This is a genomic window from Pseudomonas sp. SWI36 (genome assembly GCF_002948105.1).
GTDB classification, from domain to species: Bacteria; Pseudomonadota; Gammaproteobacteria; order Pseudomonadales; family Pseudomonadaceae; genus Aquipseudomonas; species Aquipseudomonas alloputida.
In genome coordinates, this window is sequence record NZ_CP026675.1 from 3007891 (window position 1) to 3065382 (window position 57492).

A 57492-nucleotide genomic window follows, 5' to 3' on the forward strand; every position below is an offset into this window, starting at 1 on the left:
GACGTGCGGCGATTTCTTGAATGGCCAGGTCTTGACGAACTCGGCATCCTTGTCCATACCCACGCTCATCAGCCAGGCACGGTGCGATTCTTCGACGGTTTTCCAGAAGGTGTCTTCCTGGCCGGGCACCAGCATGTCCTGCAGGGTCAGCACCTTGTCCAGTTTGCGTGAATAGTTGATGAAGCCGCGCCCGGGCATGCCGTGGGCGCCACCGCTGTCCAGGTAGCTGGACAACTCGATGATCACCAGCCCGTCATGCTGCTCGCGTACCTTGGCTTGCAAGTAGCTGCTGTTACGTTTGTCGGCACTGGCCAGATATTGCTGTTCGTAGGCCTGCAGGGTGGCTGGTGCGGTGCCATGCTGATTGTCTTCGGTCAGTTGCAGCAGGCGTTTTTCGACGATGCCGTCGAGCTTGGGCAGGGCCGGGAAGTGGATCATGTCGATGTTCACCAGCGGGCAGTCGCTCTCGCTGCAGCCGGGTTTGACATGCTCCCAGGCGTCGCGCTTGACCTCGAGCGGGGCCCGGTAGTTGGGCGTGAACAGGCTCTGGCAGGCGCCCAGAGCGAGTGCCAGCACGGCCACGGAAGTCAGTTTGACAAGTGTCATGATGATCCTTGCAGAACAGGGAAAAGTCGGCCTTTGACCGTCTGCGCGGCCTTCAGTTCGCCACTAAGCTAACAGAGTGAAGGGCTGCTGTCCCAAGTGCGCCAGCGGTTGCTGGAAAGGGGTGAAACCAACAGGCGTGCGGAGTAGGATGGCGCGAAGCAGTATTCGAGGTAATGAGGATTTCCATGTCAGACGCGTTGAACGCTGTGCCCAAGGGCTTCGAAATCATCGAGCGGGCCAATTGCTTCCAGGGCTTTTACAAGCTCGACAAGTTACGCCTGCGCCACGAGCTATTTGCCGGGGGCATGGGGCGCGAGATCAGTCGCGAACTGTTTGTGCGCCACGATGCGGTATGCGTGCTGCCGTACGACCCTGCGCGCGATGAAGTGGTGCTGATCGAACAGTTTCGCGTGGGCGCACTGGACAAGGTCGCCAACCCTTGGCTGATCGAGATGGTTGCCGGGTTGATCGACAAAGACGAGCAGCCCGAGGAAGTCGCCCATCGCGAGGCTGAAGAAGAAGCCGGCCTGACCTTTAGCGCCCTTTGGCCGATGACCCGCTACTTCCCGTCGCCTGGCGGCAGTGACGAATACGTTCATCTGTTCCTCGGCCGTTGCAGCAGCGAGGGCGCGGGAGGGCTGCATGGCCTGGAGGAAGAGGGCGAAGACATTCGCGTACGCGTGTGGGCGTTCGAGGATGCCCTGCAGGCGGTGCGCGACGGGCGCATCTGCAATGCGGCCACCATCATTGGCCTGCAATGGCTGGCGCTGAACCGTGACGAAGTAAGAGGTATGTGGAAGTGAACCTGCTGCGCGAGCGCTATCGAGTTGACCTGGTCGGGCTGCAGGCAGCCTGCGAGGCCAACTACGCCCGGCTGATGCGCTTGTTGCCCGACATGCGCACCACCCAGAGCTCGCGCCGCATCGGCATGACCCAGGGTGACCAGATGCTTGGCGTGCTGGTGCTCGACGTGGTGCTGGCCTGCCCGTATACCACCACCCTGCATGTGCGCCAGGAACACAGCCTGCCGTGGTTGCCAGTGCCACACCTGGAAGTGCAGGTGTATCACGATGCGCGCATGGCCGAAGTGGTCAGCGCCGAACACACCCGGCGCCTGCGCAGCATCTACCCGTATCCGAACGATGCCATGCACCAGCCGGACGAAAAGGCCCAGCTCAACCTGTTCCTGGGTGAATGGCTCAGCCACTGCCTGGCCTGCGGCCACGAACTGGCAAGTGTTCGCTGAATTGTGACGTGAGTCGGTTGCGGGTGTTTGCTCGTCACCGTCGCACAGCCATAATTCCCGCTGAATCCATTCGAGGAGATGGCCGTTGTCGCCGCCAGACCAATCCCGCCCCGTGCATGTGGTGCAACTGACCGATGCCCACCTGTTCGCCGACCCGGCTGGCAGCATGCTTGGCCTCAAGACCCGAGACAGCCTGCGCCACGTGGTGGCCCAGGTGCGGCGCGAGCAGCCGCTTGTCGACTTGCTGCTGTGCACGGGCGACCTGTCCCAGGATGCCAGCGTGGCATCCTATGAAGCGTTTCGTGAGCTGACCGCACCGTTTGCCGTACCCACTCGCTGGCTGCCGGGCAACCATGACGAGGCTCAGGTGATGGCGCAGGTGGCGCCGGAACTGGTGCAGGCGGTGACCGATATCGGCGCGTGGCGGGTGGTCATGCTCAACACCGCCGTGCAGGGTGCTACCCACGGGTTTTTGCAAGATGACCAGCTGGCCGTACTGGAAGCCGCCTTGAAAGAGGCCGGCGAGCGGCATTGCCTGGTGTGCTTCCACCATCAGCCAGTGGATATCGGCTGCGCCTGGATCGCGCCGATCGGCTTGCGCAATGCCCAGGCGCTGTTCGATATCGTTGAAGGATATCCACAGGTACGGGCTTTGTTATGGGGGCATGTGCATCAGGAATGGGATGAGGTCCGAGAGGGGCGGCGCCTGCTGGCCACGCCGTCGACCTGCATTCAGTTCGCGGCGCGCAGCGAAGACTTCCAGGTGAGCGAAGAGCATCCGGGGTACCGCTGGTTGCGCCTGCATGCCGACGGGCGGCTGGAGACCGGGGTGGAGCGGGCGCTGGATTTCGAGGTGCAGCTCGACTTCGACAGCCCAGGGTATTGAGCAGGCCACGTCAGCCTGCCGGAAATGTATTGCGAAATCCGTGGCACTGCGTCAAAACCCGGCGAACGCGCTACACTGCGCGTCCCTGCGCCCGCATTATCAGGCGCGAAGCCACAGATTCCGGGGGCAGCATGTCGGGTTCCATCCTCTATATCCATGGCTTCAACAGCTCGCCGCTTTCGACCAAGGCGCGTCAGCTGGAGGCAGTCATGCAGCAGCTCGGCCTGGCCGACCAGTTGCGAGTGCCGGCCCTGCACCACCACCCACGGCAAGCCATGGTCCAGCTCGAAGCGGCCATCGCCGAACTGGGGGCGCCACTGCTGGTGGGCAGTTCGCTCGGCGGCTACTATGCCACCCACCTGGCCGAGCGCCATGGCCTCAAGGCCCTGCTGGTCAACCCGGCGGTAACCCCGCACAAGCATTTCGACGGTTACCTGGGCACCCAGCGCAATCATTACAGCGGTGAAACCTGGGAGCTGACCCACGATCACGTGCAGGCCCTGGCCGAGCTGGAAGTCGCGGCCCCGGCCGATGCCGACCGCTATCAAGTGTGGCTGCAGACCGCCGATGAAACCCTGGACTATCGACACGCCGAGCGCTATTACCGTGCTTGTGCCCTGCGTATCCAGGCCGGTGGCGACCACAGCTTCCAGGGCTTCGCCGAGCGCCTGCCGGCACTGCTGGCGTTCGCAGGCATTGCCCGTGGGCAGTATGCGGCGCTCGATTTTTCTGTATTTTGACTTTTTTGCATTCACCAGACTGACGACGAGACCCTATGGCCAATCCCAGCGCTAGCGCCTATAACGCAGACGCCATCGAAGTCCTCTCGGGCCTTGATCCGGTCCGCAAGCGGCCGGGCATGTACACCGATACCAGCCGCCCCAACCACCTGGCCCAGGAAGTCATCGACAACAGTGTCGACGAAGCACTGGCCGGCCACGCGCGTTCGGTGCAGGTCATCCTGCATGCCGACCATTCGCTGGAAGTCAGCGACGACGGCCGCGGCATGCCGGTGGACATCCATCCGGAAGAGGGCGTGTCCGGGGTCGAGCTGATCCTCACAAAGCTGCACGCCGGCGGCAAGTTCTCCAACAAGAACTATCAGTTTTCCGGCGGCCTGCACGGGGTGGGTATCTCGGTGGTCAACGCCCTGTCGACGCAGGTGCGCGTGCGCGTCAAACGTGACGGTAACGAATACCAGATGACCTTTGCCGATGGCTTCAAGGCCAGCGAGCTGGAAGTGGTCGGCTCGGTCGGCAAGCGCAACACCGGCACCAGTGTGTACTTCAGCCCCGACCCGAAGTACTTCGACTCGCCCAAGTTCTCCATCAGCCGCCTCAAGCACGTGCTCAAGGCCAAGGCGGTACTGTGCCCGGGGCTGCTGGTCAGCTTCGAGGACAAGGCCAGCGGCGAAAAGGTGGAATGGCACTACGAGGATGGCCTGCGCTCCTACCTGGTCGACTCGGTCAACGAATTCCAGCGCCTGCCCGACGAGCCGTTCTGTGGCAGCCTGGCGGGTAACAAGGAAGCGGTTGACTGGGCTTTGCTGTGGCTGCCCGAAGGCGGTGACAGCATTCAGGAAAGCTACGTCAACCTGATCCCCACCGCCCAGGGCGGCACCCACGTCAACGGCCTGCGCCAGGGCCTGCTGGATGCCATGCGTGAGTTCTGCGAGTTCCGCAACTTGCTGCCGCGCGGGGTAAAGCTGGCGCCGGAAGACGTTTGGGAGCGCATCACCTTCGTACTGTCGATGAAGATGCAGGACCCGCAGTTCTCCGGGCAGACCAAAGAGCGCCTGTCATCACGCGAGGCGGCCGCGTTCGTCTCCGGTGTGGTCAAGGATGCTTTCAGCCTGTGGCTCAACGCCCACCCCGAGCTGGGCATGCAACTGGCAGAACTGGCCATCAGCAACGCCGGGCGCCGCCTCAAGGCCAGCAAGAAGGTCGAGCGCAAGCGCATCACCCAGGGCCCGGCATTGCCCGGCAAGCTGGCCGATTGTGCAGGCCAGGACCCGATGCGTGCCGAGTTGTTCCTCGTCGAGGGTGACTCGGCCGGTGGTTCGGCCAAGCAGGCGCGGGACAAGGAATTCCAGGCTATCCTGCCGCTGCGCGGCAAGATCCTCAACACCTGGGAAGTGGACGGGGGCGAAGTCCTGGCCAGCCAGGAAGTGCACAACATTGCCGTGGCCATTGGCGTCGATCCGGGTGCAACCGACCTTGCACAGCTGCGCTATGGCAAGATCTGCATCCTCGCCGACGCTGACTCCGATGGTCTGCACATCGCCACATTGCTGTGTGCGCTGTTCGTTCAACACTTCCGGACACTGGTCGAGGCTGGGCATGTTTACGTGGCCATGCCGCCCCTGTACCGCATCGACCTGGGCAAGGAAATCTACTACGCCCTCGACGAAGCCGAGCGTGACGGCATCCTCGACCGCCTGGTGGCCGAGAAGAAGCGCGGCAAGCCGCAGGTAACACGCTTCAAGGGCCTGGGCGAGATGAACCCGCCGCAGTTGCGCGAAACCACCATGGACCCGAACACCCGGCGCCTGGTGCAGCTGACCCTGGACGACGTAGAGGCCACCTGCGAGCTGATGGACAAGCTGCTGGCCAAAAAGCGCGCCGGTGACCGCAAGAGTTGGCTGGAAACCAAGGGCAACCTGGCCGAGGTCATGGTTTGATTCGGCAAGTACTTGCCGTTTGCCTGGCGCTGGTTGCCCTGCCTTGTCTGGCGGGCAACTGGCCAGAGCTGAAGATGACAGCCGAGCACCCGATCGACGGTATGCGCGGTGGCAACCTGTCGGGGCTGGTAGAATGCCGGGGTGGGTTGTGGGGCGTGTCCGATCGTGACGACGACCGTATCTACCGCTTCGATCAGCAGAACCCGACCTGGCGCGCGCAGCCGCTTACCTTCACCCCGCCGGCTGTCCCGGAAAGCGGCCTGCCATGGGGGTTGAAGTCGCGCAACTGGGCGGCATCGTACATTCGCGGTGGCGAGCTGGATTTCGAAGGTATCACCTGTGATCAGGCGGGTAACCTCTATCTGGTCAGCGAGGCGCATGCCGCGGTGCTGCAATTGCCGCTGGAAGGCGAGCCGGACTGGTTGAGGATCGACTCGGCCATGGTGCGCCAGGCCCGGGCAAGCGGCATGCTGCTGAACTTCAATGCCCTGTTCGAAGGCCTGGCGATCAACCCGGCGGGTGACCGCCTGTGGCTGGCTGCCGAGCGTGAGCGCCGTGGCCTGCTGGCTATCGAGCGCCAGCAGTCGGTCTGGACCTGCGGGCGTGGTTGCGTGCTGCTGAGCGAGGCGGGGGTCGAAATGCAACCCGCGCAGATGCCCAATGCCAGGGCCCTGTCGCGCGACTTCGCTGACCTGGCCTGGTTCGAGGGCAAGCTGTTTACCCTCGAACGTAACGCTTACCGGGTGTGCCGACGTGATGTCGACAGTGGCAAGGTCGAGCGTTGCTGGTCGTTCGCTGCTGATGCGCTGGTCGAGTCACGGCGCTACGCGCAGCCGTTTGGCCTGGCCGAAGCACTGGTGATCGATGCCAAGGGCGCCTGGATTGGCCTGGACAACAACAACGGCGCCCGTGCCGATGGTGAAACCCGGCCGCTCGTCTGGCGCTTCGACGCACCGGAAGGCGGCTGGAGCGCCAAACCATGAGCCAGGCGCCGGGCAAGCGCGCGGGCAAGTTACTGATGATCGTCGCCTGGGCGGCGGCGCTGTTTCTTGCCACGCGCTTTTTCGGCCAGTGGGAAGACAGCCAGCGTAACCCCAACCGCCAGGTGCAATCCGAGCATGGTCAAGGCTTTATCGAAGTTCGCCTGCTGAGTAATGGCCAGGGCCACTTCGTGGTGGATGGTGCCATCAACGGCCAGGTGGTGCATTTCATGCTCGACACCGGCGCCACCGACGTGGCGATCCCGGAGGCGTTGGCTCATGAACTGAGCCTGGAGCGCGGTAGCCCGGTGCTACTGAGCACCGCCAACGGCCGCACCGAAGGCTACCGCACGCGCCTGACCAGCCTGCAACTGGGCGATATCCGCCTGCAGAACGTACGCGCCATCGTGGTGCCGGGCCTTGATGGGTCCACCGTACTGCTGGGCATGAGTGCCCTGCAACAACTTGAATTTACCCAGCGCGGTGGCACCATGCTGCTGCGCCAGAACCTGAAATAATGACGAGGCCCGCATGAGCGACTCACTGGAACTCAGCCTGGACGGCGTCGAACGCCGCTCGCTGGCTGACTTCACCGAACAGGCCTACCTCAACTACTCCATGTACGTGATCATGGACCGTGCCTTGCCGCATATCGGCGACGGCCTGAAGCCGGTGCAGCGACGCATCGTCTACGCCATGAGCGAGTTGGGGCTCGATGCCGATGCCAAGCACAAGAAGTCGGCACGTACCGTCGGTGACGTGCTCGGCAAGTTCCATCCCCATGGCGATTCGGCCTGCTACGAGGCCATGGTGCTGATGGCGCAGCCGTTCAGCTACCGCTATACCCTGGTCGATGGCCAGGGCAACTGGGGTGCGCCGGATGATCCTAAGTCGTTCGCCGCCATGCGCTACACCGAGGCGCGGCTGTCGCGCTACGCTGAAGTGCTGCTCAGCGAAGTCGGCCAGGGCACCGTGGACTGGGTGCCGAACTTCGATGGCACGTTGCAGGAACCGGCCGTGCTGCCTGCGCGCCTGCCCAACATCCTGCTCAACGGTACCACCGGTATCGCCGTGGGCATGGCCACCGACGTGCCGCCGCACAACCTGCGAGAGGTGGCCAGTGCCTGTGTGCGACTGCTCGATGAGCCCAAGGCAACCATCGAGCAGTTGTGCGAGCACATCCAGGGGCCGGATTACCCGACCGAGGCAGAGATCGTCACGCCGCGGGCTGAAATTCTCAAGATGTACGAAAGCGGCCGCGGCTCGATCCGCATGCGCGCCGTGTACCGCGTCGAGGATGGCGACATCGTCGTCACTGCGCTGCCGCACCAGGTCTCCGGGGCCAAAGTGCTGGAGCAGATTGCCGCGCAGATGCAGGCCAAGAAGCTGCCGATGGTCGCCGACCTGCGCGACGAGTCGGACCACGAGAACCCGTGCCGTATCGTCATCATCCCGCGTTCCAACCGCGTCGATGTCGACGAGCTGATGCAGCACCTGTTCGCTACCACCGACCTGGAAAGCACCTACCGGGTCAACGTGAATATCATCGGCCTGGACGGCCGGCCGCAGTTGAAAAACCTGCGAACCCTATTGGTGGAGTGGCTGGAATTCCGCACCAATACCGTTCGTCGCCGCCTGCAGCATCGTCTGGATAAGGTCGAGAAGCGTCTGCACCTGTTGGACGGTTTGCTCACTGCATTCCTCAACCTGGATGAAGTGATCCACATCATCCGTACCGAGGAATACCCCAAGCAGGCCCTGATCGAACGTTTCGAGCTGACCGAGATACAGGCCGACTACATCCTCGAGACCCGCCTGCGGCAGTTGGCGCGCCTGGAAGAGATGAAGATCCGCGGTGAGCAGGATGAGTTGCTGAAGGAGCAAGCCAAGCTGCAGGCCTTGCTGGGGAGCGAGGCCAAACTGCGCAAGCTGGTGCGCAGCGAGCTGATCAAGGATGCCGAAACCTATGGCGATGATCGTCGTTCGCCGATCGTAGCGCGTGCCGAAGCCAAGGCACTGTCGGAAAACGAGCTGATGCCGACCGAGCCCGTCACCGTGGTGCTGTCGGAGAAGGGCTGGGTGCGCTGCGCCAAGGGCCACGATATCGACGCCACTGGCCTTTCCTACAAGGCCGGCGACGGCTTCAAGGCTGCTGCGGCCGGGCGTTCCAACCAGTTTGCCGTGCTTATCGATTCCACCGGTCGCAGCTACTCGCTGGCCGCCCACAGCCTGCCATCGGCGCGTGGCCAGGGCGAGCCGCTGACTGGCCGTCTGACGCCGCCACCGGGGGCGACTTTCGAATGTGTGTTGTTGCCTGACGACGATGCGCTGTACGTGGTGGCTTCGGATGCCGGTTACGGCTTCGTGGTCAAGGGTGAAGACCTGCAGGCCAAGAACAAGGCCGGCAAAGGCCTGCTCAGCTTGCCCAACGGGGCCAAGGTCATGACCCCGCGCCCGGTGGCCGATCGCGAGCAGGACTGGTTGGCGGCAGTGACCACCGAAGGCCGCCTGCTGGTGTTCAAGGTCAGCGACTTGCCACAGCTGGGTAAAGGCAAGGGCAACAAGATCATTGGCGTGCCGGGTGACCGGGTGGCCAGCCGTGAAGAATTTGTTACCGATCTGGCCGTGATTCCCGAAGGCGCGACCCTTGTATTGCAGGCCGGCAAGCGTACCCTGTCTTTGAAGGCGGACGACTTGGAGCACTACAAGGGCGAGCGCGGTCGGCGCGGCAGCAAGCTGCCACGCGGGTTCCAGCGTGTCGATGGGTTGCAGGTGGAAGTGCCGACATAACCGGTTGTAATGTCTGGAACGGCAATTTCAACGCCGTTTCGGGCAGAAATGCTGGAGTCGGACGGTTATTTCGCGGATGATATGCCCCTTGCGGTGCCGGCGTGGCCGTGTGCCCGTTTGAATCTACATGTATCACTGCGGTGTGCCTTGTGGCAGCCGCCTGGATGGGATGATGAAATTTCTGCGCCTTCCATTTGCGCTGTTGATGACTGGCCTGCTGGGCCTTGGCGGGTGCACCATGCATCAGCCGGTTGCCCTGTATCAGCTCGACAGTGGTGATCCTGGCCAGCCGTCGCAGAGTGCGGGCATGGCCGTGGTACTCGGCCCGGTATCGGTGGCCGATTACCTTCAGCGTGAGACATTCCTGCAGCGTCAACCTGATGGCAGCCTGAGCGCGGCGACCGACGGTCGTTGGGCTGGCAGCCTTTCATCGGATATCGACCAGCTGCTGGTGCGTCAACTGGCCTGGCGCCTGGACAGCCAACGCGTAGTACTGGCCCCGGCGACCGCAGGCTTCAGCCCGGACGTACAAGTGCTGTTGTCGATCACACGCCTGGATTCTGGCAAGAACCAGCCGGCCATCCTGGATGCCCAGTGGCGTCTGCTTGACCGCCGTGGCCATGTGCGTGACAACCGTATCATCCACCTCGAGCAGCAGCACGAGGGCAGTGAGTCGTCGCAGGTGCAGGCTCAGGGCCAACTGCTGCAGAAGCTGGCCGAACAGCTGAGCACGGCGGTGAAGCCGCTGGCCAACCAGCCGGCGATTGCCGAAGAGGCACCGAAAAAGCCCGCTGCACCGACGCAGGTGAAGAAGGGGCCGGAGAAGCCCAAAATCCCGATGGCCTCGCCGATTCGCACCGATATGGAAGTTTATCGGTTCTGATCAAACGGCCAGATACGACAAAGCCCGCATTCGCTGCGGGCTTTTTTGTATCTGCCGGTCTTCGTAGGAGCGGGTTTACCCGCGAAAGGGCCGGCCCTGCTGGCCAATTACCCCCGCCGTTCACCGTTGCCGCCGCTACCGTATTCGCGGGTAAACCCGCTCCTACGCAGATTGGTGGTGGACACACATCGGGGGTTGGACACAGGCCGCCGTGTAGGAGCGGGTTTACCCGCGAAGAGGCCGGCCCTGCTGGCCAATTACCACCCGCCGTTCACCGTTGCTGCCGCCACCGTATTCGCGGGTAAACCCGCGAATACGCAGATTGGTGGTGGACACACATCGGGGGTTGGACACAGGCCGCCGTGTAGGAGCGGGTTTACCCGCGAAGAGGCCGGCCCTGCTGGCCAATTTCTACCCGCCGTTCACCGTTGCCGCCGCTACCGTATTCGCGGGTAAACCCGCTCCTACACCGGATCGGGGGTGGACACACATCGGGGGTTGGGCACAGGCCGCCGTGTAGGAGCGGGTTTACCCGCGAAGAGGCCGGCCCTGCTGGCCAATTTCTACCCGCCGTTCACCGTTGCCGCCGCTACCGTATTCGCGGGTAAACCCGCTCCTACCGGGGGTTTGCGCTATTGGCTGGATCTTGCGCCAGGCAGGTGATCGCAAGGAAACCAGCCTGGCTCAAGACATGCGCTGTAGATGTCGCGTCTACCTGTCAGGCGCGGTGCTCATGCATGCGCGCCAGTTGCCGTTCCAGCATTGACGGGTAGGGCTCCATCAGTCGCTCCACACAGCAGGCGCCTTCGGGGCTGGCGATCGGGCGAATACGTGCACGCTGGCGGATCAGGGCGTCATCGTTGATCTGCCGCTCCACCAGCAACAGGTTGCGGCTGTGCTGCGACAACGCCAGGGCATCCTGGACCTTCTCGGCCATCAGCAGGTCAACCAGTTCCAGCCCATGCAGGTCGTTGCCCAAGACCAGGCCTAGCTGCAGTTGCAGGGTAATGCCGCTGTCAGCTACCTCGATCTGCAGGGCGTGGCCCAGGGCGCGCAACAGTTCGCCACAGCAAATGGCGTTGGTCAGGTAATCCTCGCCACACTCGCGGCTGTGGAACAGCACCAGGGTGCTGCCGTCGTTCAGCGTGTGCGTTTCGCCGTCGTAGAGCGAGGCCGCGTGCTCCAGGCAATCACGGTAGCGCTCGGTCAGCTCGGCCAGGCGTGTGCGTGGCAGGCGACGCAGTTGCTCCTGCGAGCCCAGTTGCACGGCAAGCACGGCGCTGTACTGCGGCTCGTCGGACTCGACCTCTGCGGCGGCTTTGGGGGCAGTGTCGTCGTCCAGCAGGCCGGCGAAGGCTTCGTCGTCATCCTCGTCTTCCAGGGCAACCTTGGCGCGCGGTGCGGCCTTGGGTGCCGGGGCAACTGCGGGCAGGTCGTCGAACTGCTCGTCGTCTTCTTCCTCGGGCTCCGGCTCCGGGGGCGGAGGCGGGGCCAGGCGTGCATGCAGCTGGCGGGCGATGTCGCCAATCTCGTCCTGGCGGTCGGTGGCCGGGGTATAGGGCTGCGGGTCGCGCAGCCATACCCGCAGTTGCAGCAGTGGCAGGGTGATGAAGCGACCCTGACGCAAGCTGAGGGCCAAGGCCAGGGTAAGCAGGATGGCGGCCAGAATGCCCATGCTCTGCAGGCTGATCAGCATCGGCTGCTGGAACTGGCTCATGTCCAGACTTATGCGCAGCTGTCCGGCCGTCACGTCCTGGAACGTGATTTTGGTCTGGTACAGGCCTTCGGCCTCGCCCAGCAGGCTGTTGCGCGGGCGCTGGCCTGCTTCGGCGAGGATGCGGTTATCCACGCTGTAGATTGCCGCATGGGCCACCAGCGGGTTTTTAACCAGGTTGCCCAGTAGCACGTTGAGGCTGAGGATGTCGTTGGACACCAGCAGCTCGGTGGCCGATGTTGCAGTCTGGGTGGTCAGGCTCTGGCCCAAGGCATCGGCCTGCTCATGCATGGCCTGCTTGAACTGCAGGCCCATCACGCAGGCGTAGATCACCAGCGCCAGCGCCACCAGGAAAATGTTGGTGCAGGCGATGCGCAGTGCCAGCGGCACGCGACGTTGACTCAGGGCGCGATAGATCATCAGGAAGAAATTGTCTGGTTTGACTGGCGTGGGCCGGTTCACAGAGCTCGGCTCTTAATGGCATGAAAGTGGGGGGAGTATAGCGAGCCGGGTTTTGTCGGCAAAGTATCGTTGGCGCCCGATGGTCATGGAAAATCGGTAGAATGCGCATTTTTCATCGAAGTCGGAGCCAGGTTGTGCGCGAAATCGTCCTGATCAACATCACCGGTGAGGACCGTCCCGGTCTCACTGCGGCTATCACCGGCGTCCTGCTGCAGGGCGGTGTGAGTATCCTCGACATCGGCCTGGCGGTCATGCACGGCACCTTGTCGTTTGGCATCCTGGTCGACATCCCGGACAACGAAGTGGCTACCGCGCTGTTGCAAAGCGTGCAGGCCAAAGCCCACGAACTGAACCTGCAGGCCCGTTATACGCCGATTTCCGAGGCGGACTACCAGCATTGGGCCGATGGGCATGGCGAAGCGCGACACATCGTTACCCTGCTCAGCCGCAAGATCACACCCGAGCAGCTGCAGCGGGTGAGTGCGGTGATCAGCCAGTACGGCCTGACCATCGAGCGTATCGAGCGCCTGTCGGCCCGGGTGGCACTGGATGCCGAAATCGACAAGGGCAAGGCAGCCGTCGAGATCTCCGTGCGCGGCGTGCCGAGCGATGCCCAGGCCCTGCGTGCCGACTTCTTTGCCCTGGCTGAAGAGCTGAGCGTCGACATCGCCTTCCAGAAGGACGATCTGTTCCGCCGCAACCGCCGCCTGGCGGTGTTCGACATGGACTCCACGCTGATCGAGGCCGAAGTCATCGACGAACTGGCCAAGGCGGCGGGTGTGGGGGAGCAGGTGGCGGCGATCACCGAGCGCGCCATGCGCGGTGAACTGGACTTCCGCGCCAGCTTCAAAGAGCGCATGGCACTGCTCAAGGGCCTGGATGTGGGGGTGCTGGACGAGATCGGGGCATCGCTGCGCCTGACCGAGGGTGCCGAGAACCTGTTTGCCGAGCTCAAGCGCCTGGGATACAAGACCGCGATTCTGTCCGGTGGCTTTACCTACTTCGCCCGTCAGGTGCAGGCGCGCCTGGGTATCGACTATGTGTTCGCCAACGAACTTGAAGTGGTCGATGGCAAGGTGACGGGCGTGGCTGTTGAGCCGATTGTCGATGCCCAGCGCAAGGCCGATTTGTTGAAGAAGCTGGCCAGTGACGAAGGCTTGCAACTGGAGCAGACCATCGCCGTGGGCGATGGCGCCAATGACCTGCCGATGCTGTCGCTGGCCGGGTTGGGCGTGGCGTTTCGTGCCAAGCCGCTGGTGCGCCAGTCGGCCAAGCAGGCGATTTCCACCTTGGGGCTGGACGGGGTGCTGTACCTGCTGGGCCTGCGTGATCGCGACGCCCGCGGCTGATCCGTGAATCCGGGGCCGCAAGGCGGCCCAACGAAAAAGGCCCTGCATATGCAGGGCCTTTTCATATGGCTCGAATCAAGTCTGCGCAGGCGCCGCCAGTTGCTGCCCCATGCGAACTGCAGAGCCCGCACCCAGGCTCTCAGCCCACTTCACCTGCTCCGGCCCGAACAGCACGATGGCGGTCGAACCCAGCTTGAAGCGGCCTAGTTCGGCACCTTTCTCCAGGTGGATCGGCGTGCGGCTGGCTTCGTCGTAACGGAAGGTCTTCAGCTCACGTTTGGGCGGCGTGACCAGCCCGGCCCATACCGTTTCGATCGAGGCGACGATCATCGCGCCGACCAGTACCACAGCCATTGGCCCACGCTCTGTATCGAACAGGCAGACCACGCGCTCGTTGCGAGCGAACAGCTCGGGAACATTCTCTGCGGTGGTCTGGTTGACCGAGAACAGGCGGCCCGGCACATAGACCATTTCGCGCAGGGTGCCGGCCAGCGGCATGTGCACGCGGTGGTAGTCCTTGGGCGACAGGTAGATGGTGGCAAACTCACCGCCCATGAACGGCGCGGCCATGGCCGGATCACCGCCCAGCAGCTCTTGCGCGCTGAAACCGTGGCCTTTGGCCTGGAAGATACGGCCGTGCTCGATCGGGCCGAGCTGGCTGACCGCGCCGTCGGCCGGGCACAGGATGGCGCCCGGGGTTTCGTCCAGCGGACGGGCACCAGGTTTCAGGGCGCGGGTGAAGAACGCATTGAAGTGCTCGTAAGCACTCAGGTCTTCGACCAGAGCCTCGCTCATGTTGACCTGGTAGCGCTTGGCGAACCATGCGGTGAAGGCGTTCTTGAACCAGCGCACGCGGCACTCGGCGATGCAGCCGGCCAGCCGCGACAGCAGGTGGTGCGGCAGCAGGTACTGGCTGATGATGAACAGACGGGATTTCATGCAGGTTCCTTAGACTTCTACAGGCGTGTCCGGGTGGTTGCCCCATTCGCTCCACGAGCCGGCGTAGGCCTTGACGCGTGGGTAGCCGAGGGCCTTGGCCACCAGGTAAGTGAAACCGGAGCGGCGGTGGGTCTGGCAGTGGGTGATCACCTCCTTGTCAGGGGTGATGCCCAGTTGCTCGAGGACTTGTTTGATGTCCTGACGAATGCGCAGGTGGTCGTTGAGGTCCATGCCGGCGGTCCACTCGAAGTTGATCGCGCCGGGGATGTGGCCGCCTTTGGCTGCCAGCACTTTTTCGCCGCTGAATTCCTGCGGGCCGCGCGCGTCCCAGATGACCAGGTCATCGGCGCCCAGGCGGCTTTGCAGGTACTCGCGGGTGGCAGTGGGTGCGCTGTCTATGTGCAGTTGCACCGGGGCGTTGCCAATGGCAGGCACTTCGGTGGACAGTTTGTCTGCAGGCCAGGCCTGGATACCGCCATTGAGGTAGTGGTAGCGCTTGTGGCCGATGACATCGAGCAGCCAGATGAAGCGCCCGGCCCAGCTGCCGCCTTCATCGTCGTACACCACATACACGGCATCGGCGCGGTGGCCGAGTTCGCTGAACAGTTTTTCGAGCTCGCCCAGGGCTGGCAGCAGGCCGGGCGCCGGTGGCTGGCCGAGCTGGGTGCGCTTGCCTTCGACAAAGCGCGCGCCGGGGATATGCCCGCTGACATAGCGGTTGGCGCTGCTCAGGTCGACCAGGATCAGTTGCGGCGAATCCAGGCGTGGCAGCAGGTCTGCAGCTTCGATCACCAGGGGCAGGCCGGAAAAGTCGGTCATCCACGGTCTCCAGTGTGGAAAGAGGGGCGATTGTAGCGCAAGGCTCAACCCTTGCGGTTGGTAAACACCGACAAGGCCCGCTCGATGCATTGCGCGGTCTTGCCGAAGGCTTGCACGCTGATATCGGCCAAAGGCCGGCAGCCCTGGTCGGCCACCAGCAGCATCAGCACCTGGTCGTTCGCAGCCAGCGAGCGAAGCAGTACATGTTCGCTGCGGAACAAGGTGCGCAGCGGGGCGGGCAAAAGCGCCGAGAACTGGCTGTGGTTTTCCGGTGTGATGCGCAGCTGCCCGGCCTGACTCAGCAGCTTTTGCAGCAGCTTGTTCTGCGATACCTGCAGGGCCAGGGCACCGGCCTCCTTGGGCAGGCCGGCAATTTGCTGCACGCGCAGGTAGTCACTGGCCTTGTCCAGGCTAAGCAGCATGATGCGTTGCATGCCGCAGGCCAGCAGGGCCTCACGGGCCTGCGTGGCCAGGTGCACGGTGTTGGTGAACGGGCTGGGTTGGGCCAGCAGGTGCTGGCACAGCGTGCGCCAGCGTGCCAGGTCGTCGCTGCTGGGCGGTGGCGGGGCCAGCATGTCCGGGTGAGGGCGGCGTTGGTGCCACGGCCAGATCAAGGCCTCGGCCGGGTGGAACAGGGCATGCCGGGCGTGGCGGCGGGCGCTGGCGGCAGCCTGCTGGTGCACTTGCTGCTGCACGTCTTCCAGCGAGGTTTGCAGGTACAGCGCCGTCAGCAGTTGCCAGCGCAGCAGGTGCGGGTTGTCCCAGCCGACCTGTGCCGCCAGGGCCAGGTTGTTGGCCAGCAGTACGGTATTGGCCGGCTGATTGAACCAGCGCCGTAGGCCGGGCTCGGCATCCATGCGGTGTTGCTGGCTGAGCAGGTCTTCGTCGCGGGCGATATTCAGCACCTGGGCCAGTTGCTCGCGCTCTTCCAGCAGCAGGCGATAACCCTGGGTGACCCACTGGGGCAGGCGCCAATACTCGGCCATGGTCTGGCACAGCGCCATGATGCGCACGCCAAACAGTTCTTCCTCGACGTGGGCGGCGTCTTCACCTTTGTGGATAACCCGCAGCTCCCAGGTGTCGAGCAGCTTGGGGTAGGCCAGTGCCAGTGGCCAGAGTGGCGACAGGAACAGCAGGCTGCCCCAGTGAATCTCTTGCCACAGCCGTGCCAGACGGCTGGCGAACAGGCCGCTGGCCTGCTGTGCCGCATGCTGGCTGATCATCTGGAACTGGCACAATACCGGCGGAATTTCCTCCACGGGCAGTGCCGGCAGGCGTTTGAGAAGCTGCTCGCTGCGCTCCAGGCCCAGGCGGTTGAGGGCGACTTCCAGGCTTTCGGCGGGTTCGGCGAGGCTGGCATTGGTGGGGTGATTGGCTTCGCGCATCACTGACAGCACCAGTGCCGGGCTATCCTGTATCAGTTCGGCGATGTCGCGCAGCGAGCGGCGGCTATCGTGGATGGCAGCCATGACCCGGTCGTAGCTGTGCTTCGGCACGGGGATGCGAACACTCTCGAGCAGCTTTACCCAGGCCTCTAGCGTACGCGGGGCCTGAGTGGGCACCTTGGTTTCAATTGGCATTTTGACATCAGTCCGAACTGGCTTTTCGCATTGAGTGGCTATAGTCTGGCGCAGTTCTGCCGATAAGTAGAAGAAGAGTTTTAAAGCTCCCGTCTCTTACCCTGACCACGACAGCAAGTGCTTTGAACCTATGGCTAAAATTATCGGCATCATCGTCGTATTCGCGAGCGTGCTCGGCGGCTACGTGCTCTCCCACGGCAAGATCGCAGCGCTTATCCAGCCGTTCGAAGTACTGATCATCGGCGGTGCGGCCTTTGGTGCATTCCTGCAGGCCAACCCTGGCCACATGACCATGCACGTCATCAAGAAGTCGATGAAGATGTTCGGCTCGCGCTTCAGCCATGCCTTCTACCTGGAGGTGCTGGGCCTCGTTTACGAAATCCTCAACAAGAGCCGTCGCGAAGGCATGATGGCCATCGAGGCCGACATCGAGGACGCCGCTGCCAGCCCGATCTTCGCCAAGTACCCGACGGTACTGGCCGATGAGCGCATGACCGCGTTCGTCTGCGACTACCTGCGCATCATGTCCACCGGCAACATGGCCCCGCACGAGCTCGAGGGCCTGTTCGACATGGAGCTGCTGAGCATGAAGGAAGAGCTGGAGCACCCGTCCCACGCGGTGACCGGCATCGCCGACGGTATGCCCGGCTTCGGTATCGTTGCGGCGGTACTGGGTATCGTGGTGACCATGGCCTCGCTGGGCGATGGCGACCAGGCGGCCATCGGCATGCACGTAGGTGCGGCGCTGGTGGGTACCTTCTTCGGTATTCTGGCGGCTTACGGTTTCTTCGGCCCTTTGGCCAAGTGCCTGGAGCACGATGCCAAGGAAGAACTGAACCTCTACGAATCGATCAAGGCTTCGCTGGTGGCCTCGGCGTCGGGCATGCCACCTTCGCTGGCGGTCGAGTTCGGGCGCAAGGTGCTGTACCCCAAGCACCGCCCAAGCTTCGCCGAACTGGAACAAGCGGTTCGCGGTCGCTGAGTCATGGAGAACAATCAGCCCATCATCGTCAAGCGCGTCAAGCGCTTTGGCGGCGGCCACCATGGTGGCGCCTGGAAAATCGCCTTTGCCGACTTCGCCACGGCGATGATGGCGTTCTTCCTGGTGCTGTGGCTGTTGTCCACGGCCACGCCTGAGCAGAAGATCGCCATTGCTGGCTACTTCCAGGACCCTATCGGTTTCTCCGAGAGTGGCACGCCTTATGTCATCGACCTGGGTGGTTCACCGGAGATGGCGCCGGACAAAACCATCAATCCGGAAGTGAAGACCGAGCCGACGCAGCAGTCCCCCACTCAGCTGAGCAAGGACCAGGTCGAGACCATGGCCGAGCAGGTCGAGCGCGAGCGTCTGGAGCTGTTGCTGCAGGAACTGCAGAACAAGGTGGAAGAGAACCCGCAGCTGCAGAAGTTCAAGGACCAGATCCTGTTCGAGATCACTCAGGACGGCCTGCGTATCCAGATCATGGATGCCGAGAACCGACCGATGTTCGACATCGGTAGCGCGCGCCTGCAGCCCTACTTCGAAGATATCCTGCTGGCCATGGCCGACACCATCAAGGCGGTGCCGAACAAGATCAGCATCAGCGGCCATACCGATGCCAAGCCGTATGCCGGCACTGGCGAGTACGGTAACTGGGAGCTGTCGGCCAACCGCGCCAACGCCGCGCGGCGCGCCCTGGTGGCGGGTGGTTACCCGGACGGCCAGGTGGCACGGGTGGTGGGGTACGCCTCGTCGTCACTGTTCGACCGCAAGGACCCGTTCAACCCGGTCAACCGCCGTATCGACATCATCGTGCTGACCAAGAAAGCCCAGCGCAATATCGAAGGTGAGCAGGGTGCGCCGGAAACACCGCCAGATGCGCCAACTGCTCCTGCAGCGCCAGCCAGTGGTGCAGCGCCAGGGGCTTCGGCACCGGCTGCCCCAGAGGCAACTGAACAGCCACCGATGCAACCGCGCGAGCTGCGCCAGAAGCTGAACATTTTTGAAGATGGCACGCTGAAGATGGATGAAGCCAAGGAGCAGTAAGCGGCTTTTCTGTGTGGGCACCTGTGCTACCCAACACCTGAACGTTGGCGCGATCACTGTAGGAGCGGGTTTACCTGCGAAGCCTCCAGCGCGGTGAATGGCACCGGCGTTGCCGGTGTTCGCGGCCAAAGCCGCTCCTACATACGCATCGGTGATTGGGCGCAGGCCGTCGTAGGAGCAGGTTCACCCGCGAAAGGGCCGGACCTGCTGGCCAATTTCCACCTGCCGTTCACCGTTGCAGTCGCCACCGTATTCGCGGGTAAACCCGCTCCTACAAGGGATCGCGGCAACTTTCAATTCGAGCGTTTCAGTAGCTGTCTTCTGCCAGGCTGGCGATGATCGAGCGGTAGCTGTTCATGCGCTGCGGCTTGATGCGCCCCTCTTCCAGTGCCTTGAGCAGCGCGCAGCCCGGTTCGCGGTCATGCTTGCAGTCGCGGAAGCGGCAGGTGCCGAACAGGTCGCGGAACTCGATGAAGCCATCCTCCACGTCGTCGCGGCTGACATGGCCAAGGCCGAACTCGCGGATACCCGGCGAGTCGATCAGGTCGCCGCCGTTGGGGAAGTGGTACAGCCGCGCCGTGGTGGTGGTGTGGGTACCCTGGCCTGACCATTCCGACAAGTCGCCGACGCGGGTGCCGGCGTCTGGCAGCAGGCTGTTGACCAGCGACGACTTGCCCACCCCCGACTGGCCGACGAACACGCTGATATGGCCGTCGAGTTGCTGCTGCAGGCGCTGCATGCCATCGCCGTGGTGTGCCGAAACTTCCAGCAGCGGGTAGCCCAGTTCGCGGTAGACCTCCAGCAGCGCATGCAGGCCGGGGCCGTTCTCGTCGTTGATCAGGTCGGCTTTGTTCAGCAGCAGCAGCGGGCGCAGGCCGGCGTGCTCGGCTGCTACCAGATAGCGGTCGATCAGGTTCGGGTGCGGCTCCGGCGCCGGGGCGAACACGATCACGATCAGGTCGACGTTGGCTGCCACCGGCTTGAGTTGACCATGATTGTTCGGCCGGCACAGCTCGGTGCTGCGCGGCATCTGCGCCACGATCACGCCGATGCCCTGGTTACCCGCACGCCACACGACACGGTCGCCGGTGACCAGTGCTGGCAGGTTGGCGCGCAAATGGCAGCGGAACACCTGGCCTGCGGTTTCGCCATCCTGAGCTTCAACTTCTACCTGCACGCCGAAGTGCGCGATCACCAGGCCCAGTTGCTCCGGCCCCAGGTCGCCACCTTCCAGTTCCTGCAGTGCATGCTGCTCGCGTTTGGCCGCGCGAGCGGCGCGCTCGCCCTGGATTTTTTCGATCCGCCAGTTTTGGCGGCGATTGAGCTGGCGTTTGGCCATGAAGGTACCGTAAGAGAGGCCCGGCGTGGGGCATTGAAAACGGCAGGCAGTTTAGCACGCCCGCCGCTGGACTATTCTGCTCAGCTTTATGCCGTGAATGGGCGTGCCTTGGCCACTAGGCTAATATGACCGCCTATATGAGGAGCCCCTGCATGCAAAACCCACAGAACCTGATCTGGATCGACCTGGAAATGACCGGCCTGGATCCGGACAGCGACGTCATCATCGAAATGGCCACCATCGTCACCGACAGCGAGCTCAATACCTTGGCCGAAGGGCCTGTGATCGCCATCCACCACAGTGACGAAGTGCTGGCGCGCATGGACGAGTGGAACACCCGCACCCATGGTGCTTCGGGGCTGACCCAGCGCGTACGCGAGAGCAAGGTCAGCATGGCCGAAGCCGAGGCACAGACCATCGCCTTCCTCGAGCAGTGGGTGCCTAAAGGCAAGTCGCCGATCTGCGGCAACAGCATCTGCCAGGATCGTCGTTTCCTCTACCGCCACATGCGCAACCTGGAAAACTACTTCCACTACCGCAACCTGGATGTCTCCACCCTCAAGGAACTGGCCGCGCGCTGGGCGCCGGACGTGCGTGACAGCTTCAAGAAGGGCAATACCCACCTGGCGCTGGACGATATCCGCGAATCGATCGCCGAACTGCGTCACTATCGCGAGCACTTCATCAAGCTGTGAGTCGAATTGGCGCAGATATTGTATCTGCGCCCCCTTTTGGTGCCCTGGGCAACTGGTTAGACTGCGCGCCTTTCCTGCACGGACCCGCACCATGTTGTTGATGCTCTACCTTATCGCCATTACCGCCGAAGCCATGACTGGCGCGCTGTCTGCCGGGCGTCGCGGCATGGACTGGTTTGGCGTGGTGCTGATCGCCTGCGTCACTGCGCTTGGGGGCGGCTCGGTGCGTGATGTGCTGCTCGGGCATTATCCGCTGACCTGGGTGAAGCACCCTGAGTACCTGGTGCTGACCAGTTTTGCGGCGCTGCTGACCATTTTCATCGCGCCAATGATGCGCCGCCTTCGCTCGCTGTTCCTGGTGCTCGATGCCCTGGGGCTGGTGGCGTTTACCCTGATAGGTTGCATGACGGCGCTGGAGATGGGGCAGGGCATGCTGGTGGCGTCGATCAGCGGGGTGATCACCGGGGTGTTTGGCGGGATCCTGCGGGATATCTTCTGCAACGACATCCCGCTGGTGTTCCGCCGTGAGCTGTATGCCAGCGTGTCATTTGCGGCGGCCTGGTTCTATCTGGGATGCGTGTATTTCAAGGTGCCGGCGGAGCAGGCGATGTTGCTGACTCTGTTTGGCGGCTTCCTGTTGCGCCTGTTGGCGATACGCTTCCACTGGGAAATGCCTAAGTTCCACTACAACGACCAGCAGTGACGCAATTTACAAGCGCAACAGGGCCCTTGTGGGAGCGGGCGTGCCCGCGAACACCGGCGAAGCCGGTGCCATTCCCTGTGTTGCCTGCTTCGCGGGCGCGCCCGCTCCCACAAGGATGGCGCATGCTCTGAGGCTGGTCGCTATTGAGCTCCGTGTCGGGCCAGCGCCCACTCCACATGCTCGCGCACCAATTCCGATTCATCGTCACGCCGGGCCTTCAGCGCCTCGATCACCGGAATCGTGGAGGGCGCATTGCCCAACCCCACCGCCAGGTTGCGCAAGAACCGCTCGTACCCCGCCCGCCGCAAAGGCCCGCCCTCGGTCTTGCGCAGGAAGGTGCGTTCATCCCATAGGAACATCGCCGCCAGGTCGGTATTTTCCAGCCCGTGCCGTGGCTGGAAGTCCTGCTCCTGGCTGTGCTTGGCAAAGCGGTTCCAGGGGCAGACGATCTGGCAGTCGTCGCAACCGAATACCCGGTTGCCCATCTTTGCGCGTAACTCGACAGGGATCGCGCCCCTCAGCTCGATGGTCAGGTACGAGATGCAGCGTCGCGCATCCAGCACATAGGGCCCGACAAACGCTTGTGTCGGGCAGATGTCCAGGCAGGCCTGGCAACGCCCGCAGTGCTCGCTGGTGGTGGCTTCGTCCACCGGCAACGGCAGGTCGACGAACAGTTCGGCAAGGAAGAAGTAGCTGCCCGCCTTGCGGTTGAGCAGCAGCGTGTTCTTGCCGATCCAACCCAGCCCGGCCTGTTCGGCCAAGGCTTTTTCCAGTACCGGGGCGCTGTCCACGAAGGCGCGGTAGCCGAACGGGCCGATGGCTTCCTGGATGCGGTCGGCGAGGAACTGCACGCGCTTGCGCACCAGCTTGTGGTAGTCCCGGCCAAGCGCGTAGCGTGACACGTAGGCCTTCTCGGGCTGGGCCAGGCGCTGCGCCATCTGCGTGTCGCCGGGCAGGTAGTCCATACGTAGCGAGACCACGCGTACCGTGCCGGGGATCAGCTGGTCGGGATGTGACCTTTTGCTGCCGTGGGCGCCCAGGTATTCCATTTCACCCTGATAACCGGCGTCGAGCCAACGCTGCAGGTGGTGTTCGTGTTCGCCAAGGTCGACCCCGGCGATGCCAACATGGGCAAAACCGAGTTCCTGGCCCCAAATCTTGATCGATTGGGCCAGTTGGGCGAGGTCAGGTGTAGAGGCGGACATGGATGGGCAAGGCAATACGGGCTCAGGTGCGTATAATTCTGCCAGACATTGGAGCCTTTGACCCCATGCCGCAGACCAAACACCCCAGTAATGCCCCACAATTGCTCAGCAGCGTGACGGTTGCCCGCCTGCCGCCACGGCAGGCGCATGCCCACAAAGGCGACTTTGGCCATGTACTGGTGGTCGGGGGCGACCTGGGTACCGGAGGCGCTGTGTTGCTCAGTGCCGAAGCCGCCCTGCGTTGCGGCGCCGGGCTGGTCAGCGTGGCAACCCGGCCCGAGCACGTGTCGGCCAGCCTGGCGCGCTTGCCCGAAGTCATGTGCCTGGGTGTCTGTTCGGCCAACCAGCTGATGGGCGTGCTGGAGCGCGCCTCGGTGCTGGTAGTCGGGCCCGGCCTGGGGCAGGCGGCGTGGGGCCGCAGCCTGTTGTCGGCGGTAGCCAATGCCGAGCGGCCGCAAGTGTGGGATGCCGATGCCTTGAATTTGCTGGCGCGAACCCCGCTGGCCCTGCCCAGTGGCAGCATCCTTACTCCGCACCCGGGGGAGGCGGCACGGCTGCTGGGGATTGCCACCGAGGCGGTGCAGGCCGACCGCCCTGGTGCCGCGCGCAAGCTGGCGCGCCGTTATAACAGCGTCTGTGTGCTCAAGGGTGCCGGCACACTGGTGGCAGCCCCGAGCGGGCAGCTGGCGTTGTGCGAGCGCGGGCATCCGGCGATGGCCGGCGCCGGCCTGGGCGATGTGCTGACGGGGGTGCTGGCAGCCCTGTTGGCCCAAGGCCTGGATGCCTGGGGCGCGGGCTGTCTGGGGGCGTGGCTGCACGCCTGTGCCGGCGAGCGTCTTGGGAAAAAAGGTAGAGGCCTGGCGGCCAGTGATCTGGCGCCGGCCATTCGTGAGTTGTTGGAGGAGCATTCTGCGTGTCTGGCTTAAATCTGTTTCTGGCCGATGAAGAGGCCACGGTCAAATTCGGTGCAGCACTGGCTGAGGTGACCGGCGGTCGCGGCGTGATTTTCCTCGAGGGCGACCTGGGCGCGGGTAAAACTACCCTGTCGCGTGGCCTGATCCGTGGTCTGGGCCATACTGGTGCTGTGAAAAGCCCGACGTTCACCGTGGTCGAACCCTATGAAATCGGCGAGGTCCGAGCCTTTCACTTCGACCTGTATCGCCTGGTCGACCCGGAGGAGCTTGAGTTCATGGGCATTCGTGACTATTTCGAGGGCGACCCGCTGTGCCTGTTCGAATGGCCACAAAAGGGTGCGGGCGTTTTGCCAAAGCCTGACCTGACCATTACCATAAGCCCCCAAGCGAGTGGACGCTCGCTGAACCTTTCGCCGCAGGGGGCTCGCGGCGAGGCTTGGTGCGTGGCACTGGCCGAACACTATAAACAGTAAGTGGGGTAGGTATGCGCATACGCGCACTGGTCGCCATCGTTGGGCTGCTGCTGACAACGGTGACCGTTGAGGCTCTGGCCGTCACTCAAGTCAAGAGCATGCGCCTGTGGCGCGCACCGGACAACACGCGGCTGGTCTTCGACCTGTCTGGCCCCGTGCAGCATAGTGTCTTCACCCTGAGCGCACCCGATCGCCTGGTCATCGACATCAATGGCGCAACACTGGCCGCGCCACTGAATGTGGCCACCTCCAACACGCCGATAAGCAGTGTACGTTCGGCTCAGCGTACGCCAACCGACCTTCGGGTTGTGGTCGACCTGAAAAAGTCGGTTACCCCGAAAAGCTTCACCCTGGCGCCCAATGCACAGTACGGCAACCGCTTGGTGGTCGACCTGTATGACCAGGAAGCTGACGCCATCGCGGCCAGCGCGCCGCCACCTGCTCCGGCCCCGGTACAAACGCCTGCGACCACGCCGGCGGTACCAGTGACCCCGGCTCAGCCGGCGATCAAGCTACCACCGGTACCCAGTGGCAAGCGTGACATCGTGGTTGCCATCGATGCCGGGCACGGCGGCGAAGACCCTGGCGCTTCCGGCTCGCGTGGCCAGCACGAAAAAGACATCGTGTTGCAGATCGCCAAGGAACTGCAGCGTCAGATCAACAGCGAAAAAGGTTTCCGTGCAGAGCTGACCCGCACCGGCGATTACTTCATCCCGCTGCGCAAGCGTACGGAAATCGCCCGCAAGAAAGGCGCCGACCTGTTCATTTCGATTCACGCCGACGCGGCCCCGTCGCGCGCAGCCTTTGGCGCCTCGGTGTTCGCCCTGTCCGATCGTGGCGCCACCTCCGAGACGGCGCGCTGGCTGGCCGACACGGAAAACCGTTCTGACCTGATCGGTGGTGCGGGTAATGTCAGCCTCGACGACAAGGACCGCATGCTCGCTGGCGTGCTGCTTGATCTGTCGATGACCGCTACGCTCAGCTCCAGCCTCAACGTGGGGCAAAAGGTGTTGGGCAACATGGGGCGGGTGACTTCGTTGCACAAGCAGCGCGTGGAGCAGGCCGGGTTCATGGTGCTGAAGTCGCCGGATATTCCGTCGATCCTCGTTGAAACCGGGTTCATCTCGAACAACAACGAAGCAGCCAAGCTGGCCTCGTCGAGCCACCAGCAGGCGCTGGCCCGTTCGATCCGCACCGGGGTGCACCAGTACTTCCAGCAGAACCCGCCACCTGGCACCTATATCGCCTGGCTGCGTGACACCGGCAAGATCGCCGCCGGCCCGCGTGAACACACCGTACGCCCTGGCGAAACCCTGGCGATGCTCGCCGTGCGTTACCAGGTCAGTGTGGCCAGTCTGCGCAGCATCAACAGCCTGAAGACCGATGAGCTGAAGGTTGGCCAGCGCCTCGATGTACCCGCCACAACCTTGGCCGCGCAATGATGAGTGGCGGTTCGCGAATTCAGCTGCTCAGCCCGCGGCTGGCCAACCAGATTGCCGCCGGCGAGGTTGTCGAGCGGCCGGCGTCTGTGGCCAAGGAACTGCTGGAAAACAGCCTGGACTCCGGTGCCCGGCGCATCGATATCGAAGTCGAGCAGGGCGGCGTCAAACTGCTGAAGGTGCGGGATGATGGCAGCGGCATTTCTGCCGACGACCTGCCGCTGGCCCTGGCCCGACACGCCACCAGCAAGATCCGCGAGCTGGAAGACCTAGAAGGGGTATTGAGCCTGGGCTTCCGTGGCGAGGCCTTGGCCTCGATCAGTTCGGTGGCGCGCCTGACCCTGACCTCGCGTACCGCCAGTGCCAGTGAGGCCTGGCAAGTAGAAACCGAAGGCCGCGACATGACGCCGCGGGTGCAGCCGGCGGCGCACCCGGTCGGTACCTCGGTGGAAGTGCGCGATTTGTTCTTCAATACCCCGGCCAGGCGCAAGTTCCTCAAAGCCGAGAAAACCGAATTCGATCACTTGCAGGAAGTGATCCGGCGGCTGGCGCTGGCCCGTTTCGATGTTGGCTTCCACCTGCGCCACAATGGCAAGAGCATCCTCAGCCTGCACGAGGCCCACGACGAAATCGCCCGTGCACGGCGGGTGGGTGCCATCTGCGGGCCGGGCTTCATGGAGCAGGCACTGCCGATCGACGTCGAGCGCAACGGCCTGCGCCTTTGGGGCTGGGTCGGCCTGCCGACGTTCTCGCGCAGCCAGGCAGACCTGCAGTACTTCTTCGTCAATGGCCGGGCAGTGCGCGACAAACTGGTCGCCCATGCCGTGCGTCAGGCCTACCGGGACGTGCTGTTCAACGGCCGCCACCCCACGTTCGTGCTGTTCCTGGAGCTGGAGCCCAACGGCGTCGATGTGAACGTGCACCCTACCAAGCATGAAGTACGGTTCCGTGAAGGGCGCTCGGTGCATGACTTCCTGTATGGCACCTTGCACCGTGCCTTGGCCGATGTACGTCCGGAAGACCAGCTGGCCGCACCTGCTGCCGTACCTGAGCTGGTTCGCCCCACCGGCCAGCAGGCCGGTGAGTTCGGGCCCCAGGGTGAAATGCGCCTGGCCTCGCCGGTGCTTGAACAGCCTCGAGCCCCGCAACAGTCGTTTTCCAATGGTGGCAGTGGCGCCGGTTACCAGTATCAGTACACCCCACGTCCCTCGCAGCCGCTGCCGGCCGCAGAGGCACAGGCGGTGTATCGCGAGTTCTATAAACCGCTGGAAACCGGTGCAGCGCCTGCGACGGCACTGCCCGAAAGCCAGGGCGACATTCCCCCGCTAGGCTATGCCCTGGCGCAGCTCAAGGGTATCTACATCCTGGCCGAGAACGCGGTTGGCCTGGTGCTGGTGGACATGCACGCCGCCCACGAGCGGATAATGTACGAGCGCCTCAAGGTGGCCATGGCCAGCGAGGGCCTGAGTGGCCAGCCGCTGCTGGTGCCGGAAACCGTGGCCCTTAGCCAGCGTGAAGCCGACTGTGCCGAAGAGCATGCACAGTGGTTTCAGCGTCTGGGCTTCGAATTGCAGCGCCTGGGCCCTGAGACCTTGGCGATTCGCCAGATCCCGGCCTTGCTCAAGCAGGCTGAAGCCAACCGCCTGGTGCAGGACGTGCTTGCCGACCTTATGGAGTACGGCACCAGTGATCGCATTCAGGCGCACCTCAACGAACTGCTCGGTACCATGGCCTGCCACGGTGCCGTGCGCGCCAACCGGCGCCTGGCAATTCCCGAGATGAACGCCCTGCTGCGCGACATGGAAAACACCGAGCGCAGCGGCCAGTGCAACCATGGTCGTCCTACCTGGACCCAGATGGGTCTGGACGATCTGGACAAACTTTTCCTGCGCGGTCGATGAAATGAGCGGCAAGCCCCCTGCAATATTCCTGATGGGTCCGACGGCGGCCGGCAAGACCGACCTTGCCATCGAACTGACCACAGTGCTGCCGTGTGAACTGATCAGCGTCGATTCGGCACTTGTCTACCGGGGCATGGATATCGGTTCGGCCAAGCCGTCGAAAGAAGTCCTCGCTGCCCACCCGCACCGGCTGATCGACATTCTCGACCCGGCCCAGAGCTATTCCGCCGCGCAGTTCCGTGCCGACGCGCTGGAGGCCATGGCCGAGATCACCGCGCGCGGCAAGATCCCGCTGCTGGTCGGCGGCACCATGCTCTATTACAAGGCGTTGATCGATGGCCTGGCCGACATGCCGGCCGCCGATGCGACGGTGCGCGCCGAGCTGGAAGCGCAGGCTGAAGCCCTGGGCCTGGCCGAGCTGCACCGCCAGTTGGCCGAAGTCGACCCGGAGTCCGCGGCACGTATCCACCCCAATGACCCGCAGCGGCTGATCCGGGCATTGGAGGTGTACCGGGTGAGCGGCGAGAGCATGACAGCTCATCGTCGGCGTCAATTCGCGGAAAGTCGCGGCGCAGACGCAGGCGCCGGCGGACATTTGCCCTATACTGTCGCCAGTTTGGCGATCGCTCCTACAGATCGTCACATTTTGCATCAGCGAATTGCGTTACGATTTTCGCAGATGCTGGAACAGGGCTTCGTTGACGAGGTCCGATCGCTGCGAGCCAGAAGTGACTTGCACGCCGGGCTGCCGTCTATACGGGCAGTGGGGTATCGGCAAGTCTGGGATTACCTGGATGGCAAGCTGACTGAGAATGAGATGCGTGAACGCGGTATCATCGCTACCCGGCAGCTGGCCAAGCGGCAGTTCACCTGGTTGCGTGGCTGGCCTGAAGTGCACTGGCTTGACAGCCTGGCCTGCGACAATCTGTCCCGCACCTTGAAATACCTTGGGGCCATCTCCATATTGAGCTGAGTCCCTGCTGATTGCCGTCTATTCTTGCGAAGGGGCGGCCTAATTTATCGATTTTATTGATTTTCTATTATTTATCCTTACAGGAGTGCGGCATATGTCAAAAGGGCATTCGCTACAAGACCCTTACTTGAACACCTTGAGAAAAGAAAAGGTCCCGGTATCCATTTACCTGGTCAACGGTATCAAACTGCAGGGCTCGATCGAATCGTTCGACCAGTTCGTGGTGTTGCTGAAGAACACCGTCAGCCAGATGGTCTACAAGCACGCCATCTCGACCGTAGTTCCGGCCCGTCCGGTCCGCCTGCCAAGCCCGACCGACAGCGAGCACGGCGACAGCGAGCCAGGCAACGCCTGATAGGAGCCTGCATTGTTCTTTGAGCGCCACGGTGGTGGTGAGCGGGCGTTGCTCGTTCACTTGGAAGGTCAGAACCCTGAGGCGCGCGAAGACCCGCAGGAGTTTCAGGAGTTGGCATTGTCGGCCGGTGCCGACATCGTCTCGCTGGTCACGGTGACAAGGCATCAGCCTTCCGCCAAATACCTGATTGGCAGTGGCAAGGTCGAAGAGCTGCACGACCTGGTCCATGCCGAACAGGTAGACCTGGTGATTTTCAATCACACCCTCACGCCTAGTCAGGAGCGCAACCTTGAACGTGTGTTCGAGTGTCGTGTGCTCGACCGTACCGGGCTGATCCTCGATATCTTCGCCCAACGGGCGCGTACCCATGAAGGCAAGCTGCAGGTCGAACTGGCCCAGCTGGAGCACATGAGCACGCGGCTGGTGCGCGGCTGGACTCACCTTGAGCGACAAAAAGGTGGTATCGGCCTGCGCGGCCCGGGTGAAACCCAGCTGGAAACCGACCGCCGCCTGTTGCGGGTGCGTATACGCCAGATCAAGTCACGCCTGGAGAAAGTGCGCAGCCAGCGTGAGCAGGCGCGTCGCGGGCGCAAGCGCGCGGATATCCCCTCGGTGTCGCTGGTGGGTTATACCAACGCCGGCAAGTCCACGCTGTTCAACGCCCTGACCGAATCCGAGGTGTATGCCGCGGACCAGCTGTTCGCCACCCTCGACCCGACCCTGCGCCGGCTCGAGCTCAACGACCTGGGGCCGATCGTGCTGGCCGACACCGTAGGCTTCATTCGCCACCTGCCGCACAAGCTGGTCGAGGCATTTCGGGCTACGCTCGAAGAGTCGAGCAACTCCGACCTGTTGCTGCATGTGATCGACGCCCATGAGCCAGAGCGCATGGAGCAGATCGAGCAGGTGCTGGCGGTGTTGGGCGAGATCGGTGCCGAGGGGTTGCCGATCCTGGAGGTGTACAACAAACTCGACTTGCTCGAAGATGTCGAGCCACAGATCCAGCGCAATGCCGATGGCAAGCCGGAACGGGTCTGGGTATCGGCACGCGATGGGCGTGGCCTGGAGCTGGTTGGCCAGGCGGTTGCCGAGTTGCTGGGGGATGATCTGTTTGTCGGTACCCTGTGCCTGGAGCAGCGTTTTGCCCGCTTGCGCGCGCAATTCTTTGCCTTGGGTGCCGTGCAGAGTGAAGAGCATGATGAAGAAGGGCGCAGCCTGCTGAGCGTGCGACTGCCCATGGTCGAACTGAATCGCCTGGTCAGCCGCGAAGGCATGGAGCCGCAAGTGTTTGTCGAGCAACACACTTTGCAATAAATGCTCGTCGAGGTCGCCGGGCAGCAGTGACAGGCATTCTGTAGCATTGGACGGCGCGCCGTGGGCGCGTCTTTGCTTTATCAGATGGAGAGCGCTATGGCTTGGAACGAGCCGGGTGGCAACTCGAACAATCAGGATCCCTGGGGCGGCCGCCGTGGTGGCGGTGGCGGCGGTGGTGACAAGAAAGGTCCACCGGATCTGGACGAGGCCTTCCGCAAACTGCAGGACAGCCTGAATGGCATGTTCGGCGGCAGCAAGAAACGTGGCGGCGGTGATCGCAATGTCGGCAAGGGCGGTGGCCTGGGCCTGCTGGGCATCGGCCTGGCGGTGCTGGCTGCAATCTGGCTGTACAGCGCCGTGTATGTGGTCGACGAGCAGGAGCAGGCGGTTGTGCTGCGCCTCGGCAAGTACTATGAGACGGTCGGTCCCGGCCTGAACATCTACTTCCCGCCGCTTGATCGCAAGTACATGGAAAACGTCACGCGTGAGCGTGCCTACACCAAGCAGGGCCAGATGCTGACCGAAGACGAGAACATCGTCGAGGTGCCTCTGACCGTCCAGTACAAGATCAGCAACCTGCAGGACTTCGTGCTCAACGTCGACCAGCCTGAGGTGAGCTTGCAGCACGCGACCGAGAGTGCTCTGCGTCACGTGGTGGGTTCCACTTCGATGGACCAGGTGTTGACCGAGGGTCGTGAGCAGATGGCCGTGGATATCCGCGAACGCCTGCAGCGCTTCCTCGACACCTACCGTACCGGTATCACCGTTACCCAGGTCAACGTACAGAGCGCGGCAGCCCCGCGTGAAGTGCAGGAAGCCTTCGACGACGTGATCCGCGCCCGCGAAGACGAGCAGCGTGCCCGCAACCAGGCCGAGTCCTATGCCAATGGCGTGGTGCCGGAAGCCCGTGGTCAGGCCCAGCGCATCATCGAGGACGCCAATGGTTACCGCGACGAAGTCATCGCCCGGGCCAAGGGTGAGGCAGACCGCTTCACCAAGCTGCTTGCCGAGTACCGCAAGGCACCTGACGTAACCCGTGAGCGTCTGTATCTGGAGACCATGCAAGAGGTCTACAGCAACTCGAGCAAGGTCATGGTGGCAACCAAGGACGGGCAGAGCAACCTGCTCTACCTGCCACTGGACAAGATGGTCGAAGGCAGCCGCAAGCCGTCCATGCCAACCACCAGCGCGTCGCCATCGGCTAACGATGCGGCCGCTCGTGCCGCGCAGGACATGCAACAGCAACAGCAGCCGCTGCGTACTAGGGAGAGCCGCTGATGAGCAATAGATCGCTGATCGCCCTGATCGCCGCCGTGGTCCTGGCCATTGTGGCCTGGAACAGCTTCTACATCGTGTCCCAGACCGAGCGGGCGGTACTGCTGCGTTTCGGTAAGGTGGTCCAGGCGGATGTTCAGCCAGGCCTGCACGTGAAGATTCCGTACGTGAACCAGGTGCGCAGGTTCGACGCTAGGCTGATGACACTCGACGCTCCTACCCAGCGGTTCCTGACCCTGGAAAAGAAAGCGGTGATGGTCGACGCCTACGCCAAGTGGCGCGTCAAGGACGCTGAACGCTTCTACACCGCCACGTCCGGCATGAAGCAGATCGCCGACGAGCGTCTGTCGCGTCGTCTGGAAAGTGGCCTGCGCGACCAGTTCGGTAAGCGTACCCTGCACGAAGTGGTTTCCGGTGAGCGTGATGCACTGATGGCTGACATCACTGCATCGCTGAACCGCATGGCGAGCAAGGAACTGGGCATCGAGGTGGTCGACGTGCGCGTCAAGGCCATCGACCTGCCGAAGGAAGTCAACCGCAGCGTGTTCGACCGCATGAGCACCGAGCGTGAGCGTGAAGCCCGCGAGCACCGTGCCAAGGGTAACGAGCTGGCTGAAGGTATCCGTGCCGATGCCGACCGTCAGCGCCGTGTGCTGCTGGCCGAGGCTTATCGCGAAGCAGAAGAGACCCGTGGTGATGGTGATGCCCAAGCGGCCGCTATCTATGCCAAGGCTTACAGCCAGGACGCTGATTTCTATGCGTTCCACCGTAGCCTGCAGGCATACCGCGAGAGTTTCTCGAGCAAGAGCGACGTGATGGTCCTGGACCCGAAGAACGAATTCTTCCGTTACCTGGACAAGAGCAGACCGTGATGCTCAGGCCCTGATTTTCATGCAGCGGCACCCCGCCTGGCAGCTAATGCACCAGGCGGGGTGCATCCTGAATGAAAAGGGGTGTATGATGAGGCAGCCGGGAAATTTCCCGGCTTTTTTGCGTCTGCAAGGTTGATTGGCACAGCGCCGGTTGACAGTTTGGTCAGCTCGCAAGGCAATTTGAGGGTGTCGGGTACGGTGGCTGCGCTGGGATCAGTGCTGCCCGCTGCTGTGCGCGATACCGGCTTTTCTGACGGTTTGCCTGCTGGCAAGCCGCCCGGACCAGAGGGGAAATGGCGTAATGGCAACGGTAGACCGCTGGCTGCTGCCAGATGGCATCGAGGAAGTACTGCCACCTGAGGCTGCGCGCATCGAGATCGCGCGCCGCCAGGTGTTGGACCTGTTCCAGAGTTGGGGCTACGAACTGGTCGTCACCCCGCATATCGAGTACCTGGAGTCGCTGCTTACCGGCGCCGGCCAGGACCTGGATCAGCGCACCTTCAAGGTAGTGGACCCGCAGTCCGGCCGCCTGATGGGCTTCCGCGCCGACTTCACCCCGCAGGTAGCGCGTATCGATGCGCACACACTGCGCCGTGAGGGCCCGAGCCGCCTGTGCTATGCCGGCAGCGTGCTGCACGCCCAGCCGCGTGCCCTGTCCACCTCGCGCAGCCCGATCCAGCTGGGTGCCGAACTGTACGGCGATGCCAGCCCTACCAGCGACGTCGAAGTCATCAGCCTGATGCTCGCCACGCTGCAACTGGCCGATGTGCCGGATGTGCACATGGACCTGGGCCACGTCGGTATTTACCGCGGCCTGGCCCGTGCCGCCGGCCTGTCCGGCGCGGTCGAACAGCAGCTGTTCGACGCCATGCAACGCAAGGCTGTCGATGAAGTGCAGGCGCTGACCGCCGACCTGCCGAAAGACTTGGGCAGCATGCTGCGCGCCCTGGTCGAGCTGTGTGGTGGTCGTGAAGTACTGGCTGAAGCCCGCGTGCGCCTCGGTCGCGCCCCGGCCAGCGTGCTGGCGGCGCTGGACGACCTGCTGGCGATCGCTGATCGCCTGGCGTCGCGCTACCCGGACCTGCCGCTGTATTTCGACCTCGGCGAGCTGCGTGGTTACCACTACCACACGGGCGTGGTGTTCGCCGTGTTCGTGCCAGGCGAAGGCCAATCGATCGCTCAGGGCGGGCGCTACGACGATATCGGCGCCGACTTTGGCCGGGCGCGCCCGGCCACTGGTTTCTCCACGGATTTGAAGACCCTGGTCACACTGGGGCGAGCGGAGGTCGTATTGCCAACTGGCGGCATCTGGATGCCGGACAGTGGCGATGCGGCCCTCTGGCAGCAAGTCTGCCAGTTGCGCAACGAGGGCCAGCGTGTGGTTCAGGCTCTGCCTGGCCAGCCGTTGAGTGCTGCTCTCGAGGCGGATTGTGATCGGCAATTGATTCAGCAAGACGGGCGCTGGCAGGTTCTGCCGCTGGCCCAGTGAGTTTCTGCGTCGGCAACAGGCCGGCAACCAAGTTTGCGTGAATGAGGACCAATGTAATGGGTAAGAATGTCGTCGTCCTGGGCACCCAGTGGGGTGATGAGGGCAAAGGCAAGATCGTCGATCTGCTGACCGAACATGCTGCCGCCGTAGTGCGCTACCAGGGTGGCCACAATGCGGGTCACACCCTGGTGATCAACGGTGAAAAGACCGTTCTGCACCTGATTCCGTCCGGCATCCTGCGTGAAGGCGTACAGTGCCTGATCGGTAACGGCGTGGTCGTTGCCCCGGATGCGCTGATGCGTGAAATCACCAAGCTGGAAGAGAAAGGCGTACCGGTGCGCGAGCGCCTGCGCATTTCCCCGGCTGCGCCGCTGATCCTGTCGTACCATGTGGCCCTGGATCAGGCCCGCGAAAAAGCCCGTGGCGAAGCCAAGATCGGCACCACCGGCCGTGGTATCGGCCCAGCTTACGAAGACAAGGTGGCACGTCGCGGCCTGCGCGTGGGTGATCTGTTCCACCGCGAGCGTTTCGCTGCCAAGCTGGGTGAGCTGCTGGATTACCACAACTTCCAGCTGGTGAACTACTACAAAGAGCCAGCCATCGACTTCCAGCAGACGCTGGACGAGTGCATGGCTTACGCCGAACAGCTCAAGCCGATGATGCTCGACGTCACCGCCGAGCTGCACAACCTGCGTCGCGCCGGCAAGGACATCATGTTCGAAGGCGCCCAGGGCTCGCTGCTGGACATCGACCACGGCACCTACCCGTACGTCACCAGCTCCAACACCACTGCCGGTGGTATTTCCACTGGTTCCGGCGTCGGCCCGATGTACCTCGACTACATCCTCGGCATCACCAAGGCCTACACCACTCGCGTAGGTTCCGGTCCGTTCCCGACCGAACTGTTCGACGAGACAGGTGCTACCTTGGCCAAGCGTGGCCACGAGTTCGGCTCCACCACCGGCCGTGCCCGTCGTTGCGGCTGGTTCGATGCCGTGATCCTGCGTCGCGCTATCGACGTCAACAGCATCTCGGGCATCTGCCTGACCAAGCTGGACGTACTGGACGGCCTGGAAACCATCAACATCTGCGTTGGCTACAAGAACGAGAACGGTGCCGTCATTGACGCGCCTTCCGATGCCGACAGCTACATTGGCCTTGAGCCGGTGTACGAAGAGATGCCAGGCTGGAGCGAGTCGACTCTGGGTGTGAAAACCCTGGAAGAGCTGCCGCAAGCTGCGCGTGACTACATCAAGCGCATCGAAGAGTTGGTTGGCGCGCCGATCGACATCATTTCGACCGGCCCGGACCGCAACGAGACCATCGTGCTGCGTCACCCGTTCGCCTGATCTGCCCTCCAGGCTGATCTGACGCCGCGGCCCTGAGAAGGGCCGCGGCGTTTTCATTTGTGGGCATGTCTGTGCTGGCCATTATCCACCGGCAATCCACCGTTGCTGCCGCTACTGTATTCGCGGGTAAACCCGCTCCTACACGGGGCACACAACGGTGGTTGGGCGCAGGCCGTTGTAGGAGCGGGTTTACCCGCGAATGGGCCTGCACACGAAACCCCTTTGCTAGACCTTGGCGCATTTCCCTGCTGCCTACGGCACAACCCTTGCTGTAAGAAGTTTCTGTAGATGCCATCAAAATAGTGGCGCCAGAAAACACGAGGGTTACACCGTGTCTGCCATCCTCTCACTGTTACGAAGCCGCCTATTGCGGCCTGTGTTTGTTGCCCTTGGTATCGCTCTTTTGGTGCAGGTGCTGGTTGCCGTTGCGCTCACCCGAAGCACGGTCACCGCTCTGGAGGCCGACCTTGGCGAACGGCTGGGTAATGACAGCCGCCAACTCGCAAGCGATCTGGAGCAAGCCGGGCAAGATGTGCGCTCTGGGCTCGACGGCCTGTCCAGCAGTACCCGTCAGCGCCTGAGCGCAGGGTTGTCGGAGCGCCTGCAAAGCGAGCAGCAGCAACTGCGCAGCACCCTGGAAAAGAACCTCAAGGATTCCGCCAACGACATGGCCGAGCTGCTGGCTTCGGTTGCGCCGCGGGCGATCTGGGACAACGACGTGCCGGTGCTCTCGGATTTCGCACGACGCGCTCAGCGCAACCCGAACGTGCTGTTCGTGGTGTACGACGACGCTCAAGGTCAGCACCTGACTCGCTACCTCAACCGGCAAAACCCGATCAACCAGGCTTTGATGGAAAAGGGCCAGGGCGAGCGTGCGCTGGACAAGGTGATTGATGCTGCCCGGCGTGACCCGGCGGTGTACTTCGTCGAAGCCTCGATCAGCCCCAATGGCACGGAAATCGGTAAGGTGGTGATGGGGGTTTCCACTGCCGGCATCGACCATGAGCTAAAGGCGTTGGACCAGCGCTTCGCAGCGCTGATCGCTAGCGGAGAGCAGTTGGTTGGCGACAGCCTGGTCGGAGCTGCTGCCGATAGCGGCAAGACCCTGCGTGAGCGCCTTGAGAAGGCGCAGGGCAGTGCTGCCGCCATGCAGGCCAATACCGCGCAAACCGTGCGCGATGCCGCTGCAGAGCTGCGCTGGCGTATCGGTCTGGGCCTGGTGCTGGTCGGCCTCGGGGTGCTGGTAGTGGTGGCTTTGGTGCTAGGCCGCCGGGTACTGAGCAAGCTGCGCCTGTTGATTGCCGCTCTCGATGACCTGGCGGCCGGCGAAGGTGACTTGACCAAGCGCGTGCCGCTCGACAGCCGAGATGAAATCGGCGACATGGCCTCGGCAGTGAACCGCTTTGTCGACAAGTTGCAGCCGATTGTGCGCGAAGCCGGCGAGGTGGCGCAGCGCACGGGTGTGGAGATTGGCGCGATGGCCCAGCGCAACGCTGGCGCAGATGCTGCCGCCGCATTGCAGCGCGATGAAGTGGCCGCCAGCCTGCGCGACCTGTCGAGCATGGCCGATGAAGCACAAGCCGAAAGTCATGCGATGCAGGCGGCGTTGCAGCAAGTGGTGGATATCCGCCAGGCGACCGATGAAAACAGCCGCACCTCGACCCAGCTTGCCGGTTTGATCGAGAACCTGGCTGGGCAGGTGGATGCCGGCTCCCAGGTGATCGAGCGCCTGGCCAAGCAGAGCGAGCAGATCGAAGTGGTGCTGACGGTGATCCACGGTATCGCCGAGCAGACCAACCTGTTGGCCTTGAACGCCGCCATCGAGGCGGCCCGTGCTGGCGAAACCGGGCGCGGCTTTGCCGTGGTGGCCGACGAGGTGCGCGCGCTGGCGAGCAAGACGCAAAGCTCTACGGGCGATATCCAGGCGCACATCGCAGCATTGCAGAAGGGCGCCAAGGAAGCTGTGGCCACCATCAGCCAGGCTGGGCTCAAGGCTAGCGAAGGCTTGCTGGTGCTGCGTGACAACGAGCGTCGGCAGCAGTCAGTGCAGGCGGCGGTGGAGCAGGTGCATGCGGCCATTGGCTTGGCTACCCGTGCGGCCGAGCAGCAGGCGAATGGCGCGCAGGCGGTGCGTGGGCGGGTGGAGACTATCCATGCTCAGGCTGAGCGTTCGGCTGAGGTGGTGATGCAGACTACGGCCAGCAGCAAGGTGCTGGATGATCTGGCGGCTCAGCTGCGCGCCAGCCTGGGCCAGTTCCGGGCCTGAATCCTGCGCGGTCTCTTGTGAGAGCAATTGTCTTGCTCAATTTCTAAAAGCTGGCGCGATCCCTGTGGGAGCGGGCTTGCCCGCGAACACGGGCGAAGCCCGTGCCATCCACCACGGTGTTGCTATGCTGTCGGCGACACATGGCAAAAGGAGTTGCTAATGTCCGCCCAACTAATCGCCGCCCAGGCCGACCTGAATTTCCTGCACAGTGACAGCGTAAAGCTCACTGACCCGATGACCGCCCTGCAAGCCTACTGCGCTATGACCTCGGACGTCCCCTACTGGCTGGCCCGGGCCTTCCGCATTCGCGACTTCATCTCACGCCGTTTCAATGTCGCCGATATCCACGGCTTCACTCGCGGCGATCCAACGCATGTGCCAGCCGTCGGTGAGCGCCTGGACTTCTTCACTGTCGAGGCGATCAGCGACCAGCAACTGGTCCTGACCTCGCGTGACACGCACCTGGCTGTGATGGTGAGCGTAGATCTAGATGAGCAGTGGGACGGGTGTCAGCGCTTGAGCGTGACCACCTCGGTGCAGTGCTTCAACACCTTCGGTCGGCTTTACATGTTGCCGGTCGGCAAGGCCCATGGGCCAATTGTGCGGCGCATGCTGCGTAACATCTGATGGCCTGATCACCGGCAAGCCCCCACAGGTACAGCGCAGGCCCTGAGACCGGTGCTGTACCTGAGGGCAAGCCCGCGAAGAAGTTCATGCCTTGTTCAGATACATCCGCGTAGTGAGCAGATATACCGGCAACCCCGACACCACGATCAGCAATGCCGCATACGGCGCCGCCGCCGCGAACTCGACATTGGCTGTGTGCGCCCACACTTCGGTGGCCAGGGTTGTCATGCCGGTCGGGCTGAGCAGCAGGGTAGCCGTCAGCTCTTTCATGGCATCCAGGAACACCAGTGCAAAGGCCGCTGCCATGGCCGGGAAGATGATCGGCAAGGTCACCCGGCAGAATGCGGCAAAGCTACTGGCGCCAAGGGTGCGCGCAGCTTCTTCCAGCGTTGGTGAGGCCTTGTTCAGTGCGGTGCGCACCGGCGACTGGGCCAGCGGCAGGAACAGCAGTGCATAGGCCAGCAACAACAGTGCCGTGGTCTGGTACAGCGCCGGCACGTAGTGCAGGGCGAAGAAAACCAGGGTCAGGGCAATCACCAGGCCGGGCAGGGCGTGCAGGAGGTAGGGCAGACGCTCAGCCCAAATCGCCAGGCGGCCTTTGTAGCGCACCACCAGGAAGCTGATAGGCAGAGCCAGCAGCACACAGAGGCCGGCACCGCCCAGCGACACCGACAGCGAGGTGAACAACGCCTTCGAGATGGCCGCCACCGGGAATGCCGCCGACGAACCCACGCTCAGCCAGTAACCGAGCATCGCCAGCGGAATGCCGCTGCCCAGCACCGCCAGGCCCACGCAGAACAGTTGCGCCAGCACCGCCCAGCCGTGCAGCCGCACCGGTTGCGCACGCCGCGCTACGCCCTGGCCGATGCGTACATGGCGGGCTTTGCCGCGCACCCGCAGTTCCAGCCACAGCATTGCCAGGCACATCGCCAGCAGCACGGCAGACAGCATGGCCGCGTTGGCGTTGCTGAACTCCAGTTCGAACTGCTGGTAGATCGCCGTGGTAAAGGTTTGCAGGCCGAGTATCGACAGCGCGCCAAACTCCACCAGCATATGCAGGGCAATCAGTAGCGCACCGCCGAGCATCGACGGCCACAGCAGTGGCAGGGTGACTTTGCTGAACACGCCCCAGCGGCTGCAACCCAGAGTGCGTGCCGACTCCTCCAGCGAGGTGTCGAGGTTGCGCAGGGTCGCAGCAACGGGCAGGAACACCAGCGGGTACTTGGACAGGGCCATGACCATGATCGCGCCACCCAGGCCTTCAAAGTCCGAACTCAGCGACACCCAGGTGAAGCTGCTGACGAACGACGGCACGGCGAATGGCAGGCATAGCACCACGCCCCACAACCGGCGGCCGGCCAGGTTGCTGCGCTCCAGCAGCCAGGCCAGTGCCAGGCCGACCACCATGCAGGTCAGCGTCACCCCGACCATCAGCAGCAGGGTGTTGCGCATCAGCCCCCAGACAAAGGGCCGCCACAGCAGGTGCAAGGCTTCGCGCCAGCCGGCTTCCCAGGCTTTGATGGCGACATAAGCCAGTGGCAGCAAGCTCATTGCCACTAGGAACAGCACAGGCAGCACTACCCAGATGGAAGGGCGCTTGCGGCGCGGTACGAAGCGTACCGGCACCGGTTCGGACAGGGCGGCAGTCATCAGAGCAGGCCGACCTCACGCTCAAGTTCGATGGCTTCCTCGGCATTGCCCAGGTCAGCTGGCGAGATCTTCGGCGGGCGCAGCTCGTCGAACGGTTTCAGGCCGCGGTCAGAAACCATGCCCTTGTGCAGTGGGTACTCGGCGGTGGTCTGGGTGATCACGCGCTGGCCTTCTTCGCTGGCCATCCAGTTGAGCAGGGCCTGGGCTTCTTTCGGGTGTTTGCTGGCCTTGACCACGCCTGCGCCGGAGATAGTGACCAGGTTGCCAGCATCGCCGTCGGCCAGGTAGTAGAGCTTGGTGTCCAGCTTGCCGCGTTCGCGTTCAAGCGCGTACCAGTAGTAGTTGTTGACCAGTACTGCAGCCACTTCACCTTTTTCCACGGCTTTGAGGGCAACCATGTTGTTGGTGTAGGTCTTGCCGAAGGCTTTCAGGCCGGTCAACCATTCTTCGGTGGCTTCACGCCCGTGCATCTTCAGGATGGCCACGGCCTGCTCCTGGAACGCACCGCTGGTAGGGACGTAGCCGACGCGGCCTTCCCACTCAGGGTTGGCGAAGTCCATCACCGTGGTCGGCAAATCTTTCTCGTCGACTTTCTTCGGGTTGTACACCACGATGCGCGTACGGGCGGTGATACCCATCCAGGTGCCGTTCGCGCCAACGTACTCCTTGGGCATCATGTTCAGCGTGGCGTCGTCAATCTTGGCCAGCAGGCCCAGCTCGCCCAGGTTGTTCAGGGGCGGGGACTCTTCGGTATAGATGATGTCGGCCGGCGAACGATCACCTTCCTCGATGATCTGGCTGGCCAGCTGGTTGCTGCTGCCTTTGCGGATGTCGATGTGAATGCCGGTCTTGGCCTCATAGGCCTTGGCAATGGCTTCACCAATTTCCTTGTGCTGACCGTTGTACATGGTCAGCGTGACCGGTGCGTCTGCCATGGCGGCCGGAGCGCCGATGACCAGGCTCAGCACTGCGGCGGCCAGGGTACGCATCAGCGGTTGCGGGCGGATCGTCATGCGGGTACTTCCTCGCTTACGGCTACATATTTGGAAACAATGGTAAACGAAATTGTTTCTCAAGTGGCCGGGTGACGAGAAATTCATGGTCAGACCATGGTGCAAGGGGGGGCTGGGCGTGTGTTGACTTTACGGGCCTCTTCGCGGGTGAACCCGCTCCTACGAAGTGCGCGTATTGGGGGAGGGGCACAAAAAACGCAGGCAAGAAAAAACCCACTAGCAAGCTAGTGGGTTTTTGTATGGTGCCCAGGAGAAGACTCGAACTTCCACGACCTTGCGGTCACTGATACCTGAAACCAGCGCGTCTACCAATTCCGCCACCTGGGCAAAGCTTTACATCATCTGCAGAAGGCGACTATCGTTCGCTTTCACACAGTAGTAACAGATCCTTGGTCATCTGTTACTTGAAAATATTTGGTGCCCAGGAGAAGACTCGAACTTCCACGACCTTGCGGTCACTGATACCTGAAACCAGCGCGTCTACCAATTCCGCCACCTGGGCACACATTCGAGGTTACTTGATGCTTTACAGCGTCGTTCATCTCTACTACAACTTCGGGGTTGTCCGTCGTTGTGGTGCGCACTATACGGACGCTCCCCAAGGCTGTAAAGCCCCCAATCGAAAAAAAATTCAAAAAATTCAACTTGTTGATTCCACAAGCCTATTTCTGCTGTTTATGCACTGCAGCGGGGGCTGTCCAAGGCAGACATTTCCGGTTTCAATACGCCTATGCCAGAATTCCTATCTATATACCCCAAGGTGAACCCCTTCTGATGGCCGATTGGCAATCCCTCGATCCCGAGGCCGCTCGCGAAGCGGAAAAATACGACAACCCCATTCCCAGCCGTGAGCTGATCCTGCAGCGTCTCGCCGACCGAGGCGAACCTGCTGCCCGCGAGGAGCTGGCAAAAGAGTTCGGTCTGTATGAAGAAGACCAGATCGAAGCCCTGCGCCGCCGCCTGCGTGCCATGGAGCGCGATGGCCAGCTTATCTATACCCGGCGCGGCACTTATGCCCCGGTAGACAAGCTGGACCTGATCTGTGGTCGCGTCTCCGGCCACCGCGACGGCTTCGGCTTCCTTATTCCCGATGACGGCAGCGAAGACCTGTTCCTCAGCCCGTCGCAGATGCGACTGGTGTTCGACGGCGACCGCGGCTTGGCCCGCGTCTCCGGTGTCGACCGCCGTGGCCGCCGTGAAGGCGTGCTGGTCGAAGTCATCTCCCGTGCCCACGAAAGCGTGGTCGGCCGCTACTTCGAAGAAGGCGGCATCGGCTACGTGACCCCGGACAACCCGAAGATCCAGCAGGAAGTGCTGGTGACCGCCGGGCGCAACGGCGGTGCCAAGATCGGCCAGTTCGTCGAGATCAAGATCACCCACTGGCCAACGCCGCGCTTCCAGCCGCAAGGCGATGTGGTCGAAGTCATCGGCAACTACATGGCGCCGGGCATGGAAATCGACGTTGCCCTGCGCAGCTACGACATTCCGCACGTCTGGCCCAATGATGTGGTCAAGGAAGCACGCAAGTTCCGCTCCGAAGTCGAGGAGAAGGACAAAGAGAAGCGTGTCGACCTGCGCCATCTGCCGTTCGTCACCATCGACGGTGAAGACGCCCGCGACTTCGACGATGCCGTTTATTGCGAACCGTTGGGCAAGCTGCGTCTGTTCTCCGGTGGCTGGCGTCTGTACGTGGCCATCGCTGACGTCTCCAGCTACGTGCGTCTGGGCTCTGCCCTGGATGTCGAAGCCCAGCAGCGCGGTAACTCGGTGTACTTCCCCGAGCGCGTGGTGCCGATGCTCCCCGAAGAGCTGTCCAACGGCCTGTGCTCGCTGAACCCGCATGTCGACCGGTTGGCCATGGTCTGTGAAATGACCATGAACAAAGCCGGCCAGATGGTCGACTATCAGTTCTACGAAGGCGTGATCCACTCCCATGCCCGCCTGACCTACAACAAGGTCAGCAGCATGCTCGAGCACTCGCGTACCCGTGAGGGCAAGGCGCTGCGCGAAGAGTACAGGGAGGTCGTGCCGGACCTGAAGAACCTGTACAACCTGTACAAGGTGCTGGTGGAGGCGCGCCACACCCGGGGTGCCATCGACTTCGAGACCCAGGAAACCCGCATCATCTTCGGCGAGGAGCGCAAGATCGCCGAAATCCGCCCGACCGTGCGCAACGACGCCCACAAGCTGATCGAGGAATGCATGCTGGCGGCCAACGTGGCCACCGCCGAGTTCCTGCAGAAGCACGGCGTACCGGCCCTGTACCGCGTGCACGACGGCCCGCCGCCGGAGCGCCTGGAAAAACTGCGCGCCTTCCTCGGCGAGCTGGGCCTGAGCCTGCACAAGGGCAAGGACCCGTCGCCGAAGGACTACCAGGCCCTGCTGGCGAGCATCGCCGGTCGCCCGGACTTCCACCTGATCCAGACGGTGATGCTGCGCTCGCTGAGCCAGGCCGTGTACAGCACCGAGAACAACGGCCACTTCGGCCTGAACTACGAGGCGTACACCCACTTCACCTCGCCGATCCGTCGTTACCCGGACCTGCTGGTGCATCGCGCCATCCGCAGCATCATCCGCTCCAAGGTCGATACTCCGCACGTCAAGCGTGCCGGCGCCATGAGCATTCCCAAGGCGCGTATCTACCCGTACGACGAAAACACCCTGGAGCAACTCGGCGAGCAGTGCTCGATGACCGAGCGCCGGGCCGACGAAGCCACCCGTGACGTGGTCAACTGGCTCAAGTGCGAGTTCATGAAAGACCGCGTGGGCGAGACCTTCCCGGGTGTGATCACGGCGGTGACCGGTTTCGGCCTGTTCGTCGAGCTGACCGATATCTATGTAGAGGGCCTGGTGCACGTCAGTGCGTTGCCAGGTGACTACTACCACTTCGACCCGGTACACCATCGCCTGGCTGGCGAGCGCACCGGTCGCAGCTTCCGCTTGGGCGACACCATCGAAGTCAAGGTCATGCGTGTTGATCTGGATGAGCGCAAGATCGACTTCGAAGTGTCGGAAAAGACCCTCGCCGCACCGATCGGCCGCAAGCAGCGTGGCGCCGCGCCAGTTGCCGAAAAAGCCGAGCAGCAGCCGGCAACCGAAGCGAAAGCCACGCCCAAGCCGCGCAGCCGCAAGAGCGAAGCGTCCGAAGCGTACTTCCCCAAGGATGCTGTGCAGCGAAACGCTGAAGTGCGTAAAAGCCGCGAGATGAAAAAAGCGCTGATGACCGACGCGCGCAGCAGTGCTGGCAGCAAATCGGAGAAAGGTGGCAAGCCGTCCGGCAAACCGACCAAGCACCGTAAAGGCCCGCCGAAGTCCGGCGCACCACGCAAAAACAAGAGCAATTCATGAGTCAGCTGGAAAAGATCTACGGCGTACACGCCGTGCAGGCATTGCTGCAGCACCATCCAAAGCGGGTCAAGCAGATCTGGCTGTCGGAAGGGCGCAGCGAGCCACGCCTCGAAACCTTGCTGGCGCTGGCCGCGGAAAACCGCGTGCCGGTCGGCCAGGCCGAGCGCCGTGAGATGGATGCCTGGGTCGAAGGCGTGCACCAAGGCGTTGTAGCCGAGGTCAGTCCGAGCCAGGTGTGGGGCGAGCTGATGCTCGAAGAGCTGCTTGAGCGCACAGAAACGCCGCCACTGATCCTGGTGCTGGACGGCGTGACCGACCCGCACAACCTCGGCGCTTGTCTGCGTACCGCGGATGCGGCCGGTGCCACGGCAGTGATCGTGCCCAAGGACAAGTCCGCAACGTTGACGCCGGTTGTGCGAAAGGTGGCTTGTGGTGCAGCAGAAGTCATTCCGCTGGTGGCTGTGACCAACCTGGCGCGTACGCTTGAGAAGTTGCAGCAGCGTGGCCTGTGGGTAGTGGGTACCGCTGGCGAGGCCGAGCAGGAGATCTACCAGCAAGACCTGACCGGGCCACTGGTGATGATCATGGGGGCGGAAGGCAAGGGCATGCGTCGGCTCACCCGTGAGCATTGCGACTTCCTGGTGAAGTTGCCGATGGCAGGTAGCGTCAGCAGCCTTAACGTGTCGGTGGCGACCGGGGTTTGCCTGTTCGAAGCCGTCCGTCAGCGTCAGGCCAAGCGCTGATTCTCAGGCCTGTTCCGGCCTCTTCGCGGGTTCACCCACGAAGAGGCCCGCAGCCTGTGAATATGTTTCAGGCTGTTCAAATATTCACCAATCAACTTGCTTGTGCGCCCCGGCTTCTCTACAATTGCGCCCCTTGCCGAGCTGGCAGGCGCTCATGTGCCTCCCCTCCGTGCAAGACATACAGTGTCATTCACTCCTTGTCTGACCAGATTCACTGGCAGACTACTAACCCGTAAGGAGCATTCATGCGTCATTACGAAATCATCTTCCTGGTTCACCCGGACCAGAGCGAACAAGTCGGCGGCATGGTTGAGCGTTACACCAAGCTGATCGAAGAAGATGGTGGCAAAATCCACCGCCTGGAAGACTGGGGCCGTCGTCAACTGGCCTACGCAATCAACAATGTTCACAAGGCTCACTACGTGATGCTGAACGTTGAATGCACCGGCAAGGCCCTGGCCGAGCTGGAAGACAACTTCCGCTACAACGATGCCGTTATCCGTAACCTGGTCATCCGTCGCGACGAAGCCGTTACCGGCCAGTCCGAGATGCTGAAGGCTGAAGAGAACCGCAGCGAGCGCCGTGAGCGTCGCGAGCGTCCTGAGCATGCTGACTCCGCCGAAGGCGACGACAGCAATGACAGCGACTCCAGCGATAACGCTGACGAGTAATCCACGGACCTTTAGAGGAGCCTATTAAATGGCACGTTTCTTCCGTCGTCGTAAATTCTGCCGCTTCACTGCTGAAGACGTGAAAGAGATCGACTTCAAAGATCTCAACACCCTGAAAGCTTACGTATCCGAAACCGGCAAGATCGTTCCAAGCCGTATCACCGGTACCAAAGCTCGTTATCAGCGTCAGCTGGCTACCGCTATCAAGCGCGCCCGCTTCCTGGCCCTGCTGCCCTACACCGACAGCCACGGCCGCTGAGACCGGGTCGTCGACAAGCAGTAAGGGATTAGCATGCGAGCGTTAGCAAGTTTCATCATGCGCGGTCGTGTGCAGGCCACCCTGGTGGTGGTCATCAGCGCGGTACTGCCGCTGCTGTTCTGGTTGAGTGCCGCTGCCGGCAGCCTTGTGCTGCTGCGGCGTGGGTTCAAGGATGCTACATCGGTCATCGCCGGCGGCTTGCTGGCCGGGCTGGCCGTGTGGGTCATGGGCGATCCCATCACCTTTCTGGTGATTGCGGGTGCCTTAGCCCTGGCCGCCATGTTGCGTGCTGAGCATCCCTGGAGCCGGGTGTTGCTCGCCAGTGCCGTGTTCGCCGTGGCTTTCAGCCTCGTGCTTGATCTGGCGCTGGCGCAAACCTTCGATGTGCTGGCCAAGGCGTTTGCCGAAGCCATGCCGCAAATCGAAGGGCAACCGGTGCTCTCCGGTGAGCTGATCCGCCCTGTGCTGGTCGCTTCCACAGCAGTGACGGTGCAATTGTTCAGTGTGCTGGCGTTGATGCTGGCGCGCTATTGGCAGGCAGCGTTGTACAACCCTGGAGGCTTCGGTCGCGAGTTTCGCGAACTGAAGTTGCCGAAACAGACCATGGCGGTCTTGGTGGCAGTGATGGTGGTGGCGCCGTTTATCGGCCCGCAGTTCATCATCCTGGCATCGGCTTCCAGCCTGGTACTGGTGCTGGCCGGCATCGCCTTGATGCACGGGCTGGTGGCACAGGGCCGACTGGCCGGTTTCTGGCTGGTGGGGATGTACGTGACGCTACCGCTGATCATGCAGCTGATTTATCCGTTGCTGATGGTTTTGGCCATTGTCGACAGCCTGATTGATTTTCGCGGTCGCAAGTCCCCTCCGGGGAAAGACTCCGCGAACGGTGAAGGTTAAAAGTTAAGAGGTTTTACCAAATGGAACTGATCCTGCTGGAAAAAGTCGCTAACCTGGGAAACCTGGGCGACAAAGTAAAAGTTAAGGCTGGTTACGGCCGTAACTTCCTGCTGCCATTCGGCAAGGCCACCGTTGCCAACGCCGCCAACCTGGCTGCGTTCGAAGAGCGTCGTGCCGAGCTGGAAAAAGCAGCCGCTGACAAGAAAGCTTCGGCTGAAAGCCGCGCTGCCCAACTGGCCGAGCTGGAAGTGACCATCACTGCCACCGCTGGCGACGAAGGCAAGCTGTTCGGTTCGATCGGCACCCACGACATCGCTGACGCCCTGACCGCCTCCGGCGTTGAAGTGGCCAAGGCTGAAGTTCGTCTGCCGAACGGCACCATCCGTCAGGTTGGCGAATACGACGTAGCCGTGCACCTGCACAGCGACGTTGAAGCCACCGTACGCGTGGTCGTCGTAGCTGCCTAAGCTGCGCTAACTGGCTGGCTCCTTGCGAGTCAGGCGGTTAACATCGGGCACGGTCCTGTTTTCGACAGGCCGTGCCCTTTGTCTTTTTCATCCTCCAGAATTCTTTCGTGGCCATGAACGAGATCACCACCTCCGAACAGCTTGACCTGCAAACCGCAGCCCTGAAGGTACCGCCGCATTCCATCGAGGCCGAACAGGCCGTGCTCGGTGGCCTGATGCTGGACAACAATGCCTGGGAGCGGGTGCTGGACCAGGTGTCGGACGGCGACTTCTACCGACATGACCACCGGCTGATCTTCCGCGCTGTGCACAAGTTGGCCGACGCCAACCAGCCATTCGACGTGGTGACCCTGCACGAGCAGTTGGACAAGGAAGGCCTGTCCTCGCAAGTCGGCGGCTTGGCCTACCTGGCCGAGCTGGCAAAGAACACCCCTTCGGTGGCCAACATCAAGGCCTACGCCGCGATCATTCGTGAGCGGGCCACGTTGCGCCAGCTGATCAGCATCAGTACCGACATCGCCGACAACGCGTTCAACCCGCAGGGGCGCAACGCTGCCGAAATTCTCGACGATGCCGAACGGCAGATCTTCCAGATCGCCGAGGCGCGGCCTAAAACCGGCGGCCCGGTGGGCGTCAACGAGCTGTTGACCATGGCCATCGACCGCATCGATACGCTGTTCAACTCCGACAGTGACATCACCGGTATCTCCACCGGGTACACCGACCTGGACGAGAAGACCAGCGGCCTGCAGGCGGCAGACTTGATCATCGTCGCCGGCCGTCCGTCGATGGGTAAGACCACCTTCGCCATGAACCTGGTGGAAAACGCCGTACTGCGGACCGACAAGGCGGTGCTGGTGTTCTCCCTCGAGATGCCAGGTGAGTCGCTGATCATGCGTATGCTCTCGTCTCTGGGTCGTATCGACCAGACCAAGGTCCGTTCCGGCCAGCTGGATGACGACGACTGGCCGCGCCTGACCTCGGCAGTGAACCTGCTCAACGACCGAAAATTGTTCATCGACGATACAGCGGGTATCAGCCCCTCGGAAATGCGCGCGCGTACCCGCCGCCTGGCCCGTGAGCATGGCGAGATCGCCATGATCATGGTCGACTACCTGCAGCTGATGCAGATTCCGGGGTCGGCCGGTGACAACCGTACCAACGAAATTTCCGAGATTTCCCGCTCGCTCAAGGCCCTGGCCAAGGAATTCAACTGCCCGGTCATTGCCCTTTCGCAGCTGAACCGCTCGCTGGAACAGCGCCCGAACAAACGCCCGGTGAACTCCGACTTGCGTGAATCCGGTGCAATCGAGCAGGACGCCGACGTGATCATGTTCGTGTACCGCGACGAGGTGTACCACCCCGAGACCGAGCACAAGGGCGTGGCGGAAATCATCATCGGCAAACAGCGTAACGGCCCCATCGGCTTCGTGCGTTTGGCGTTTATCGGCAAGTACACCCGGTTCGAGAACTTGGCGCCGGGGATGTACAACTTTGATGATGATGAATAACCCATTGAGCTAGCAAGGCCGCTCCTACAAGGTTTGTGGTGCGCCTGCTAGCTCTGAAATCTGAGCGATGTTCGTTTGCCCTTGGCTGATGATCCGCCCCTCGCTCAGGGTGATCACCCGGTCAAACCGCGACAGTGCGCTCTGATCATGCGTCACGCAAATCAGCCCTCGCCCTTTAAGTGCTTCGAACAACAGGTCCCAGGTACGCTCTGCCGACGCGGCATCGAGCCCGGCTGTGGGTTCGTCAAAGAAATTGAATTCCCCAGGCTGATTAAGAAGGCGTAGCAGCGTCAGCCTGCGTGCTTCGCCGCCCGATATCGATTCTGCGCGTGCATCCAGATCAAGTTCGTACCAGTCTTTGCTCAGGCCCAACCGTTCAAGCCATCGTTCGATTTGAGCGCGATCATGAGCTTGCTCGAACAGCACCGCGCGGGGCAGGGGGCCGGGTATGAAATGCGCATCCTGAGGGCAGAGTCGTAATCGACTGAATTGTTCACTAGCGTCGAGCGACGCCAGGCACCTGCCGTGCAGCTGCACATTCTTGCGCAACGGGAATATCGTTCCCGCCAGCGTATGCAGAAGTGTCGATTTACCACATCCGCTGGGCCCGATCAGTGCGACCCGTTCTCCTTTGTGCAGTACCAAGGGTTCTTCGATGTGAAGTTGTACAGTATCTCGAGCGCTCAACTGGCACGGGGCGATGCTTAGGCCAGCGTCCTTGTCTTGGGACTTCGCCTCAGTAGTGCATGCTGGGCCGAACGAGGGGAGCTGGAGCCAGTGTTCGAGTTTGCGTTTGTCTAGCCGAAACTGGTCTAGCAATCGCCAGGCCTCAGCAAGTTGCGCAACCCCTGCCAGCAATCCGCTCACCAAGGTGAAGAGAGCAACCAGCTCGCCCAGGCTCAATTGCGGTGTTGCCAGAGCCTGATCATGGATACCCCACATGAGCAAACCGCCACTGCCCAGGCCTATGAACAGGGTGCGCAGGCTCTGAATCCAACCCCCACTGTGAGCTACCTGCACTGCTGAGTCGGCATAGTGCGAAAGTGTCTGGTTGACCGGGAGCATTGCGGCATCCTCGGCCTTTTCCAGTTTGACCGTTGCCGCGCTGGCGAAGGTATCGACCCATTGTTCCGCCAGTTCATCCTCGCGCGCGTTCACTGCCTCGATATGTGGCCGGCGCCAGCGCACCAGGCGATCGTTGGCCCACAGGTAGGCCAGGCTCAAAGGGATGAGGCCGATCAATACCGAAGTAGCCCCCAGGTAAGCGAAGAGCGTTATCAGCACTGCAGCTTCGGCTAGCACCGGCCATGCCGAGCCAATCAGAAAGCCTAACCACCGCTCCTGTGCGGTAATGCCCCTATCCAGTACTTTTACCAGTGTTCCGCCATGGAGTTGTCCATAGGCCTCGAAGCGCTTGTCCAGCAATTCGCGGCACCAGCGGATGGAAAGTTGCTTCACGCGTTCCTGGCAAAGCCGCGCCAGGCACCAGGCTTGTAGAGGGGTCATTGAGGCTTGTAATGCGACAAGGCATATGAAGGCTCCTAGCAGAAGCTGGGAAGACGCGGCTGAGGTGGCCAGGTTGTCAATGATGTCGGCCAAGACTAGAGCAGGTACGACGGTCGCGATTTTCAGGAGCAGTGTCGCGCCGAGGGCGGCGAGAATTCCTCTATAGATTTGCATGTCATTGCCTTATGCCTTTGAGTGCACTCTGTGGCGCGACTGGAATACCTGATCTGATCAGGTGGAAGCGTTCAAGTCCGGGTATGAACACCTGAACAACCGTAGCGAGATTCGGGTGCTCATAAAGTGTGCGATAGAATGCGACCTTATTATGTTTTTCCAAGTTGATCAGTGTTCGCTTGACTTGCCCGCGCACGCTGAGATCGGTATGCGGAGGGTGAAAAGCGGGTACAGCATATGTGGGGCATGGGTGTATAAGTGCTGAAAGGCGGGTTGAATGAGTAAGCATTTTTTCAGCAGAGAGATCTTCTTGTTTTTCTGTGGCCCCAGAAAGCTGCTCGCACTGAATCTGTTCCGTTACGGCGCGGTACATTGCAATGGAGGGGTTGATGGAGCTGCCGGAGCCAATGCTGCTGAGTGAGCCTTCTTTTTTACTACGAGAAACAGCAATGCAAAATGGAACTTCGTAGAAGTCGTGCGTCAAGTATATTTCTAGTTTTTTGGCTCGGCGGAGAAGCTCGGTATCATGGGCAAATGTTTCTTCCAGAAAAGAACTCGAAGGTTGGTAAAGTTTGGGTGGGGAAGTCAGGCCACAAAGTGATAGGTAGTACATAGAAAGTGCGTGACGTTCGATAGTTTCATTGATGGCGTGGAGCAGAGCCTCGTTCTCCGTGCAGCCAAGTGCTGTACCAGAGTTAGTCGAATATTTGGAAAGAAAGCCCGCTGCAGTTTTTTCGATTTCATCAATGTTTCTGGAGGAAGGTGCTATCAATATCGCGGGAATGGCTATTTCGTCGTAGCTGTTCAATGCCTGAAGACTGAAATAAGGTATTCGGCAATCCGGGGGAATGGATTTTAGGAGCCAATCGTCAAATGGGGCTATCGATTGCAAAATTTGGTCGCTTTCGATGAGTGGTGGAGTGCTCTTGTCGACGAAGTAATGCTCTAGGCTCTCGGCAAGGGCTCCTAGTTCGCAATGTTCCCCTTTTCCTGCCCCGCAAGAAACTTCTTTGTAGGCGCTGTCGTATAAGTGGCATGTGGCGACCAGGCTACTCTTTTTTGATAGTGCTGTTTTCGATTGAAGCCCTAAGTGATGATGCAGCCTTGTCAGCCGGTTGTAGGCCTCTTCTATGTTCAGCTCGCGTTCGGTGATCATGTTCTGCTCCTTGGTAGAGCCAGAAGGGGCTAAGCCCCTTCTGGTTTGTCACTTACAGAAGGTTGAGAAATTCAACCTCGGACTCGGTGAATGTGTAGTTCATCACGCGTGGGATCTGCAGAGTGTGGACTTCAGAACGACGACGTCCCATGGCTAATGCTCCTATAGAGTTGGTTTGAGTGCGCCTTTCAGCGCGTCACTGTTGTAGCACTTGTTTTTTTTGGGGTTCAAGATCTTCTCGGGATTTGTTGAGGAAAGTTAATGTAGGATTTTTTACTAAGACTAGAAGGTTGATTCCTACAATTCTTAATAGATAAAGAAAAAAGCACCAATAATTAGCTGGTTAGCACTTTCTCAGGGTTGGATAGGCTAAACATTCAGTAAAAATCTGAAGGAATTGCGATCGCTCAGCAGGGGGCGCGATCGCCATCGGTCTAAGCAGGCTCAGGTTTTCCTGTGAGTAATCGCCTTGCCCCGATCCACCCCACGATCCCCCTTTTCTTGAAGACAACCCGATGCAGGGGCAGGGGCCTGCTGTAAGGCTTCGTTGATTGCCTGGGCTGGCCCTTTCGCGGGTGAACCCGCTCCTACAGGTTCACCATAGGCTTCAAGAGTTGCACCGTACCTGTGGGAGCGGGTTTACCCCACCCGTTGTTCCGCATCGAGCCCGGGATCCAGTGTAGAGACGCCCGCGAGCAGTCTTCGGAGTTGATGGGCTATGTGCGCGAACTGACCATCACCGGGTTGATGGATGAGAAGCCGATGATGATCTGGGCTGCCCATTACCTGAGTGCGATGGCCAAGGCGCTGATGGATGATGCTGAGCTGTGGATGAGGCAGTGAGGGGTTGGCTTCAGGTTGCATGAAGGCCGCCAGGAGTTCGCCGCAACAGTTTCAGCGCCTATGAGATCGAGCGCCGCCCGCGCGGCGCTTGATCTCACAGGCGCTGCAAGGATTCTGTCGAACACCTGGCAACCCCACTACACCCCTCAAGCCAACCACCTGCCACGTCCATCCCCCAACCGTCGCCCCGCCCACCAATCCCCACGAATCCAGTCGGATTTGGTCAAAATTTGTGCTATATTCCGCGCCCGCGATTTCCCTGCACACCAGAACCGGTCACTGACATGCAAGCAGCCAAACCACTCTACGACTATCCCAAGTACTGGGCCGAATGCTTCGGGCCAGCACCTTTCCTGCCAATGAGCAGGGAGGAGATGGATCTGCTCGGCTGGGATTCCTGCGACATCATCATCGTGACCGGTGATGCCTACGTCGACCATCCGTCGTTCGGCATGGCCATCATTGGCCGTCTGCTGGAGGCCCAGGGCTTCCGCGTGGGCATCATCGCCCAGCCGAACTGGCAGTCAAAAGACGACTTCATGAAGCTCGGCGAACCGAACCTGTTCTTCGGCGTGGCCGCCGGTAACATGGACTCGATGATCAACCGCTACACCGCGGACAAGAAGATCCGTTCCGACGATGCCTACACCCCGGGTGGTCTGGCCGGCAGCCGTCCGGACCGTGCCAGCCTGGTGTACAGCCAGCGCTGCAAGGAGGCCTACAAGCATGTGCCGATCGTGCTCGGCGGCATCGAGGCTTCGCTGCGCCGCATCGCCCACTACGACTACTGGCAGGACAAGGTTCGTCACTCGATCCTGATCGACGCCAGCGCGGACATCCTGCTGTTCGGCAACGCCGAGCGTGCGGTGGTCGAGGTGGCCCAGCGCCTGTCCAACGGTGAGAAGATCGAGACCATCACCGACGTACGCGGCACCGCCTTCGTGCGCCGCGATACCCCGCAGGGCTGGTACGAGATCGACTCCACCCGTATCGACCGCCCGGGGCGCGTCGACAAGATCATCAACCCGTACGTGAACACCCAGGACACCCAGGCCTGCGCCATCGAACAGGCCAAGGGCGACCAGGAAGACCCGAACGAAGCCAAGGTGGTGCAGATTCTCGACAGCCCGGCCGTGACCCGGGAAAAGTCGGTGATCCGCCTGCCATCGTTCGAAAAGGTGCGTAACGACCCTGTGCTCTATGCCCATGCCAACCGCGTGCTGCACCTGGAGACCAACCCGGGCAACGCCCGCGCGCTGGTGCAGAAGCATGGTGAAGTGGATGTGTGGTTCAACCCGCCACCCATCCCCATGAGCACCGAGGAAATGGACTACGTGTTCGGCATGCCTTACGCCCGTGTGCCGCACCCGGCCTATGGCAAGGAGCGCATCCCGGCCTACGAGATGATCCGTTTCTCGGTGAACATCATGCGTGGCTGCTTCGGTGGCTGTACCTTCTGCTCGATCACCGAGCACGAAGGCCGCATCATCCAGAACCGCTCGCACGAGTCGATCCTGCACGAAATCGAAGAGATGCGTGACAAGGTGCCGGGCTTCACCGGCGTGGTCTCGGACCTTGGCGGGCCGACTGCCAACATGTACCGCATCGCCTGCAAAAGCCCCGAGATCGAAAAGCACTGCCGCAAACCGTCGTGCGTGTTCCCGGGCATCTGCGAAAACCTCAATACCGACCACAGCTCGTTGATCGAGCTGTACCGCAAGGCCCGTGCCTTGCCGGGTGTGAAAAAGATCCTGATTGCTTCCGGCCTGCGCTACGACCTGGCAGTGGAATCGCCGGAGTACGTCAAGGAACTGGTCACCCACCACGTTGGCGGCTACCTGAAGATTGCCCCGGAGCACACCGAGCGTGGCCCGCTGGACAAGATGATGAAGCCGGGTATCGGCACCTACGACCGCTTCAAGCGCATGTTCGAGAAGTTCTCGAAAGAAGCGGGTAAGGAGCAGTACCTGATCCCGTACTTCATTGCCGCGCACCCCGGTACCACCGACGAAGACATGATGAACCTGGCCCTGTGGCTGAAGGGCAACGGCTTCCGCGCCGACCAGGTACAGGCGTTCTACCCGTCGCCAATGGCCTCGGCCACGGCCATGTACCACTCAGGCAAGAACCCGCTGCGCAAGGTGACCTACAAGAGCGAAGGGGTGGAGATCGTCAAGAGCGACGAGCAACGCCGTCTGCACAAGGCGTTCTTGCGCTATCACGACCCGAAGGGCTGGCCGATGCTGCGTGAAGCGCTGCAGCGAATGGGCCGCGCCGACCTGATCGGGCCGGGCAAGCACCAGCTGATTCCGGCGCACCAGCCGCAGACCGACAGCTACCAGAGCGCGCGCCGCAAGAACTCGACCCCGGCGGGGAGCCACAAGGTGGGCAAGGACCAGAAGATCCTGACCCAGCACACCGGCCTGCCGCCGCGTGGCAGCGATGGCAGCAAGCCGTGGGACAAGCGCGAGAAGGCCAAGGCCGAGGCGTTTGCGCGTAACCAGCAGGCTGCCAAGGAGCGCAAAGAGGCGAGCAAGGGTGGCAAGGGCAACAAGAAGCCGCGTCAGCCTGTCATTCCCCGCTGATCTTGAAGGCTACATAGAGCCCTGTGGGAGCGGGTTCACCCGCGAATGCGTCGGTAGATCCACTATCGATTCGCGGGTGAACCCGCTCCTACAGGGTCAGTGTTCGGCCCATCCATCTGGGTCAATCAGGCTGCTTGTCGACCCACTTAGGCGCGACCGGCGCCACAAAGCTGTCCATCCCGTCCAGCAGCTCGTCCGGCTGCTGCCCCAGCAGCAACATCGCCCGGTGTTGCGGGCGCACGAAACCTTCTTCGACGATATGGTCGAGGAACCCGCCCAGCTTGTCGTAGAAGCCGTTCACATCCAGTAGCCCGAGCGGCTTGGCGTGATAGCCCAGCTGCCCCCAGGTCCACACTTCGAACAGTTCCTCCAGCGTACCCAGCCCACCCGGCAAGGCAATGAAGGCATCGCTCAGCTCGGCCATGCGGGCCTTGCGCGCATGCATGCCATCCACCACTTCCAGGCGGGTCAGGCCCTTGTGGCCGACTTCAGCGTCCAGCAGGCTCTGCGGGATGATCCCGACCACTTCGCCACCGGCCGCCATGGCCGCGTCGGCCACCACACCCATCAAGCCGACCGCGCCACCGCCATACACCAGGGTCAAGCCACGGCGGGCAATGGCCTGGCCCAGCGCGACGGCTGCTTCACGGTAGGCAGGGTTGGCGCCCATGCTGGCGCCGCAGAACACACAAACGGAACGTACGGGCATTGCTCATCTCCTGTCACTGAGGCGCACAGGTTACGGCGCATGCCGGTCACTTCCAAGGCCGGTTCATTCTGGCCGGGAGAATTCGCAGATGGCTCCTGTGGCCCCGTGGGCGTAGGCGGCGAGCAGGCTATTGAGGAAGTTGGAGATGGGCATTTGGTATTGCTCCTAAATGAGAGGTTGTCTCATCGTCCAATAAAAGGGCATGATGTGCCCTTAGATTTGTTGTATACAATCCATTGAACAATTCTACTGGCTGGCCTCTTGACGCCCCCTTGACCCATATCAGCAAGGGGCTGAACGGTTTCAGGCAGTCTCGCAATTGATAAAACCCTGCCAAGGAGATTCATGATGTTTGCGAAAGCTGTAGCGGTATCTCTGCTGACCCTCGCCAGCGCTTCTGTCTTCGCCGCCGAGTGCTCGGTCACTGTCGACTCGACTGACCAGATGTCCTACACCAGCAAGGAATTCACTGTCGACAAGAGCTGCAAGGAATTCACCGTCAAACTGACCCACTCCGGCAACCTGCCGAAGAACGTCATGGGCCACAACCTGGTGATCAGCAAGACTGCCGATATGCAGGCCATTGCCACCGAAGGCATGAGTCAGGGTCTGGATAAGGACTACCTGAAGGCTGACAACGCCGCGATCATCGCCCACACCAAGATGATCGGCGCGCCTGAGAAAGAAACCGAAGTGAAGTTCGACACTTCCAAGCTGGAAGCCGGTGGTGACTACAGCTTCTTCTGCACCTTCCCGGGCCACATCTCGATGATGAAAGGCAAGGTCATCGTCAAGTAATCAAAGGCTGACGGCGAACCCTGTAGGAGCGGGTTCACCCGCGAATGCGGCGGTGGGTTCACCATCGTATTCGCGGGTGAACCCGCTCCTGCAGGCCACTTATCAAGGGGCGAACGGCAGTTCGCGCTTGTGCTGGGTCTTGCGATAGGTGGCGACGATGATGTCGAACGCTGCCTGGTCAACCGGCTGCCCATGCAGGAAGGCATCGATCTGCGCGTAGGTCACGCCATGTGACGCCTCGTCCGGCTTGCCCGGCTCCAGGTCTTCCAGGTCGGCCGTTGGCACCTTCTCCACCAGTGCCTCCGGCGCACCGAAGCTGCGCGCTATCGCCCGCACCTGATTCTTCACCAGCCCACTCAGCGGCGCCAGGTCGCAGGCACCATCACCAAACTTGGTAAAGAAGCCCATTACTGCCTCGGCTGCGTGGTCGGTACCGATCACCAGACCTGCACGGGCGCCAGCGATGGTGTACTGGGCGACCATCCGGGTGCGTGCCTTGACGTTGCCCACCACGAAGTCCACCAACGTCGGCGAGCCGTTCTTCAATGCCACCACTTCAGCTGCCAATGCACGCACTGACGGGGCGATATCCACCGTGTGAACTTCATCTGCCTTGATCACGTCCAGGCATGCCTGGGCGTCATGCTCGTCATGCTGTACCTGGTACGGCAGGCGCACGGCAATGAAGGTGTAGGCCTTGTCGCCGGTCTCGGCGCGCAGCTCGTTGATGGCACGCTGGGCGAGCAGGGCGGCAGTCAGTGAGTCGACGCCACCGCTGATGCCCAGCACCAAGGTCTTGAGTCGAGCGTTGGCCAGGCAGTCCTTGATGAACGCCACCCGCCGGGCGACTTCGGCCTCGAGCGCTGCCGCGTCGGCGAACGGCGGCTGTACCTTCAGCGCCTGGGCAATCTCTTGCTGAACCGCTTGCATGGGTTACTCCTTGCTGGGGACTTTGAATACGTGACGCATGTAGGCGACGAAGTTCTCGTCGCGGCACTGGGTCTTGGCGGCTT

At 62.0% G+C, this 57492-nt stretch carries 50 protein-coding genes, 2 tRNA genes and 2 pseudogenes (2 of these 54 cut by a window edge); 38 read left to right on the top strand and 16 right to left on the bottom strand.

The window, feature by feature from the left end; all coding sequences use genetic code 11:
- Positions 1 to 606: the 5' portion of an RsiV family protein gene (locus tag C4Q27_RS14340; RefSeq protein ID WP_003249476.1), read on the bottom strand. The gene continues 141 nt to the left of window position 1, outside the view; the window shows 606 of its 747 coding nt (coding positions 1-606); the start codon lies at positions 604 to 606; the stop codon falls past the left edge of the window.
- A gap of 185 nt (positions 607 to 791) precedes the next feature.
- Between C4Q27_RS14340 and C4Q27_RS14345 the strand changes: the two genes are divergently transcribed.
- The 9 genes from C4Q27_RS14345 (at position 792) to C4Q27_RS14385 (ending at position 10071) form a co-directional block, all read left to right on the top strand.
- Entirely contained in the window at positions 792 to 1409 is a 618-nt protein-coding gene (locus tag C4Q27_RS14345; RefSeq protein WP_003249478.1) for an NUDIX domain-containing protein, read from the top strand.
- Positions 1400 to 1852, top strand: coding sequence for a DUF1249 domain-containing protein (locus tag C4Q27_RS14350; RefSeq protein ID WP_003249480.1), 453 nt, complete (start codon positions 1400 to 1402; stop codon positions 1850 to 1852). The genes C4Q27_RS14345 and C4Q27_RS14350 overlap by 10 nt, the downstream gene beginning before the upstream one ends.
- Positions 1853 to 1937: 85 nt before the next feature.
- Complete coding sequence (cpdA, locus tag C4Q27_RS14355; protein ID WP_014859643.1) at positions 1938 to 2738, top strand: 3',5'-cyclic-AMP phosphodiesterase; 801 nt, start codon at positions 1938 to 1940, stop codon at positions 2736 to 2738.
- A 131-nt stretch (positions 2739 to 2869) separates the two neighbouring features.
- The gene (locus C4Q27_RS14360; RefSeq protein ID WP_003249484.1) at positions 2870 to 3478 is read left to right on the top strand and encodes a YqiA/YcfP family alpha/beta fold hydrolase; all 609 of its coding nucleotides are present in this window, start codon (positions 2870 to 2872) and stop codon (positions 3476 to 3478) included.
- 35 nt (positions 3479 to 3513) lie between these two features.
- Positions 3514 to 5418 carry a DNA topoisomerase IV subunit B gene (gene parE, locus C4Q27_RS14365; RefSeq protein WP_010955497.1) on the top strand — a complete coding sequence of 635 codons (1905 nt, stop codon included), beginning with the start codon at positions 3514 to 3516 and terminating at the stop codon, positions 5416 to 5418.
- Positions 5415 to 6401, top strand: coding sequence for an esterase-like activity of phytase family protein (locus C4Q27_RS14370; RefSeq protein ID WP_064492576.1), 987 nt, complete (start codon positions 5415 to 5417; stop codon positions 6399 to 6401). Before parE ends, C4Q27_RS14370 begins: the two co-directional genes overlap by 4 nt.
- Positions 6398 to 6916, top strand: coding sequence for a TIGR02281 family clan AA aspartic protease (locus C4Q27_RS14375; protein ID WP_010955495.1), 519 nt, complete (start codon positions 6398 to 6400; stop codon positions 6914 to 6916). The genes C4Q27_RS14370 and C4Q27_RS14375 overlap by 4 nt, the downstream gene beginning before the upstream one ends.
- 13 nt (positions 6917 to 6929) lie before the next feature.
- A complete protein-coding gene (gene parC / locus C4Q27_RS14380) occupies positions 6930 to 9188 on the top strand; it encodes a DNA topoisomerase IV subunit A (RefSeq protein ID WP_010955494.1) in 2259 nt (752 codons plus the stop codon).
- A gap of 172 nt (positions 9189 to 9360) precedes the next feature.
- A complete protein-coding gene (locus tag C4Q27_RS14385) occupies positions 9361 to 10071 on the top strand; it encodes a membrane integrity-associated transporter subunit PqiC (protein WP_019437569.1) in 711 nt (236 codons plus the stop codon).
- Between the two features lie 718 nt (positions 10072 to 10789).
- Here C4Q27_RS14385 and C4Q27_RS14395 read toward each other — a convergent pair.
- The gene (locus tag C4Q27_RS14395) at positions 10790 to 12247 is read right to left on the bottom strand and encodes an AhpA/YtjB family protein (RefSeq protein ID WP_064491489.1); all 1458 of its coding nucleotides are present in this window, start codon (positions 12245 to 12247) and stop codon (positions 10790 to 10792) included.
- Between the two features lie 134 nt (positions 12248 to 12381).
- On the opposite strand from C4Q27_RS14395, the gene serB reads away from it, so the two are divergent.
- Positions 12382 to 13596 carry a phosphoserine phosphatase SerB gene (gene serB, locus C4Q27_RS14400; protein ID WP_019437570.1) on the top strand — a complete coding sequence of 405 codons (1215 nt, stop codon included), beginning with the start codon at positions 12382 to 12384 and terminating at the stop codon, positions 13594 to 13596.
- A gap of 75 nt (positions 13597 to 13671) precedes the next feature.
- Here serB and asd read toward each other — a convergent pair whose 3' ends face one another.
- Genes asd through C4Q27_RS14410 form a run of 3 tightly spaced genes read right to left on the bottom strand, consistent with a single transcriptional unit; the run spans position 13672 to position 16934 of the window.
- Positions 13672 to 14535, bottom strand: coding sequence for an archaetidylserine decarboxylase (asd, locus tag C4Q27_RS29805; protein ID WP_232968720.1), 864 nt, complete (start codon positions 14533 to 14535; stop codon positions 13672 to 13674).
- 9 nt (positions 14536 to 14544) lie between these two features.
- Complete coding sequence (locus tag C4Q27_RS29810) at positions 14545 to 15354, bottom strand: rhodanese-like domain-containing protein (protein ID WP_256600082.1); 810 nt, start codon at positions 15352 to 15354, stop codon at positions 14545 to 14547.
- A gap of 44 nt (positions 15355 to 15398) precedes the next feature.
- The gene (locus C4Q27_RS14410; protein ID WP_104886983.1) at positions 15399 to 16934 is read right to left on the bottom strand and encodes an HDOD domain-containing protein; all 1536 of its coding nucleotides are present in this window, start codon (positions 16932 to 16934) and stop codon (positions 15399 to 15401) included.
- Positions 16935 to 17064: 130 nt separating this feature from the next.
- On the opposite strand from C4Q27_RS14410, the gene motA reads away from it, so the two are divergent.
- Together motA and motB are read left to right on the top strand one after the other, a co-directional pair.
- Positions 17065 to 17916, top strand: a complete 852-nt coding sequence (motA, locus tag C4Q27_RS14415) for a flagellar motor stator protein MotA (RefSeq protein WP_003249507.1) — start codon at positions 17065 to 17067, stop codon at positions 17914 to 17916.
- Positions 17917 to 17919: 3 nt separating this feature from the next.
- A complete protein-coding gene (gene motB, locus C4Q27_RS14420) occupies positions 17920 to 18960 on the top strand; it encodes a flagellar motor protein MotB (RefSeq protein WP_064491492.1) in 1041 nt (346 codons plus the stop codon).
- A 307-nt stretch (positions 18961 to 19267) separates the two neighbouring features.
- On the opposite strand, the gene rsgA is transcribed toward motB, so the two are convergent.
- Positions 19268 to 20299 (bottom strand): small ribosomal subunit biogenesis GTPase RsgA, encoded by a 1032-nt coding sequence (gene rsgA / locus C4Q27_RS14425; RefSeq protein ID WP_003249512.1) that lies wholly within the window; start codon positions 20297 to 20299, stop codon positions 19268 to 19270.
- 152 nt (positions 20300 to 20451) lie between these two features.
- Between rsgA and orn the strand changes: the two genes are divergently transcribed.
- Together orn and C4Q27_RS14435 are read left to right on the top strand one after the other, a co-directional pair.
- On the top strand, positions 20452 to 20994 hold the full coding sequence (gene orn, locus C4Q27_RS14430) for an oligoribonuclease (RefSeq protein WP_003249514.1): 543 nt from the start codon (positions 20452 to 20454) through the stop codon (positions 20992 to 20994).
- Between the two features lie 91 nt (positions 20995 to 21085).
- Complete coding sequence (locus tag C4Q27_RS14435) at positions 21086 to 21697, top strand: trimeric intracellular cation channel family protein (RefSeq protein WP_020193322.1); 612 nt, start codon at positions 21086 to 21088, stop codon at positions 21695 to 21697.
- Between the two features lie 140 nt (positions 21698 to 21837).
- Here C4Q27_RS14435 and queG read toward each other — a convergent pair whose 3' ends face one another.
- A complete protein-coding gene (queG, locus tag C4Q27_RS14440; RefSeq protein ID WP_014754621.1) occupies positions 21838 to 22902 on the bottom strand; it encodes a tRNA epoxyqueuosine(34) reductase QueG in 1065 nt (354 codons plus the stop codon).
- A 65-nt stretch (positions 22903 to 22967) separates the two neighbouring features.
- On the opposite strand from queG, the gene C4Q27_RS14445 reads away from it, so the two are divergent.
- From C4Q27_RS14445 to C4Q27_RS14505, 14 genes and pseudogenes are all read left to right on the top strand, one after another.
- The gene (locus C4Q27_RS14445) at positions 22968 to 23828 is read left to right on the top strand and encodes an NAD(P)H-hydrate dehydratase (protein ID WP_104886984.1); all 861 of its coding nucleotides are present in this window, start codon (positions 22968 to 22970) and stop codon (positions 23826 to 23828) included.
- On the top strand, positions 23816 to 24289 hold the full coding sequence (gene tsaE, locus C4Q27_RS14450) for a tRNA (adenosine(37)-N6)-threonylcarbamoyltransferase complex ATPase subunit type 1 TsaE (protein ID WP_003249523.1): 474 nt from the start codon (positions 23816 to 23818) through the stop codon (positions 24287 to 24289). The genes C4Q27_RS14445 and tsaE overlap by 13 nt, the downstream gene beginning before the upstream one ends.
- Before the next feature lie 11 nt (positions 24290 to 24300).
- Positions 24301 to 25731, top strand: a complete 1431-nt coding sequence (locus C4Q27_RS14455; RefSeq protein ID WP_010955485.1) for an N-acetylmuramoyl-L-alanine amidase — start codon at positions 24301 to 24303, stop codon at positions 25729 to 25731.
- Positions 25731 to 27629, top strand: coding sequence for a DNA mismatch repair endonuclease MutL (gene mutL / locus C4Q27_RS14460; RefSeq protein WP_104886985.1), 1899 nt, complete (start codon positions 25731 to 25733; stop codon positions 27627 to 27629). The genes C4Q27_RS14455 and mutL overlap by 1 nt, the downstream gene beginning before the upstream one ends.
- A 1-nt stretch (position 27630) precedes the next feature.
- Entirely contained in the window at positions 27631 to 28602 is a 972-nt protein-coding gene (gene miaA, locus C4Q27_RS14465) for a tRNA (adenosine(37)-N6)-dimethylallyltransferase MiaA (protein WP_010955483.1), read from the top strand.
- Positions 28603 to 28696: 94 nt separating this feature from the next.
- Positions 28697 to 28957, top strand: coding sequence for an RNA chaperone Hfq (hfq, locus tag C4Q27_RS14470; protein WP_003249532.1), 261 nt, complete (start codon positions 28697 to 28699; stop codon positions 28955 to 28957).
- Between the two features lie 12 nt (positions 28958 to 28969).
- Entirely contained in the window at positions 28970 to 30271 is a 1302-nt protein-coding gene (gene hflX, locus C4Q27_RS14475) for a ribosome rescue GTPase HflX (RefSeq protein ID WP_012274456.1), read from the top strand.
- A 96-nt stretch (positions 30272 to 30367) separates the two neighbouring features.
- The gene (hflK, locus tag C4Q27_RS14480; RefSeq protein WP_014592593.1) at positions 30368 to 31549 is read left to right on the top strand and encodes an FtsH protease activity modulator HflK; all 1182 of its coding nucleotides are present in this window, start codon (positions 30368 to 30370) and stop codon (positions 31547 to 31549) included.
- Positions 31549 to 32418: a protease modulator HflC gene (gene hflC, locus C4Q27_RS14485; RefSeq protein WP_003249538.1), complete on the top strand. Its 870-nt coding sequence runs from the start codon at positions 31549 to 31551 to the stop codon at positions 32416 to 32418. Before hflK ends, hflC begins: the two co-directional genes overlap by 1 nt.
- A 301-nt stretch (positions 32419 to 32719) precedes the next feature.
- A complete protein-coding gene (locus C4Q27_RS14490; RefSeq protein ID WP_010955481.1) occupies positions 32720 to 33907 on the top strand; it encodes an ATP phosphoribosyltransferase regulatory subunit in 1188 nt (395 codons plus the stop codon).
- 56 nt (positions 33908 to 33963) lie between these two features.
- Positions 33964 to 35256, top strand: a complete 1293-nt coding sequence (locus C4Q27_RS14495) for an adenylosuccinate synthase (protein ID WP_003249542.1) — start codon at positions 33964 to 33966, stop codon at positions 35254 to 35256.
- A 1147-nt stretch (positions 35257 to 36403) separates the two neighbouring features.
- Positions 36404 to 36616, top strand: a pseudogene (locus C4Q27_RS30025) (methyl-accepting chemotaxis protein); the annotation flags it as partial.
- 360 nt (positions 36617 to 36976) lie between these two features.
- Positions 36977 to 37522, top strand: a pseudogene (locus C4Q27_RS30030) (methyl-accepting chemotaxis protein); the annotation flags it as partial.
- Between the two features lie 159 nt (positions 37523 to 37681).
- Positions 37682 to 38149 carry a DUF2867 domain-containing protein gene (locus tag C4Q27_RS14505; RefSeq protein ID WP_064492371.1) on the top strand — a complete coding sequence of 156 codons (468 nt, stop codon included), beginning with the start codon at positions 37682 to 37684 and terminating at the stop codon, positions 38147 to 38149.
- Positions 38150 to 38233: 84 nt separating this feature from the next.
- On the opposite strand, the gene C4Q27_RS14510 is transcribed toward C4Q27_RS14505, so the two are convergent.
- The 4 genes from C4Q27_RS14510 to C4Q27_RS14525 form a co-directional block, all read right to left on the bottom strand.
- A complete protein-coding gene (locus tag C4Q27_RS14510; protein WP_104886986.1) occupies positions 38234 to 39799 on the bottom strand; it encodes an iron ABC transporter permease in 1566 nt (521 codons plus the stop codon).
- A complete protein-coding gene (locus C4Q27_RS14515; RefSeq protein WP_003249550.1) occupies positions 39799 to 40812 on the bottom strand; it encodes an extracellular solute-binding protein in 1014 nt (337 codons plus the stop codon). The genes C4Q27_RS14510 and C4Q27_RS14515 overlap by 1 nt, the downstream gene beginning before the upstream one ends.
- Positions 40813 to 41052: 240 nt before the next feature.
- Positions 41053 to 41139: transfer RNA gene (locus tag C4Q27_RS14520), tRNA-Leu, on the bottom strand.
- 88 nt (positions 41140 to 41227) lie between these two features.
- Positions 41228 to 41314, bottom strand: a tRNA-Leu gene (locus C4Q27_RS14525).
- A gap of 272 nt (positions 41315 to 41586) precedes the next feature.
- Here C4Q27_RS14525 and rnr point away from each other — a divergent pair.
- The 7 genes from rnr (at position 41587) to dnaB (ending at position 48708) form a co-directional block, all read left to right on the top strand.
- Positions 41587 to 44160: a ribonuclease R gene (rnr, locus tag C4Q27_RS14530; protein ID WP_064492370.1), complete on the top strand. Its 2574-nt coding sequence runs from the start codon at positions 41587 to 41589 to the stop codon at positions 44158 to 44160.
- On the top strand, positions 44157 to 44903 hold the full coding sequence (rlmB, locus tag C4Q27_RS14535) for a 23S rRNA (guanosine(2251)-2'-O)-methyltransferase RlmB (RefSeq protein ID WP_003249554.1): 747 nt from the start codon (positions 44157 to 44159) through the stop codon (positions 44901 to 44903). Before rnr ends, rlmB begins: the two co-directional genes overlap by 4 nt.
- Positions 44904 to 45148: 245 nt before the next feature.
- Positions 45149 to 45574 carry a 30S ribosomal protein S6 gene (gene rpsF, locus C4Q27_RS14540; protein ID WP_003249557.1) on the top strand — a complete coding sequence of 142 codons (426 nt, stop codon included), beginning with the start codon at positions 45149 to 45151 and terminating at the stop codon, positions 45572 to 45574.
- A gap of 28 nt (positions 45575 to 45602) precedes the next feature.
- Entirely contained in the window at positions 45603 to 45833 is a 231-nt protein-coding gene (gene rpsR, locus C4Q27_RS14545; protein WP_003249563.1) for a 30S ribosomal protein S18, read from the top strand.
- 33 nt (positions 45834 to 45866) lie between these two features.
- Complete coding sequence (locus C4Q27_RS14550; RefSeq protein ID WP_012053856.1) at positions 45867 to 46730, top strand: hypothetical protein; 864 nt, start codon at positions 45867 to 45869, stop codon at positions 46728 to 46730.
- Between the two features lie 20 nt (positions 46731 to 46750).
- Positions 46751 to 47197, top strand: coding sequence for a 50S ribosomal protein L9 (gene rplI / locus C4Q27_RS14555; RefSeq protein WP_003249568.1), 447 nt, complete (start codon positions 46751 to 46753; stop codon positions 47195 to 47197).
- A gap of 113 nt (positions 47198 to 47310) precedes the next feature.
- Positions 47311 to 48708, top strand: coding sequence for a replicative DNA helicase (gene dnaB / locus C4Q27_RS14560; RefSeq protein WP_010955472.1), 1398 nt, complete (start codon positions 47311 to 47313; stop codon positions 48706 to 48708).
- Between the two features lie 24 nt (positions 48709 to 48732).
- Here dnaB and C4Q27_RS14565 read toward each other — a convergent pair whose 3' ends face one another.
- Both C4Q27_RS14565 and C4Q27_RS14570 read right to left on the bottom strand, forming a co-directional pair.
- A complete protein-coding gene (locus tag C4Q27_RS14565) occupies positions 48733 to 50388 on the bottom strand; it encodes an ATP-binding cassette domain-containing protein (protein WP_104886987.1) in 1656 nt (551 codons plus the stop codon).
- Between the two features lies 1 nt (position 50389).
- Positions 50390 to 51544, bottom strand: coding sequence for a YcaO-like family protein (locus tag C4Q27_RS14570; protein ID WP_081273240.1), 1155 nt, complete (start codon positions 51542 to 51544; stop codon positions 50390 to 50392).
- A 627-nt stretch (positions 51545 to 52171) separates the two neighbouring features.
- Between C4Q27_RS14570 and C4Q27_RS14580 the strand changes: the two genes are divergently transcribed.
- Together C4Q27_RS14580 and C4Q27_RS14585 are read left to right on the top strand one after the other, a co-directional pair.
- Positions 52172 to 52387 (top strand): DUF3077 domain-containing protein, encoded by a 216-nt coding sequence (locus C4Q27_RS14580; RefSeq protein ID WP_019438726.1) that lies wholly within the window; start codon positions 52172 to 52174, stop codon positions 52385 to 52387.
- Between the two features lie 284 nt (positions 52388 to 52671).
- A complete protein-coding gene (locus tag C4Q27_RS14585; protein WP_003249577.1) occupies positions 52672 to 54972 on the top strand; it encodes a YgiQ family radical SAM protein in 2301 nt (766 codons plus the stop codon).
- Between the two features lie 121 nt (positions 54973 to 55093).
- Here the strand turns inward: C4Q27_RS14585 and C4Q27_RS14590 are convergent, their stop codons facing one another.
- On the bottom strand, positions 55094 to 55681 hold the full coding sequence (locus C4Q27_RS14590) for a TIGR00730 family Rossman fold protein (protein WP_003249578.1): 588 nt from the start codon (positions 55679 to 55681) through the stop codon (positions 55094 to 55096).
- Positions 55682 to 56029: 348 nt separating this feature from the next.
- Between C4Q27_RS14590 and azu the strand changes: the two genes are divergently transcribed.
- Positions 56030 to 56479 (top strand): azurin, encoded by a 450-nt coding sequence (azu, locus tag C4Q27_RS14595; RefSeq protein WP_003249580.1) that lies wholly within the window; start codon positions 56030 to 56032, stop codon positions 56477 to 56479.
- Positions 56480 to 56581: 102 nt separating this feature from the next.
- On the opposite strand, the gene nadE is transcribed toward azu, so the two are convergent.
- Together nadE and pncB are read right to left on the bottom strand one after the other, a co-directional pair.
- Positions 56582 to 57409 carry an ammonia-dependent NAD(+) synthetase gene (gene nadE / locus C4Q27_RS14600; protein WP_104886988.1) on the bottom strand — a complete coding sequence of 276 codons (828 nt, stop codon included), beginning with the start codon at positions 57407 to 57409 and terminating at the stop codon, positions 56582 to 56584.
- Positions 57410 to 57412: 3 nt separating this feature from the next.
- Positions 57413 to 57492 carry the 3' portion of a nicotinate phosphoribosyltransferase gene (pncB, locus tag C4Q27_RS14605; RefSeq protein WP_049586710.1) on the bottom strand. Its footprint extends 1126 nt past the window's final position, so 80 of the gene's 1206 nt are visible here — the last part of the coding sequence; its start codon lies beyond the right edge, outside the window; its stop codon occupies positions 57413 to 57415.

Coding starts and splice junctions, on each gene's coding strand:
- C4Q27_RS14345 (WP_003249478.1), top strand. CDS start 792: ATGTCAGACGCGTTGAACGCTGTGCCCAAGGGCTTCGAAATCATCGAG.
- C4Q27_RS14360 (WP_003249484.1), top strand. CDS start 2,870: ATGTCGGGTTCCATCCTCTATATCCATGGCTTCAACAGCTCGCCGCTT.
- parE (WP_010955497.1), top strand. CDS start 3,514: ATGGCCAATCCCAGCGCTAGCGCCTATAACGCAGACGCCATCGAAGTC.
- C4Q27_RS14375 (WP_010955495.1), top strand. CDS start 6,398: ATGAGCCAGGCGCCGGGCAAGCGCGCGGGCAAGTTACTGATGATCGTC.
- parC (WP_010955494.1), top strand. CDS start 6,930: ATGAGCGACTCACTGGAACTCAGCCTGGACGGCGTCGAACGCCGCTCG.
- C4Q27_RS14385 (WP_019437569.1), top strand. CDS start 9,361: ATGAAATTTCTGCGCCTTCCATTTGCGCTGTTGATGACTGGCCTGCTG.
- asd (WP_232968720.1), bottom strand. CDS start 14,535: ATGAAATCCCGTCTGTTCATCATCAGCCAGTACCTGCTGCCGCACCAC.
- C4Q27_RS29810 (WP_256600082.1), bottom strand. CDS start 15,354: ATGACCGACTTTTCCGGCCTGCCCCTGGTGATCGAAGCTGCAGACCTG.
- C4Q27_RS14410 (WP_104886983.1), bottom strand. CDS start 16,934: ATGCCAATTGAAACCAAGGTGCCCACTCAGGCCCCGCGTACGCTAGAG.
- motA (WP_003249507.1), top strand. CDS start 17,065: ATGGCTAAAATTATCGGCATCATCGTCGTATTCGCGAGCGTGCTCGGC.
- motB (WP_064491492.1), top strand. CDS start 17,920: ATGGAGAACAATCAGCCCATCATCGTCAAGCGCGTCAAGCGCTTTGGC.
- rsgA (WP_003249512.1), bottom strand. CDS start 20,299: ATGGCCAAACGCCAGCTCAATCGCCGCCAAAACTGGCGGATCGAAAAA.
- orn (WP_003249514.1), top strand. CDS start 20,452: ATGCAAAACCCACAGAACCTGATCTGGATCGACCTGGAAATGACCGGC.
- C4Q27_RS14435 (WP_020193322.1), top strand. CDS start 21,086: ATGTTGTTGATGCTCTACCTTATCGCCATTACCGCCGAAGCCATGACT.
- queG (WP_014754621.1), bottom strand. CDS start 22,902: ATGTCCGCCTCTACACCTGACCTCGCCCAACTGGCCCAATCGATCAAG.
- C4Q27_RS14445 (WP_104886984.1), top strand. CDS start 22,968: ATGCCGCAGACCAAACACCCCAGTAATGCCCCACAATTGCTCAGCAGC.
- C4Q27_RS14455 (WP_010955485.1), top strand. CDS start 24,301: ATGCGCATACGCGCACTGGTCGCCATCGTTGGGCTGCTGCTGACAACG.
- mutL (WP_104886985.1), top strand. CDS start 25,731: ATGAGTGGCGGTTCGCGAATTCAGCTGCTCAGCCCGCGGCTGGCCAAC.
- miaA (WP_010955483.1), top strand. CDS start 27,631: ATGAGCGGCAAGCCCCCTGCAATATTCCTGATGGGTCCGACGGCGGCC.
- hfq (WP_003249532.1), top strand. CDS start 28,697: ATGTCAAAAGGGCATTCGCTACAAGACCCTTACTTGAACACCTTGAGA.
- hflK (WP_014592593.1), top strand. CDS start 30,368: ATGGCTTGGAACGAGCCGGGTGGCAACTCGAACAATCAGGATCCCTGG.
- hflC (WP_003249538.1), top strand. CDS start 31,549: ATGAGCAATAGATCGCTGATCGCCCTGATCGCCGCCGTGGTCCTGGCC.
- C4Q27_RS14490 (WP_010955481.1), top strand. CDS start 32,720: ATGGCAACGGTAGACCGCTGGCTGCTGCCAGATGGCATCGAGGAAGTA.
- C4Q27_RS14495 (WP_003249542.1), top strand. CDS start 33,964: ATGGGTAAGAATGTCGTCGTCCTGGGCACCCAGTGGGGTGATGAGGGC.
- C4Q27_RS14505 (WP_064492371.1), top strand. CDS start 37,682: ATGTCCGCCCAACTAATCGCCGCCCAGGCCGACCTGAATTTCCTGCAC.
- C4Q27_RS14510 (WP_104886986.1), bottom strand. CDS start 39,799: ATGACTGCCGCCCTGTCCGAACCGGTGCCGGTACGCTTCGTACCGCGC.
- C4Q27_RS14515 (WP_003249550.1), bottom strand. CDS start 40,812: ATGACGATCCGCCCGCAACCGCTGATGCGTACCCTGGCCGCCGCAGTG.
- rnr (WP_064492370.1), top strand. CDS start 41,587: ATGGCCGATTGGCAATCCCTCGATCCCGAGGCCGCTCGCGAAGCGGAA.
- rlmB (WP_003249554.1), top strand. CDS start 44,157: ATGAGTCAGCTGGAAAAGATCTACGGCGTACACGCCGTGCAGGCATTG.
- rpsF (WP_003249557.1), top strand. CDS start 45,149: ATGCGTCATTACGAAATCATCTTCCTGGTTCACCCGGACCAGAGCGAA.
- rpsR (WP_003249563.1), top strand. CDS start 45,603: ATGGCACGTTTCTTCCGTCGTCGTAAATTCTGCCGCTTCACTGCTGAA.
- C4Q27_RS14550 (WP_012053856.1), top strand. CDS start 45,867: ATGCGAGCGTTAGCAAGTTTCATCATGCGCGGTCGTGTGCAGGCCACC.
- rplI (WP_003249568.1), top strand. CDS start 46,751: ATGGAACTGATCCTGCTGGAAAAAGTCGCTAACCTGGGAAACCTGGGC.
- dnaB (WP_010955472.1), top strand. CDS start 47,311: ATGAACGAGATCACCACCTCCGAACAGCTTGACCTGCAAACCGCAGCC.
- C4Q27_RS14565 (WP_104886987.1), bottom strand. CDS start 50,388: ATGCAAATCTATAGAGGAATTCTCGCCGCCCTCGGCGCGACACTGCTC.
- C4Q27_RS14570 (WP_081273240.1), bottom strand. CDS start 51,544: ATGATCACCGAACGCGAGCTGAACATAGAAGAGGCCTACAACCGGCTG.
- C4Q27_RS14585 (WP_003249577.1), top strand. CDS start 52,672: ATGCAAGCAGCCAAACCACTCTACGACTATCCCAAGTACTGGGCCGAA.
- C4Q27_RS14590 (WP_003249578.1), bottom strand. CDS start 55,681: ATGCCCGTACGTTCCGTTTGTGTGTTCTGCGGCGCCAGCATGGGCGCC.
- azu (WP_003249580.1), top strand. CDS start 56,030: ATGTTTGCGAAAGCTGTAGCGGTATCTCTGCTGACCCTCGCCAGCGCT.
- nadE (WP_104886988.1), bottom strand. CDS start 57,409: ATGCAAGCGGTTCAGCAAGAGATTGCCCAGGCGCTGAAGGTACAGCCG.